We start from the raw sequence: 57671 nt of genomic DNA, 5'->3' as shown, positions 1-57671 counted from the left end.
CACCGGCGATACGCAAAACACCAACAGCAACGCCAACGTGAAAAAAATGCTCGGCCACGAAACCAATCGCACCTACCGCCAGACCTACGCCCTGACCCATCGCGGCGAATGGGAGGTGGGCAATAGCATGGCCTTTATCCAGTATGAAAAGACCCGCAACGCTCGCCTCAACGAAGGGCTGGCCGGCGGCACCGAAGGGATTTTCAGCGACACCAACTTCTACACCGCCGTGCTGCGTGACCTGACGGCCCACGGCGAAATCAACTTGCCGCTGCACGCCGGGCTGGATCAAACCCTGACCCTGGGCACCGAGTGGACTGAGCAAAAACTCGATGACCCGAGTGCCAACACCCAAACCACCCGCGAAGGTGGCACCGTCGGTGGCCTGAGCAGCAGCAACCGCAGCACCGCATCGTCGGCGCGGATCTTCTCGCTGTTTGCCGAAGACAACATCGAGCTGTTACCCGGCACCATGCTCACACCGGGGCTGCGCCTGGATCACCACAACGTGGTCGGGAACAACTGGAGCCCCTCGCTGAACCTGTCCCACGCGCTGACCGACACCTTGACCCTCAAAGCCGGTATCGCCCGTGCCTACAAAGCACCGAACCTGTACCAGCTCAACCCCGACTACTTGCTGTACAGCCGTGGCCAGGGTTGCTATGGCCAGAGCACCAGTTGCTACCTGCAAGGCAATGCCGACCTTAAGGCCGAAACCAGCGTCAACAAGGAACTGGGCATCGAATACAAGGACAACGGCGTGGTCGCGGGCCTGACGTATTTTCGCAACGACTACAAAAACAAGATCGAATCGGGCCTGAGTCCGATTGGTCAGGCCAGTGGCGGTAAAGGCGAATATGCCAATGCAGCGATCTACCAGTGGGAAAACGTCCCCAAAGCGCTGGTCGAAGGGCTGGAAGGCACGCTGACCCTGCCGCTGGCCGAGCAACTGAAATGGACCAACAACTTCACCTACATGCTGCAATCTAAAAACAAACAGACGGGCGACTACCTGTCCGTGACCCCGCGCTACACGGTGAATTCGATGCTGGACTGGCAAGCCACGCAAGACCTGTCGCTGCAAATGAGCGCGACCTGGTACGGCAAGCAAACACCGAAAAAATACGACTACCACGGTGATCGCGTCACGGGCACCGCCAACAACCCGCTCGCGCCCTACGCCATTGCCGGTGTGAGTGGCACTTATGCGATCACCCGCCACCTGAGCGTGACCGCAGGCGTGGATAACCTGTTCGACAAGCGCCTGTACCGCGAAGGCAACGCCCAAGGCGTGAACAACATCGCAGGTGCCGGTGCCGCTACATACAACGAACCGGGGCGCACGCTCTACACCAGCCTGACTGCATCGTTCTAAACCTGACGAGATCGCCTGATGAGACACCTCTCGCTCCCTCTGGCGTTGCTGCTTGCCCTGGCACTGCCAGGGTTCGCGGCGCAGGCCCGGCCTGCGCTGGACGCCCCAATGGACACCCGGTTGCTGCAACGCAAGGACCTGGATTACCGCTTCAGCCGGTTACTGATTGACTCGGCGGATGGCCAGCGCCATTACCAACTGTGGATCGGGCGCCCGGCCACTGCCGCCCCCAAAACCGGCTTCCCGGTGCTGTGGATGCTCGATGGCAACGCGGCCGTCGGTGCACTGGATGCTGAGTTGCTCAGTCGCCTGGCCCACGGTCAGGCTCCGCTGCTGGTAGCGGTGGGGTATGACACGCCGCTGCGCATTGAGCGCACGGCCCGCACATACGACTACACGCCTGCGCGCGCCGGTTTGAAGGCGCAGAGCGATCCCCTCACCGGTCTTCCCAGCGGCGGCGCCGATACGTTCCTTGACTTGCTGCGTGATCGCTTGCGCCCCGCCGTAGCGGCCAAAGCGCCCATCAACCTCGAACAACAAACCCTGTGGGGCCACTCGTACGGCGGTTTGCTGGTGCTGCACGCACTGCTGACCCGCCCCGGCGAGTTCGCTCACTATGCTGCCGCCAGCCCGTCATTGTGGTGGGGCGACGGTATCGCAGCCCAACAGGTCGCAGACTTGAAAACCCGCAGGGCGGGTCACACAACCGGGGTGTTGTTGATGCGCGGCACCGATGAACCCGGCAACCCGAGAGCGCCAACCAGCGGCCCCCCCGATCAACGGATGCAGCAACTGGTCACGGATTTACAAGGTATCGAGGGGCTGAACGTGCAGTTCCACCCGTTCAAAGGCATGAGTCACGGCCAAACCCTGCCCGCTTCGCTGCGCTACGTGCTGCACACGCTGTACATCGACTAATCGGGCCTGGCTTGACCGAGATCACAGGCCTCTTCGCGCATCCCGTTAGACTCCGCCCTCCCTGAAACCCCAAGGAGGGCCGGTTTTCAGTCTTAGGCACAACGGATTGATGATGGGAGTACCCCCGTGAAGAACTGGCACTGGCTGGTTGGTATTTTGTTGATAACGGCACTGACACTGCTGCTGGAAATCCCCGCTGACACGTGGCTGACCTCCGCCACACTGAGTCTGATCCTCGGCGCCACGGCGCTGGCGTATATGGCCGTGTCTTGCCTGCTGGCCAGCCGTTGGCGCGTGGTGGAAAACCTGTTCGGCGGCCTCGACCGTGTCTACGACACCCACAAATGGCTGGGCATCTGGGCGCTGGTGTTTGCCTCGTACCATTTGGTGTTCAAAGCCAACCTGGAGGTGTGGAACAGCGTGCCCATTGTGGAGCTGTCCAAATACTGGACGCGCATGGTGCGTCAGTTGAGCTACGTCGCGCTGGGCATGATTGTGCTGCTCGCCTTGAACCGCAATATCCCCTACAGCGTATGGCGCTGGTGGCACAAACTGTCCGGCCCGCTGTTTTTGATCGTGATCCTGCACGGTCTGAGCTTCAAATCCCCCATCACCCTGCTCAGCCCTGCGGGCATTTGGCTGGGCGTGCTCTGCGTACTGGGCGTATTAGCGGCGCTGTACAAGCTGCTGCTGTACCCGTTCGTGGCGCGTGCCGGTGAATACCGCGTGATCAACGTGCGCAGCGACAAAGGCGCCGTGCACTTGACCCTGGCCCCCATCGATAAAGGCTTTGCCTTCAAGGCCGGTCAGTTCGCGTTTCTGTCGTTCAAGGACAAAGGCCTGCGCGAGCCTCACCCCTTCACCATCGCCTGCGCCCACCGTGAAAACGGCCACCTTGAGTTCGTGATCCGGGCCTTGGGGGACTACACCCAAGCCTTACGCGAGCAGGTCAAAATCGGCATGATTGCCGACCTCTACGCGCCTTACGGGCGCTTCAAACGCCCGGCCAAAGCGGCAAAGGAAATCTGGATTGGCGCAGGCGTCGGCATCTCGCCCTTTATCGCCTGGTTGCAAGACCCGCACGGCGAGCGTTTCGACGCCGCCACCCTGATCTATTGCTTCAACCCTGCCCGCGCCTTCCCGCCTGCCGAACAACTGCAACAGGTGGCCGAACAACGAGGCGTGGCATTCGTGGCCAATAGCGGGGGCACCGAGCAACTGGCCGCGCACCTGCGCCAGGCCCTTAACCACACTTCACCGGCAACGGTGCATGTCAGCTTCTGCGGTCCAAAAGGCTTGTTGCTGCGGGTTCGCGAACTGATGCGCGAGTGCGGCGTGCCCGAGAAGAATCTGCATGTGGAGTTGTTTGAGTTTCGCTGAGGGTAAAGGTGTACAGGCGCTGCTCAGGCAGCGCCTTTTTTATGGGCAGCAGATGCCATTTGATGCTAAAAGGCTGCGCTGCATAGCTGCCAGAGCGATTTTGAGTGTTCGAGTTCACCAGTTACATCGGGCTGTTCCTCGCCGCATTTGGCGCGGCGTCCCTGTTGCCGATGCAGTCCGAAGCGGTGCTGGTGGGCATGCTGGTGTCGGCCCACTACAGCGTGGTGGTGCTGTTGATCGTCGCCACACTCGGCAATGTGCTGGGGTCGGTGTTCAACTGGCTACTGGGGCGCTCGGTCGAGCGCTTTCGTCACAAGCGCTGGTTTCCCGTGAGCCAAACAAAGCTTGAAAAAGCGCAGCAGTTTTATCTGCGCTATGGCCGCTGGTCGTTGCTGCTCAGTTGGGTGCCGATCATTGGCGATCCTCTGACCCTGATCGCCGGGGTGATGCGCGAGCCGCTTTGGCGGTTTTTGCTGATTGTGACGCTGGCCAAAGCGGCTCGGTATGCAGTGTTAACCGCCCTTACGCTGGGCTGGATTAACGCTTAGGGCGCTGGCGCGCGCAGGGTGATGTGAGTGATTTCTGCCGCACGACCCAGCCGAATCGGAAAGCCGTTCCACAACCCGGTGCCGTTGCTCACGTAAAGCTGCATGCCTTGCACATCGTAAAGTCCCGAGACAAACCCCTGATTGGCCCATTGCGCCAATAGATGCGGCCCCAGGATTTGGCCGCCGTGGGTGTGCCCCGACAGTTGCAGACCGACGCCTTGCCTGGCATTGGCCAGGGCGCCAATGGGGCGGTGACTGAGCAGGATGACCGGGGCATCCTGCGGAGCATCGCGCAGGGCTGCGGCTACGTCCGGCAACGGTAACCTCGTGGTCGCCGCCGCTTTGTCGGTGATACCCGCCAGTACCAATTGCCGACCGTTATGGGTCACCAGCACGTGGTCATTGAGCAACATGTGCAGGCCCAACTGTTCGAACGCGGGCAACCAGTGTACGTAGTCAACGTAGTATTCGTGGTTACCGGGGATGGCAAACACGCCATACCGGGCGCTGAGCTGCTGCAAGGGTTGCACATCGGCTGCACGGGCTTGCGGGGTACCGTCCACCAGGTCGCCGGTGATCACAATCAGATCCGGTTGCAGGGCATTGGTTTTTTCGACCACCGCCTGCATCCACGGCGCTTGCAGCAGTCGGCTGGCGTGCAGGTCGGTCAGTTGCACCAGCCGCAAGCCGTCCATTTGCGGCGGCAAATGCGGCACCGTGACTTCAATGTTTTTTACATCCGGCACGCGTATCGCTTGCCACACGCCCAATAACGACAAGCCGACGCTGATGATGCCCAGAGCGGCATTCAGGCGCCGATTGCGCAGCAGTTCACGACCGTTTTGAGGTGAGACAAAATACGTCAGCAAGCCGATCACATCGCGCACTAACAGCAGCAGTGCCAGCACGATCAGACTGCCAAACGCCCAGCCCAGCGCAATCAACACCTCACCGGGTAGTTCGGGCGACGCCATGCTGCCAAACACATTGCGGGTGATCAGGTGATGCTCGGCCACCAGCAACAGCAACGCGCTGAGCACCCACTTGCAGGGCAGGCTGACACGCAATGGCCAGATGAAGCGCACCATTACATACAGCGCGATGAATGCAGTAACCACATGAAACATGCTTATTTCCTGTCCAGACCTGAGGTGTACGGCGCAGAGAGTGACAAGCCGGTGATGTCATTGCAACCGTTCGCCCGTCTCATTGTGAATACCGCGCAGGCATTGGCTGAGGGGCAGGCTTCACACAATTTTCACACCTGGCTGTTATGCTACGCGCCTCTTTGGGGAGTAGCAGGTCGCCATTTACGTGGCGGCGCTCTGGTCAACATTCTCGGCAACCAGCCGTGGCCAGGGCATCCGTCAGGATTTGCGAGACCAACGTCATACCTGTGCTGAAGTCGGGCGCGCAGTGTCATGTCGTTGTCTTGCGCCCGACTGGACCATAGCCGTGAACCCAATTGCCTTGATTTTTCTCGCCTTTGCCATGTCGACGGACGCTTTTGCTGCGGCCATTGGCAAAGGTTCCAGCCTGCATAAACCGCGTTTCAGCCAAGCCCTGCGCACCGGATTGATTTTTGGTGTGATCGAAGCCATCACCCCCGTGATTGGCTGGGCCATCGGCCAGGCCGCCAGCAGTTATGTCACCCAATGGGATCACTGGATCGCCTTCACCCTGCTGCTGGGGTTGGGGCTGTACATGATGTACAACGGGGTTAAACCCGACGACCAACAAAGCGAAGAAAAGCCCGCGCAGCACTCGTTCTGGGTTCTGGTGCTCACAGCCATTGCCACCAGCATCGATGCGCTCGCCGTGGGCGTCGGCCTGGCGTTTGTGGAGGTGAACATTTGGGTCGCGGCGGCAGCCATCGGCCTGGCGACCATGACTATGGTCGTGATCGGCACCTTGCTCGGCCGTGCGCTGGGCAGTTGGGTCGGCAAGCGCGCCGAAATCATCGGCGGCGTGGTGTTGATGTTGGTGGGCGCGACCATCCTGTATGAACATTTGAGCGCGGTGTAAGCCACGTGAAGCCTCTGCCGCCATCGCGGCAGGGGCTTCGACACTCAGTCTTGCGGCGTGCTGTGTGCGGCAGAACGGCTGATCCGGTACATGCTCACGCAATAAATCGCCAAGGCCACACCCGCCAGTCCGCCGCCGGTTACGCCAATGTAGGCGTAACCCGCGTTTGCGCCGACCCAACTGCCCAGCAGTGCCCCGCCCCCGATACCAATGTTGTAGATGCCGGAGAACATGGCCATCGCCACGTCCGTGGCATCAGGTGCCAGCATCAGCACCCGCGATTGCAACGCCAACCCGAAGCACATGATAGCCATGCCCCAGAACAGGCTTAACGTGGCCAGATACGACTCTTTACCACTGAGCGGCAACAGCAACGCCAGGCACACGGCCAGCACTGACACGGCAACCACCAGAAAGCGTTGCGGGCTATGGCGATGCAACACGCTGAACAACAGCGAACCAATGATCCCGGCGCCGCCAAACAGCAGCAAAATGATCGTCACCACATTGCCACTCATCCCCGCCACGGTCTGAATGAACGGTTCGATGTAGCTGTAAGCGGTGAACTGCGCGGTGACCACCATCGCGGTCAGCACGTAAACGGCCACCAGCGCCGGACGCTTGAACAGCACCGGCAAGCTTCTGAGCGAGCCCGAGTTTTGGCTCGGCAACAGCGGCAACGTTCGCGCCAGCCAAAACACCAACACCACGGCAAAACCGGCAATCACCAAAAATGTGGTGCGCCAGCCCATCGCCTCGCCCAGCAGTCGGCCCAGCGGAATCCCCAAGACCATTGCCAGTGAGGTGCCGGTCGCCAATAAGCCCAGTGCTTGCACCTGTTTGCCTTCTGGCGCCAGACGCACCGCCAACGACGCGGTGATGGACCAGAACAGTGCATGGGACAACGCGACACCAATTCGGCTGAGCATCAGGATGCCGAAGTTGGACGCCACACTGGACAGCACATGGCTGGCGATAAACATGCCAAAGAGGATCAACAGCAACTTGCGCCGCTCCACGTTGCGCGTCAGCAACATGATCGGCAGCGAGGTCAGCGACACGACCCACGCATAAATCGTGAGCATCAGCCCGACACTGGCGGTGGTCATATCAAAACTGGCACCTATCGCACTCAGCAGGCCCACGGGCACAAATTCGGTGGTATTGAACACAAACGCGGCCAGCGCCAGCGCGATGACCGGTTGCCAATTGGCATTGGATGAAACGTTGGGAGTGCTCATTTAAAGGGTGTACTACTCGCTATCGATGATCTAACAGGCCCATGACTCGACCTCCCCGGCACATGCTTTTTGCATTCACAACACGTGCCATGCGCAGCGGGTCAGCCGCCTGAGCCACACAGTGCGGCATTCTATAGGCATCTGCCCCAAACGTTAGTGCACATCGATTGAGCGCGCGAGACATTTTGTCGCACGGGTGCCTGTGCCCCGCGTCAACCGTGCACTACCCCAAACAGGTTAGTGCGCAGCCCAGAGATGCTACCCTGCGCGCCTCAAAGATCTGGCAACCAGCCAGGCAACATCTCCCCGTGCCGGCGCCAGCGTGCACAGGCCAGCAGGCGCGGGGCTGTTCAGGAGTGTTCATGGTCAAGCCTTCGCCGCGTCTTGCATTCAATGCCTTGAGTTTCAGCCTGCTGGTCACCAGCGCCGTGCAAACGGCTCACGCCGGTGAAACCGAGTTACCCGCCATTTCGGTCACCGGCCAGGACAGCATGGGCTATCAGGCCGACACGGCATCGGTCGGCGGGTTTGACGCGGCACCGTTGCTCGACACCCCGGCTTCGATTTCGGTGTTCAATGAGGCGCTGATCAACGACCAACAGGCGCGCCTGCTCAGCGACGTGTTAAAAAATGACGCGTCGGTCGGCGAAAGCTATGCCCCCATCGGTTATTACCAGAACTTTGTCGTGCGCGGTTTCTCGCTGAACGCGGCCAGCAGCTACAAAATCAACGGGCGCACCATCGCTGGCGAGCAAAACGTCGGGCTTGAGAACAAGCAGCAAGTGGAACTGCTCAAAGGCCTTTCTGGCTTGCAAACCGGCATGTCGGAACCCGGCGGTTTGGTCAACTATGTGACCAAACGCGCAGCCGATGTGCGCTCGGTAACGGTGTCCACCGACGAGCGTGGTAGCGGTTACATCGCCACCGACGTCGGCGGCTGGTTTGGCAGTGAGCAACAATTTGGCCTGCGCGCCAACGTGGCCCATGAAGACATCCACTCTTACGTTGAGCACGCCAATGGCCAGCGCGATTTCGTGTCGCTGGCCTTCGATTGGAACATCAGCCCTGATGCGCTGCTGCAACTGGATGTCGAATACCAGACCAAAGAACAACGTTCAGTGCCCGGTTACCAACTGCTGGGCGGCACTGAACTGCCCCATGACGCCTCGCCAAAAAAACTGCTGGGCCATCAAAGCGGCTCAAAGCCCGTCACCATCGACTCGCTGAACATGAACGGCAACTTTGAGTACCGCTTCAGCGACAACTGGAAAGGCACCCTCAGCGCCTCACGCAGCAAAGTGGTGATCGACGACTACAGCGCCTTTGCCTGGGGCGGATGCGCGACAGGCGACGCGTGCTCACAAGGCAACTATTTCACCCCGGAAGGCGGCTACGACATTTACGACTTCCGCAGCCCCGATGACACTCGGCGCAACGACGAGGCCCAAGCCACCCTCAGCGGCAGTTTCAATACGGGCGGCCTGCGCCATGAATTGACGGTGGGCAGCAGCGCCTTGCGCCGCGTAGTGAATAACCGCACCTCGATCATGGAGTGGATCGGCAGCGCTAATATCAACGCCGAACCCGCAGACTACCCGCGCTACAACGGTGCCTTGAACGACAGCCACCGACGCCTCGACAGCCGCCAATATGGGGTGTTCTTCAACGATCGCATCAGCTTCAACGAGCAATGGCAAACCGTATTGGGCGGGCGTGAAGTACGCCTGGATGAAAAAACCTTCGACGACAGCGGTGACACCACGCGCCACACCCAACGCTACGAATTCCTGCCGCAGGCAGCGCTGATCTACAAACCGCTGCACAACCTGTCGCTCTACACCCGCTACAGCAAAGGCTTGTCGCTGGGTGGCACGGCGCCGTGGTTTGCCAGCAATGCCTTCGAGATCCTGGCGCCCAGTGTGTCGCGCCAGATCGAAGCCGGGCTCAAGTACGACTGGCAGCGCCTGAGCCTCAGCGCCACGCTGTTCCAGATGCGCCAGGCGTACTCGTATTCGCAACCCGATGGCGCTGGCCACTTCACCTACGTGCAGCAGGGCGAGCAGAAAAACACCGGCCTGGAATTGGCGGCTAACGGCTGGGTGACTCAGCGCTTGCAGGTGTCTGCAAGTGTTGCGGCCATCCGCTCACGGGTATCGGGTAGCGGCACGCCCGAGTACGAGGGCCATCAAACCCTCAACGTCCCGACCCTGCGCGCCAGCCTCTATGGCGATTACGCCCTGCCGTGGGTCGATGGCCTGGCGCTGCTCGGCGGCGTGCAATACAGCGGCAAAAAATACGCCAACCAACAGGGCAACGTGCAGGCGGCCAGTTATGCGGTGTTCAACATGGGTAGCCGCTACAGCACCCGCATCGAAGGGTACGACACGGTGTTTCGCCTGACCGTCGACAACCTGTTCGACAAGCGTTACTGGCGCGATGTCGGCGACTACATGGGCGACAACTACGTGTTCCAGGGCGCACCGCTAACAGCCCGGTTGAGTGCTTCAATCGATTTTTAAGCTTCACGCGTGCACTGCGCTTTGAATCTCGCGTGGGTGACACTGGCCAGCTATCACGCGGGTCAGCAGGTCCCGCTAAATCAACAAGGACTTTAGCGCATAGAGCGCTCAACCTATTAAGGCCTGATAGACAGATTGGTTCCTTTAGGTCTGTACGCACAGGTATTTGAACTCTCGGTGGCAGAATCACAGACTTGCAAACAACCGCCCCCCTGCGGAAATTGAGCACTGAGGGTCAACGTGTCGCCATAGATCGGAGTCACGGCCGTGAATTGCCGTTCGCAACGAACATCGGGACTGAACGCCAACGTTATCGATTCATGCCCTACGCGGGTACGGTAGTTCAACGCAAAACTGTGTGTGCTGTGCCAGCCACTGCGTGACGGCAACACAAAGCGATAGTTGAGGTCATCGAGTTTCTCGCCGCGCACGTCAGTAAAGCTCCAGTCGATGTGCATGGTCGGAACCCAATAAGGCACCGGCAGTATCGTTAAGGCCATGTGAAACCTCAGGTCCAGTACCGGGTTTTTTTTAAAGGAACTGAACTCCAGGCGCGGGTTGCTGCTAGCGAACTGTTTAACGAGATCGCCCTGTGGAGGTGAGTAGTCAGGCGAACGACTGAAGCGCACATCCAGTTGCAGCTCCGTTTGGTCTTTCGGAACATCCCGGGAAAATAATTTTTTATCCGAGTTGGCCCTGTTAAACGCACAACTTGCCAACATCAGACACACCAGGACAGTGAACACTGCTCGCGCGCAGTGAGAAAAAATAAACATGGCTCAGCATCCCTTCTTTATCAAAACCGACGTCCTGCCAAGCCCTTCTAACTGGCACGATGACCCCATCCACCGCAGGTGCTCTGCAAACCAGATGACACGTGATTCCTCCTCATAGCGTCGCGGTTCAAAGTCTCGCATTCCCGCTTCAAACGCCTTGCGACCTTGGGCAGTGGCCGTTTGCGATAGGGGCCAGAGGTGCCGAGCTGAGTCTTCATCCGTCAGCGGAAAAAAACTTTGACGCCCATCCTGAGTGGCGGTGGTCAATCCCTTATGGGTTATATAAGCACCGCAGCGATTGTCAGGGGAGACAGCTACCAGCGTGCCCGCAACATCACATCGCCAATCCGAATTAGCATCAAACCAAAGCACCTGCCCCGTGTTGGTTAACAATGCCCGGCCATTGTCAGGAAAAATCAATACGTCCGGCCGTCCCGGTTGCACCACCCCAAGATCGGGACGCCCAAAACTTTTAGAACGACTCAATACACGCGACAGAGGGACACCGTGCTGCACCCTGATCAGTACAGTGCCTACGGCGGTATCGCCAACAGTCGTGGCCAGCAGCATCGGCTGGCCTTCTTGGCGGGCAGGCAGGACTTTGAGTTGGTGGATCTCTCTGGCCCCCAAGGGAGAGTATTCCTGCCCCTGAAAGAACAGCGATATACGTTGCATTTCAGGAGGAATCACATCGCCACGCATATAAGCGTATTTGGCGGAAGCCAACATCGAAAAATCACCGCCCAACGGTGTTGGCCTTGTGGGGCTGTCTGGAGCCGCCGCAACCGATGAACTCAGGACCCAACTCAATAGTGCGGATAGGGCTAAACTTTTTTTCCGTGTCAACAAACGCATCATATTTCCTTATATGCAACCGCTAACGTCCCTTCAAACTCCTGCGCACGAGAGTTGTACACGTTTAACCCTTCAATACTTGAGTGAGTCACGTACGCGCAGAGAGCGGACGCCCGCAAACATAACACTTCCCTGCGCATCAAGCTCTGATGGAGGTTCTGTTTGCGGTGGCCAGTGGCCGAATGACGTGGCTTTACAGACCCGTAGCCCCCAGTACTTTCTTTTGTGCGTCGCTTTTACATTTCTGTGCGACAGATCGCATTTGAGGGGCTGCCTGCGCGACGATGGGGTGTTAGCTTGGAAAAGTTTTGTAGCAACTTAACCACCGACTCACTCATTACCTGCAAAGGAATGCCCATCGCAATGGATTTCTCCCTGAAAAAACTGGCTGCGGCCACCTTGGTACTGGCGGCCTTGTCCTCGTTCACCAGCGTCGCCAACGCCAACATCACCCCGCAACAAAGCGCGGCGATTTTGAAAAGCTTCAATGACGCTTCGATCAACGACTTCAGGCAGTTCGTGACTGTCCTGAGCAAAAGCGAGCTGGCGAAGACCGATAACCTCGGCGCGACCCTCGACGCTTTTCTCGCCAACAAGCCGCTTAACGCTGAACAGCAAAACGAGATTCATCGCCTGCTGGGCTTGTATACGCGCGTGAAGTACGGCAAGGCCGCAACCGAAACGCTGCGTGAATTGGTGGCAATCCCCACCGTGACGGTCGAGGGCGTGGCGCAACATGAAAACCCTGAATTCATCAAAATCGCCGACAAGATCAAAAGCCTGGCCGAGAGTTTTGGCCTGAAGTTTCGCAACGTCGATAACCGCGTCTATGAGATCTCCCTCGACGGCAACGGCGATGAAGTGGTGGGCATTCACGCCCATGCCGATGTGGTACCCGTCACCCCTGAAAACTGGGTGCTCAAAGACGGCACACGCCTTGATCCGTTCAAGGTCACGCTGATCGGTGACCGCATGTACGGCCGCGGCACAGAAGATGACAAGAACGGTATCGTGGTCACCCTTTACGCCATGAAGGTGATCAAAGAAGAAAAACTGCCGCTGGCGCGCAACTTCAAGCTGCTGGTCGATACCACCGAAGAGACTTCGGGCGACGCCATGCCGTACTACTTCGAGCATAACCCGACGCCCCAGTACAACTTGGCGCTGGACGGTGGCTACCCGGTGGTGATTGCAGAAAAGGGCTACGGCACCGTCATGGCCAACTTCGCGCGCCGCGACGGTCTGGGCCAGGGCGCTGAAATCATCTCGTTGACGGGCGGCATGGCCACCAACCAGATTCCATCGACGTCGGTGGCCACCTTGGTGACGGACAAACCGGCCGAATTGGCTGGCGAGTTGAACAAAGCCGGGGCCGAGTATGCCAAGCGCAATGGCGGTGACTTCGAGGTAAACGCCAAGGTCGTCGGCAAGGACGTACTCCTGACCGTCACAGGCGTATCCGCCCACTCGTCCGAGCCTGAATCGGGGGTCAACCCTGTCGCGCGCATGCTCGACTTCATTCACGGTCTGAACGGCAAAGTCGCGCTCAAGTCCAACCACATCACCGACGCTGCGCGTTATGCGTCCGAAAATTGGGGGCTGGATTACACCGGCGAAAAACTCGGCGTCGGGTTCAAGGATGCCTTCATGGGGCCGTTGACCACCTCGCTGACCTATGTCGGCCTGGATGACAAAGGCTTGAAACTGGCGGTTAACCTGCGCGTGCCAAAAGGCAAGTCACCCGAGGTGCTGAAGAAAGAAATCGCCGACAAACTCGGCGCCTGGAGCGCCAGCACGAAAACCCCGGTGACCTTCGATTACACCATCGCTGAGCCGATGTATCGCAACCCTGAAGGTGAGTGGGTCAAGGCGCTGCTGGCCGTCGCCACCGAAAACCTGGGCCTGGAGCATAAGTTCGAGTCGTCGGCAGGCGCCACCTCGGTGCACGACCTGCCCAACGGCGTGCAATTTGGCCTGGCCATGCCTAACGTCAAATACACCGGGCACACTGACAACGAGTTCAAGACTGTTGAGCAGTTCATGCTGGACCTGCAAATTGTCACCGAAATGATGGGCCGTATCGGGCAGCTGCCTAACCTGTAAACGCAAAGAAGGCCCGCCACGGCTTGAGGATCAACTCATTGCCCTGGCGGGCCCTGCCATCAGCAACCGCTCAAAGCCACCTGAGGGCGCTCGCCGGCAAAGAAAAACGGACGCAGGCGCACACCCACGCTGTTGCCAATAAATGCCGCGACTAACCACGCCCAGCCATGCAGGCTGCCCGAGGCGATGCCACTGAAATACGCGCCAATGTTGCAACCGTAGGCCATACGCGACCCATACCCCAACAACAGCCCCCCGATGACAGCCGCCAACAGCGCACGCGCCGGGATTTTCAGGCTGGGTGCGAATCGCCCTGCCAGTCCAGCCGCCATTAAAGCGCCCAGAATGATGCCGACGTTCATCACGCTGGTGACGTCTTGCCACACGGGTGCGGCCAGCGCCTTGGCATTCCCGGGGATCTGCCAGAACCCCCAACTGCTGACATCGACTCCCAGCGCAGTGACCGCTTTGGCCCCCCACAACGCGAACGCCGAGGTGATGCCCCACGGCCGCCCGGCCAGCGCCAGCGTGGCGTAATTGAGCAGCGCTAACCCAATCGCCCCCCAGACCAAGGGCCACGGCCCGCGCAAGAAGCGGCGTAGCCCCGGCTGCTGGCTGGCCACCGGGACTTCAAGTGCACCATGACGACGCTTTTCCAGGTGTACCGTGACCGCCGCAATCAAGGCAAAGACGGCCAGGCTCACGAGCAATGCGGGCACGACCCCAAAGCTTTTGACGATGGAGGTGGCCGGGAACGACGGCAGTGAAAACCACCAGTCAACGTGATGAGTGGCGATCAATGACCCGCAGATAAAAAACAACAATGTCACCAGCATGCGCGCATTACCGCCACCGACCGTGAACAGCGTACCCGATGCGCAGCCCCCGCCCAGTTGCATGCCGATGCCGAAAATAAACGCACCCACCACCACCGACACCCCGATGGGCGCTACCAATCCGACCACCGGCTGACCGAACAACGTTCCCGCAGCCAGTGCCGGGAAGAACAACACCACCGCCACCGCCAGCATCACCATTTGCGCACGCAAGCCGGCGCCACGCCGATCATTGATAAACACCCGCCAGGCCGAGGTAAAACCGAAAGCCGCGTGATAAAGCGTCAGCCCTAGCGCCGCCCCGACCACCAGCAATAACACTTGACGTGAGCCGACGCTGTTTTGCAAAAACACGGCCCCCAGCAACAGCAAAATAAAAGCCACCAGCGGCGCAACCGCCGTGCGCGCCGGGGTCATAGAGAGGGAACGGCTCATGAGGTATCTCGGTTCGTTTGAATAAGGTTAATTGCGTTGGCGGCCAGTATAAGCCTGAGGACGGGCTCATTGCCGTGCAAATGCGCGTCGAGGGATGTTTGATCGACTTCGTACAATTCAGTCGTACCACCGCGGCTCTTTTTCGGTCGAACTGTCAACTTTGACAGTAGCCAGTCTGCTCTTGCCTCCTGCTAGATAGGTTCGATGGCTACCTATCTGATATTGAACTGGAGCACTACCGGATGACTAAAAGACTGCCTGATACGCTCACTGACCTGCACACTATCGCTGCCAACCCCGAACTGCCCTACCCAACCATCAGGCATGCATCCAACAACAACTTGCTGTACCCCCTTGATGCCAAAGAGGGAACTGTAGCGACCATTACCGTTGAGGGCCTGCAGGATGCTCCGGTTACTCTGTACTGGGTGATCAAGGATCAGGCATTGCCCACGTTCCAGCCGATTGTGGTAACTGGCAGCAGCAGGGACAGTGTCGAGGTTCAAATACCTTGGGAATATGTGAGCACCTGCATAGGTCACACGGTACTGATCTGGTACACCGCCAAGGTGAGTGGCAGAGTTAAGGAATCATTGGTGCTGGAGTTAGAGATCCAGGACGTGCGAGAAGCAGATTTGCGCGCATCGCTGCCAGTATTTGAACACGCCAAACCCAATAGCCCCACGGATCCTACGGTTGTGTTGGATATGTTCAAGTTTCAAGGGGATGAAACGATCAGCCTCAAGGCATGGCCGATGATTCAAGCCGGGCAGCGATTGTTTATCACCATTGCGGGTGACCAGCATGTGACACCGTATCAATTCATTTGGGTGGCATTTGACCACCTGGTAACAGAGGCCGAAGCGACAGCCGACCATGTTTTCAGGTTCACTCTGTCCCGTGCTTGGATGGGGCGCCGAATGGACTATTCCTCCTTGACTACCCACTTGGGCGTTATATGGGACGGTGTTGACCCGATCCTTCCGGTACCCAATGATCCTGTGCATGAAAATCCGCTGCCGCTCAATGCTCAAGACTTTCACCTGCGCACGACCACACTCTTACGCGTGGACCCGGCGCTGGACTTACCACCACCGCACCTCAAGGAGTCAGTGGATTGCGCAGAACAAGGGTGGATGGTTAACCCGGTCAATACGGTTAAGGGTGCGCACATCGTCATTACTTACGATGGCATAGAAGCTGGAGATATTGTTTGCCCTGCGTTTATTGGCACCTCGGGGCCGGGATCACCCGTACTCGAGTGCCGAACGGTGCAGGATAACGAAACCAGCCTTGAATTTGTTGTGCCAGCCTCGGCGATCAGTGCCAATTTTGGTCAACCGATTACCTTGACTTACACCGTCAGTGTCAACGGTATCGAGGTGACGTCGCCAGAACGCGTGGTGAACGTTCTCAATGTCAGTCGCTTACCCTTGCCCGAGGTTGAGCAGGCCACCGGTAAAACACTGGATCTCAATACATTCGCCGGTGACGCTGATGCCAGCGTTATGCCGTGGCCCTACATAACACTAGAACAACCGTGTTGGTTATGGGTGACGGGTGAGCTTGAAGACGGCACACCCTACAGCTTTGAGGTTTTGGAAGGCGTACCCGTCAGTGCCCAGTGGCTGGCAGAGGGGGTCAATACGCCCTTGCCTCGGAACGAGTTGCAAAAGTTGGCCGATTGCCAACCCTTCCACGTGCACTTTGCAGTTAACTTCAATGGCCTGAAAGATAAAGCCAGCGCGACGAAATTCCCTCTGTTGACGCTGGGCATGGTTCAAGAAAACCTAGTGCTGCCAGTTCCAGCTGTCCTACAAGCCGTGGGCTCAGATCTGACGATTTGGAACGGCCGCGACGGTGTGACCGTACGGGTAGCGTACGAACGAATCAGCGAACACCAGACAATTAATGTGCAATGGACCCAACCGGACGGCACGCATCTATCGCTGGCGCCAAAAACTGGCAACCGTGAAGCGGGCCATGTCGATTTCGACATCCCCAGAGAGGCAGTCATTCACGGCGCGGGTAAACAAACCCTGATCCGCTACACCGTTACCAGTGCCTGCAAGATGGCATCGTCCGAAACCCTGACGTTGAATATCAGCGGGCCAGTTCGCTTACCTACCCCCGTCGTGCCCCAAGCGACACCGCCAGCTACCCAGAATGGAATTCTGGATATCCGCACGTTCGCCGGGGATGCCACCATCACTGTCAATGACAACACCTACGAAGAGGCCTGGTGGTTTGCACTGGCAGGGCAACGGGTCTGGTTGCGTGGTGACGGGACGTTGAAGAGCGGAGCCCCCTACACCATCAATGTGTATCTGGGCACCGTCATTACGCCTGCCGAAGTCTATGCAGGCCTTACGGCTGCCTTGAAACGCACTGAGCTATTAATGTTGAAAAACGAGAGTCCATTGATCTTTACCTGCAAAGTAACCGCCGATGGCAGCACTCATGAAAACCAAGCGGTGGTTTTCCCTGTGTTGCAATTGATCGTACGCTCAGGTTTCAAAGACTTCACACCCTTTACAGCCGGTTGGAACGGCTGGATTGCAGGTTCGGCAGCCAATGGGGAAATGAAGTCCTACCATCACCAGGGCAAAAGCTGTGTGGCCAATGGGACGGCCAGCACTGGTGGCGTGGGCGTTGTTTTGTACAAAGACCTAACGGGGCTTGAAGCTGGCGCGCAATACGATTTCAGCCTCCTCGCATGCACCCTCAACGGAGCAGCTCCCCTGCCAAAATTATCGCTAAAAACCCGTGAGACCGAGAATGTTACAACCATTAAGACCTTTAACTCGAGGTCATGGACACCGCTCAAAGGGAGCTTTATTGCAACCGCAACTTCAATGCGACTGGAGATTCATGGTCACGAACCGCAAGGCGCCACCGGCAACGATTACGCTATCACTGACATTCTGATTACCGGGTAGCGTTTAAAAGCTGTTTACCCTCATAAAATGCTCCGGCCTTTGGCTGGAGCATTTTTTCATACGCATGATCGTTTCCGGCAACTTGAATCGCCCAGCGTCCCATCTTTTTTGGTCACACGGGTGAAGGGACCGGCTATCGGTAACTAAACTGATACAAATCATGTAGGAAGCGCGCTCTGAACTTGTAGTCATTGGCGCAGACTGCGATAAGGTGCGCCGTAAATCCGGGTTAAATCCTCAGCAAAACCTTCGCCACCGAACGCAGCGTTCGGTGGCGGCTAAAAAGACGGATCAGGCCACGTTGACGTCGCCACCGGTTCAATTAACACCCTCAGGAATTATCAATATGTGCGTGGTTATTGCATGAAGTGGCTCAAGGGCATATTACTGGGCACCGCCCTGCTTGCAGTGGGCGCGGTTGGGCTAGGGTTGTTTTACTTTCTGCCCCAACACGATGTGGTGATGGTCACGGGCGTGGAAGTCAAACGGGTCGATCACAACGGCGTGATCAACGCAGAAAACCCCGCTGACGGCCCGACCCGGGATGTTTACTTCATCAACACTGAAGACCCGGTCACCAAAGAGGTGATGGTGTATCGCAATGAGGACACGGGCTGGTCCTTTCCGTGGTATTTCAAGTTCGACTCAGCTGACATCCAGGCCAAGGCCCAAGGGTATTCGCGCGATGCCAACCAACTGGCCTTGATTCGTTACTACGGCTGGCGCATCAAGATTTTCTCGGTGTTCCCCAACATCACTGCGATCGAAGCCACCAACAGCCGCACTGAACCCTTCCCCTGGTTCAATACAGTGTTTTTCAGCGTGCTGGCGCTGGTCCTGATTTGCCTGGCGGTCTTTATCAAGCGCCGTTTGAAGCGTCGTCCGCAAATGCTGGCCAATTGATCCATGCGCCCCTGACCGGGGCGCCTCCCCCGGTATAAGGCGACCTTTGAGTGGCCAGGCACTACTAAGCGCCCACAGTGGATTACCTGCGATCAGGGCCGTAGCCCAGTCTGAAAAAGCCCGCACCCGTAGCGATAAATCACGGGGCGGGAGCTGCCCCATGCGGACTCGGCTTCGGGCGTTTAGACGCACGAACGGGCGCTTCGCACGATCACTGCGCAGCCGAAACGAGCACAGGCTATTGATCGGTGACGGATACATCGTTGAGCACCGGGCTAATCCAGCGCACTCAAGAATGACGAATAAGGCGCTTAACCTCCAAAGAGCTGACGCACTTTTGCAGAATCGGCGTGTCCGCTTTGTTCAAGAGCAAGGAAGTATCGCAGTTGCCATTGCTGTGTTCTGACGGCTTCTTTGGCGACAGGTTTGACCCACGGTGGATAAACCCGGATAGCGCGCTTACCGCCTTTACCGTTAATCGCCATGATGCCTTTTGATGCCAGTATCTTGAGGTCGAACACAAACTGTCCGCGATGCCTTGCGTCGAACACACTCACCACAACAAAAGCTGCGCCATCATCGATATCCAGAGGTGCAATGATGCTGTCGGACGTTCGGCGCTTCCAGAGCGTGACGAACTGTCCAATCTTCGTCGGCGTTGTTTTAGCCACACGAAAAACAATGGTATGCCCATCAAGGCCAAAGCGCGAAGCACCGTACTGCGCACTTTCAGCCTCGCGTTGAGCCTGCCCCGTCAATTGCATGCCCGCCGGCGTGTACACCTTCTGGATAGCAGCCATCAGATCGTTCGGAACATGGCCGAGGGCTGGGTCAGGCGCACCGGCATAGTTTGTGTACTGTTCAGTTAAATCGACTTTCAACACGAGCAACTCCTAAATTACTCAATGACCCTACGGTCCACGCCAGCACATAGGCCAGGCCTCCAACATGCCGATGCTCACCGCATGTGTTGTTAGCCAGCCGATGATGGTACACAAACGCAGAACACGGCCACAGCCCAATTTTGCCGAACATTGCGAGCAGATCAGCCCGCAAGCTGCCCCGCTGCTGTGCTCACCTTAGTACCATTATTCGCCGCGTCTAAAGCCCTGAACCTACTTCATCAAGCGCCCACAGCGGGTCATTGGCCATCAGCGCTGTTACCCCATCGGTAAAGGCACGCACCCTGGCGCCGAGATTACCGAACAACAGCAGGTACAGCTCATGGCGTTACATCGATTTAAGCAGTCTTTGCACGAGGTATTGGCACCTTCGAAAGCGACCTCTGAGCAGCTGTCACTTCGATTGCCTTACCCCCCCGGTGAGGCAAATACCGATCGGGCATTGCTGGCCGGGCTGAACACAGCCGTCACCACCAGCATCGACACAACAGCCACCACCAGTACCCACCAGGCACTGACAAAGCTGCCTGTCAGTTCACGAAGCCAGCCCGTCAGCCAAGGTGATAGTGCATTAACCAGAAACCCCGCCCCTTGCACGAAGCTGGCTAGCTGCCCCGCCTCGCGCGGCTGGCGGCAATGATCGAGGATCAAAATCAGGCTCAAGGCAAAACAGGCACCCAGACCGAAACCGATCAAGGCCACCCACAGGTGCGGCGAATCAAGCGGCCACATCACCAGCCCGACATAACCCAGCGCCTGTGCGCACAGACTGATTGCCAACAGCGGGCGCCGGTCAATACTGCGGTGCGCCAGGGCTGGCATCACCAGGGCGGCGATCACCTGAAACACGGTCATGAACGCCAGCAGCGAACCGCTGTGTGCCGCGCTCCAGCCCATTTGCACAAAATACGCAGGCAGCCAGGCAACCATGCTCATGTAGCCGCAGTTCACCAGGCCGAAGTACAACGCCAACAGCCACGCCCGGCGTGTGTGCCAAGGCCGTGTACCGGCCCCGGCGGCCTCAGGCAGTACGCTGGCACCAAGGGGCAGCCGCCACCACATCACCAGTGCCACCAGCGCCGGAACCAGCCAGATTCCCAACCCGCTTTGCCAATGATTGAAATGATCCGCCACCCGTGGGCTGACCAGTGCCGCCAATCCCCCGCCTGCCATCAGCGAGGCGCTGTACACCCCCAAAGCCAGGGCAATGCGATGCGGGAACTGGCGCTTGATCAGTACCGGCACCAGAACCTGAATCAACGCCACCCCCGCACCTCCCAACAAGGCCGTGGCCAGCAGGCTTGGGGCGTGCGTCCCATAGAACCGCCACAGGCATGCGCCCAGAATCAGCGTCAGCCCCAAAGCCACACCATAGCGTTCACCCACACGGGCTTGCACGCGCACCCCGAGCAGCGCCACCAGGCCCATGCAAATCACGGGTAGGCTGGTCAACCAGGCGCTGCTTTGAAAGCTCATGCCGGTGTCGGCACGAATGTCCATCAGCAGCGGGCTGACAGAGCTGAGGATCGGGCGCAGATTCAGGCCCAGCACGACCAGCAACGCCCAATGAGCGAACTCGCGAAAAGCGGCTTTATCTGCCTGCATGACGAGCCTGCCAATCGCGATAAATCTGCTCAATGCCCGGTTGCGCCAGATGCCGTACAGGCAACGTTTGCTCGCACACAGGGTGCGCCAATTGCTGATAGATCGCCTCCGTAGACAGGCCGAATGGTGCGCCCTGCTGGTTAGTGGCGCCAAACACCACCCTGGCGACACCGCTCAGGTACATCGCGCTCAAGCACATGGGGCAAGGCTGCCCGCTGGCGTAGATCACGCAATCATCCAGACGCGCACCGAGTTGCTGGCTGGCTGCCCGTATGACTAGCAGCTCTGCGTGGGCGGTAGGGTCCTGACTGACATGAATGGTGTTGGCTGCTTCAGCCAGCACCTGGTCGTGTTTAACCAGCACAGCGCCAAAAGGCCGGCCACCACCAGACACGTTTTCGGCGGCCAGTTGCACCGCACGTTGCAGGTAATGCTCATCGTTATGCATAACAACTCCAGATCGCGTATCAGTTTGCGCCAGCCTCGCGCAGCAAGTGCGCGATAACGTGTTGGCCGCGTTTTTGCGCCTGTTGCAACGGGGTCATGCCCTCGTTGTCAGGCAGGTTCAAATCGGCGCCCGCCTCGATCAGTTGGGTGACGATATGCTGGTGCGCGGGGCCGCCATCGGACAGTACGATGGCTTCCATCAGGCAGGTCCACCCCAGGCGGTTGACATGATTGAGGTCCACGCCCGCTGCAATCAGCAAGCGCACGGTTTCTACATGACCGCGTTCACAGGCCGGGATCAACGCGGTGCCGCCGTAACGGTTGGTACTCTTCAGATCGGCGCCGTGCGCCAGCGCAAGCTCAAGGATTTCGTTGCGCCCCCTTGCGCCTGCCAGCAAGTAGGGGCTGTCACGGATCAAGTTTTTCTGGTTAACGTTGGCCCCCGCCTCGATTAAGGCCTGAGCAATCCCGATGTGGTTAGCGCGTGTTGCAAGCAACAGCGCACTGCTGCCATCCAGTGACGAGGCGTTGACATCTGTACCGTCTGCAATCAGTTGTTGCACTGTGTCCAGCTCACCGTTTTTCACCGCGCCAAGCAGTGTGGTGTCATTTGCCATGACTGCTCCCGTCATCAACCACCCCGCTACCCACACTGCGTATTTGCCTGTCAGGGAACCCATGCTCACTCCCTCTTATCAATTTCATGAAAAGCCAGTATGGTCACCGCTCCAGGCATTCTGAAATTAAATATAAACATGCCTTTCAGTGGCTTTGTGAATGGCGGTAACAATGTTTGATCCCTTGCTCTTGCGCAGTTTTGTCGCTGTCGTGGATTGCGCTAATTTCACCCGGGCGGCTCAACGCCTGCATCTCACCCAATCCACGGTCAGCCAGCAAATACGACGTTTGGAAGACAGCCTTGGCTGCAAGCTGCTCGACCGCGAACAACGCCGGGTGATGGCCACCCCCGAAGGCGAGCGCCTGCTGGTTTACGCGCGCCGCATTCTGGCCCTGCAAGAGGAAGCCCGAGAGGTGCTTCTGGATGTAAAAAGCGAGGGGGTGCTACGCCTGGGTGTACCTGAAGACTTTGCGGCCGAACGCCTGATGCCGATCCTTTCGCGCTTCGGCCGCGAGCACCCCGGTGTACGCTTGGAAGTCACCAGCGGCTTGGGGCCGGAGCTGATGCGGCTCTATCGTCAAGGCGAGTTTGACTTGCTACTGGTCAAGCAGATGGGACAAGACGCGGACTGCCTGGCCTCCTGGCCGGAACGCATGTGCTGGGTAGACAGCCGCTCAACCCCCGCCTTGGCGCGTGATCCCTTGCCACTGGTTGTGTTTCCGGTCGGTGGTTTGTACCGCAATGAAATGCTGCATCACTTGGAGATGGGCGGATGGCGCTGGCGCATCAACTACTCAAGTGCCAGTCTGGCCAGTGTCTGTGCAGCGGTGGCTGCGGGGCTGGGCATCAGTTTGCTGCCCAAGCGGGTCATCCGGGCAGACCATCAGATACTCGAAGCGAGCTGTGGCCTGCCTGATATTCAAGGGGTATTTCTGGCGCTCTACGGCCTTAACGGACTCAGCCACGCGGGCAATCTGTTGAAGCACCAACTGATAGACCTGTGCCAAGCACTCGCTCAACCCCAATCAGCCTGAACGCTTTTTGGCCGCTGGCGATATCGCGCCTGAGGGTGAGGCTCCAAACAACAGGCCGTGCGATGTAAACACACCGCACGCCCTTGGATGTCGCGGCTGAAACCTTCAAGCACCGAGCCGCGGATACTCTTCTTATGCCGCCAGCCTGCGGCACAAAGTACGTGCAGGTGACGTGCGCAGCATTTTTGACGGGCTACGGCAAAACCACCCTGCTGATGCAATGGCACGAGGTTTTGCGCCAACAGGCTCCCGAGACGGGAGTGGCCTGGCTGTCACTGGATGAGGCCGATGGCGAACCGAACCGCTTTCTTGCCTACCTGATTCTGGCCCTTAACCATGCTGGTATTGAACTGGCGCACTTGCCTCATCTGGCCGCGTCGCAGGCACTGGATGTTCAGCCGCAACGCACCCTGCATGCGTTGCGCCAGGCACTTGCCCGCGAGAACCGCGCAATCACACTGGTTCTGGATGACTATCACCTCGCTGCCAGCCCTGAGGTGGCCGATATTCTGGACCCGTTGATAGAGCAAGCAGCTTCGTGGCTGCGCTGGATGGTCGCCAGCCGCACACGCCCGCACTGGCCGCTATCACGCTGGAAAGCCAAGGGTTGGGTGCACGAAGTCAGTGCGATGCTCTATCTGAGCAACTTCGCCCTGGCCTTTTTTAGTCTGGGTGCCTGGGGTGTCTGGGGCACATGGATTGCCGAGTTTTACCCCACGCGGCAGCGCACCATTGGTTACGGCTGGGCAATTCTGGCGCAACGCGTCGCCAACATCCTGGCCCCCTCCGTGATCGGCATGCTGGCACTGCTCATTCCCGAAACCGAAGGCAAAACCCTGGAGTGACAGGGGTCCACACGCTATTTCACACAAATTGATTCGGCAGCCACTGACATCATCGTCTTGGGGGAATGCGCTTGAATAGCGGTTGAAGCAGGGATGCCCGCCGCTCCAACGGCTTCAACAAGCCCTTCAAAACATGACACCCCCGCTGACCAGAGACGGAACTCACTATGGACAAAGCCCCACAGGTGAAGGGGCTGACCCTCACCATGCATCGCGGCCCTTACCAGAACAACGGCGCTACACCCTGGTACTCGACCCTACACATCGGCACACCCAAACAACCGTTGAAGCTGGCGCTGGACTCTGGCACCAATATCACATGGGTAACCTCCACCCTCTGCGCGCCTGATCGCTGCCAGCACTCCAGTGGAGGGCGATTTGACTATCAGGCGTCCAGCAGTTTCAGCTTCACCGACTGCTTGCAAAGACCTTATAGCTTCGGACCGTGGGGGACTCTACAGGTCGAGTCGGGGGATGACGTGCTGACACTCAACCAGACGACGCTGGCCAGCCAGCTTCTGCTGGCAAGTGACTATGCCGGTGCACAATTCCACCAATTGGACTGGGACGGAGGCATTGGCTTTCCTAGTAGCAGCGCCTATGTCGACAGTCGCAGCACGTTCGTGTTCGAAGCGCTGATGAACGCCGGGGAAATTGACCCCAAACAACCTTTCATCGCTTTCGATTGGGATCGCGTTTCAGGGCAAGGCCAGTGCCAGTTCGCATCTGTCGATACCAGCAAGACTCAAGGCCCTCATCTGTTCCTGCCCTGGGCGCTCTACAGCAAGGTGCCTGGCGTGGAGTACATTTGGTCCACACCCTTGACCACCTACTCGGTCGGAGGCGTTGTGTTGGCGCAGGACATCACCTTTGCGCTGGACTCCGGCTCCTCACGGTTCAAAGGCGACGACCGACTTATGCGCCAGACCCTGAAGCGGATCGCTCAAGGTGGCTGCCCGGATGTAGTGCTCGGCTTTGCTGATGGTGAGATCACTCTCGGGGCTGACCTTTACCACGTATTAATCGAAGAAGGGCCTGACAAAGGCCAAACACTGCCTCAATTTGAACCCCTTGGGCTGGCCGACCTGGTGCTGGTGGGTTCGGTGGTCATGGAGCATTGCTATACCGTTTATGAATACCGGGTCAAGCAATGCCGTCCCGGGCAGTATTCATTGGCTCCCGTTGGCGTATGGCTCTACAACCGCCCGGACAGACCCAAAATCATCACACGCTCGTCTTCGCGCCAATTCGATACCGCGCCCAGGCTACTCGCCTGCGAAAAGCCAACACTTGACTGCGCACCCAAGGCTCAAGTGCCACTTATACCCATGTCCGCGGCTGGCATCTGGAAGAATGACTACGGCTCGATCATGACGCTCACCGCGCAAGGGAGTCGACTCTCTGGCAGCTATGAATCCTCGACTGGCTCCACTGGAAAATACCCGCTCAGCGGTTATCAAGTACTTGCCGACGCCCAACAGGACCACGGCTGTGCGATAACACTGGCCATCGAATGGTATTCGCTAGACAAAGGTTCGCCTGACCCCAGCTGGCACTGGACCTCAGGATTATGCGGACAACTCTACCGGGTGAAGGGTGAGGATACCTTGGTGCTGTCGCACCTGCTGGTTGCCAGCAGCGGCTTTCCAGGGCTTGCCGACGCAGGAACCTACCTCGATAAGCTGACCTACCGCAGGGTTACCCACGAACCAGACAAGTGCCTGCCTGTCCAAGCATCGTCACTGCCAAAGATTAAGGACCGTCTAAGCGGCGTCTGGCTGGCCGCCGATGGGAGCCGCCTGGATCTAGGCGTCCATGCCTGCGACCAGCATGATTGGGGCTACGTTAGCGGCAGGCTGCTTTTGGATAAGGGCGAGACTGAGGTTTGCGGTTTTACCGACATCAATGCCCAGACCGATGGCCTTGCATTGCAATCGGTCAGTTTGGCAGCGCTCATACGCTCGAACACTACAGCCTTGTCCTTTTCAGGCTCAATCGACCTCAAACTCAACGTTTTGAACGTCCTGGTCATGCTCAGCGCGCCCACTCCTGCTGCGCACAGCTATATGCAGACTCAAGTGAAACCGCTTACGTTCTTGCGCCAAGAAAAACAGGACTGGATTCTGGGCAGAAACCCGTAGCTGAAGACCAGTTCACCTGGTAGGCAAGGCAGGACTGAGCCGCATGGCAAATACCACTGGCCCTGGAACCTGGCCACAACACATCACGCCTCAGCGGGCATTTCTTCGCCGCGAACGGGTTCGGGTTCAGCCGCGAGTTTCATGCGGTCAGCTTTGCTGATGTACTTCACCTTGTTTTTCGGTGCCAATTTGGCACTGGCTTTTTTAGCGTGAGCCTTCAAGAGTTGCGTTATTTTTTTTCGACGATTCATATTTCAGTACTCAACGTGCCTGCTCGGAAGGACGTCCATTTAAAAAATTTACCCGACACGGTGTGTCAGTGGCCGGTGCGGGCGCCACTGACACTGACGGAATCAGTCCGAACCGTATTTGGGCGATCGAGGCCCATACAGGATCCCGGTGCGCTGGCCAGCCGAGAGCAATCGAGCACTGGCTACACCCGCAATAGGGTGTGCGGCATCTGTGGAGCTGTTAATCACCTGCTTGACCGCAGCCGTGATCAACATACCGATAATGCCTCCTCCGTTGCCGTTGCCCTCTTCGCTGGAAGCGCGCGCCACACCGGTCCACAACGTGGTGCCCGTTTTCAGGTCCACCAGTTTTGCCGTGGCCGTGACAGCGGTGTCACTGGCGATCAGCATGTAGCGCGTGCCGTACTCAGTGACGGTGATGTAAAGCCCAGCGTCCGCGCCAAAGATTTCCTGCAACTTGGCCGGTGATACCGCCTGAATATCATTGGCCGTGGTCAGCCCGTTCTGGCGGAAAGTTTCATCCACCAATGCAATCGGCAGCACGTAGTAGCCCGCCTCGGCCAACGGGTACGTAACCTGCGACACCAGGCTGTAAGAGGCCTGGATTTCGGGAGACTCGTTGATCGGTGGCAGTACCAGGATGCTTTTCGGACGGCTTTGTTTAAACGCCGCGTAGTCGATGGTTTTGGGGGCTGCGCAGCCGCCCAGCAAGGCCAGGCTCAACAACACCGCTAAATAACGCGCACTCATTTGGTATCTCCGGCCTTGGCGTTCTTGAGCAAGAAGTCCATGTAAGGCCCGGACTCGGGAAACAAGGCTTTTTCAGTGCGAAACTGCTGCACCATCTGATCATCCTTGCCCATCGACAGGTACAACATGCCCAAATGCGCGTGATAACCGGGCGGAGCTGAACGACCGCTGGCATTGATCTTTTGCAGATCGCGCTCCAGTGCCTCGACCTGCTGCTCCTTGGGTTCACCCTTGAAGTATTCGTACACCTGCGGCTGATAGCTTTCCCACTGATACAGCGGTTTGGGCGCGGTTTGGCAACCGGCCACTATCATGAATCCTGCCAGCATCAGCGACAACTTGACTGCCTTGCTCATCCTTGTACTGCTCCTTGATGCATCACTGATCAGTTAGAGCGCGGGTTCCAGGCGCCAGCGTTGATACCGTCTACCAAATGATTGATCGCTTCACGCATGGCCAGATCCAGCACCTTGCCGTTGAGTGTGGAGTCATAGCTGGCAGTGCCGCCAAAACCCACGATTTCACGATTGGACAAGGCATATTCACCTGCACCCTGAGTCGAATAGACCACTTCTGAGGTGCTGATGTTGACGATGTTCAGGTTGACCTTGGCGTAAGCCACCTGCGTTTTACCGCGACCCAGCAAACCGAATAATTGACGGTCGCCGGTTTCCTTGCGACCGAACTCGGTCACATCGCCAGTCACGACGTAATCCGCGCCTTTGAGCTTTTGGGCCTGGCCTTTGATTACAGCTTCCTGGGCGATTTCGCCCATATTGTCGCGGTCCAGCACGCTGAAGCGGTTGGTCTGCTGCAAGTGGGTGATCAAGATGGTCTTGGCTTGTCCGCCGAGGCGGTCGACACCATCAGAAAAAATGCCGCGCATGTAACTGGAGCGGTTATCGAACTTGCCCACCGCAATTGGCACGCGCACACCGTGGTACGCAACGCTGGCACTGGCGACTTTTTCAATGGGTAATGCGCGCGAGCTTTCAGTGGCACAACCGGCCAGCGCAAAAAAACCAACCACGGCGGTGCTTGTCAGCAGGGTTTTGAACAGTGTTTTCACTGGATACTCCTTTAAGGAAAACGGGGTACCTGGTATTTCGCACGGCCGAACGCTGCCATCTCGCCGACGTTTGCCCACGACAGGCACAGGCCATTGCGGGCGTGGAACGCGCGGCGCGCCAAATGAACATCGGGGCATTTTAAGAGGGGCGCACAAACGGATATGGCGCAAGGCTTAAGGCTGACCAGGTACTGTCTTGCTGAGTTCTTCACGCATGAGGGCTCAGAAAGCGCGCGGACAATACCAAACTGACCTGTCAGCTACAACTTGCCGCTACTTTCCTGATAGCGGATGCCGAAAGCCGTTGACCACGATATACAGCAGCGGACCTATCGAGACGAACACCGCCGTCAGCAGAAAATAAGGCCATACAGTAACGATCGGACGCCCCTTCGAGCGAGCATCGCGATACATCCAGACACAGGCCATGCCACCCAACAAATACAAGTCAATCACCACCTGAGCCGTATCGGGTTTGGACATAAGTTGCAGGCCGAAATCAATCAGGAATTGGTCGGCCCGCCCCCGCCATGCCGGAGGTGTTGAGCGATGAGCTGCCACCGCTGGTGATGAGCAGGTCAACTCTCAACAGGGCGAGCTGAACTTCCTGTCTACCTTCACAACATTTGGCATGCCGCAGGATGTCACGGTGACCTCCTTGCGCATCGAGCACCTGATACCGGCTGACCCGCACACGTGGCACACCATGCGCCGAGCGTATGAGCAGGCCAGTCAGTAAAGTGTGACATCCCTTAGCGAACCAGCATGGCCGCACCGGCTGCCACCATGATCGCGGCGGCACCGCGAAACAATCGCTGTTGCGCGCGCAGGCTCGACAGCAGGTGACGAATACGCACCGCACCAAAAACAAACAGTGCCCCGACACTCAGTAGCACCAGCACCGTTAACGGCACCAGCATCAACCCCCACGTCGCCAGTGATACGTTTTCAAGGTTGATCACCAACGGCAGCAAGGCCAGGTAAAACGCAATGGTTTTAGGGTTGCCCAAGGTGATGGTCAAACCTGAGACCGCCGCTGACAGCAGTTCTTTACGCTTCACAGGCTTACCGACTTCAATCGCCTGATGATCGGCAAACCAGAATTGCCAGGCCAGATAGAACAGATACAGCGCAGCCCCCCAACGCACCAATTGGAACAGCTCGTTAAAGTGCTCAGCGATCATCGCCAGGCCAAACACGGCAAATGACAGGTACGTCAAATCCCCCAGAATCAAACCAAACAACAAACAAAACCCGGTCAGTGCTCCGCCACTGACACTTCTGGCCACCAGCGCAGCCATGCCTGGCCCCGGAATGGCTGCGGCGATACCTAATGCCGCGCTGTAGGTGAGTACCTGTGTCAAATCGAGCATAGCGTTCCCCCTCGGGACATAAATTATACGTAGGGCCAGGGCTCAAACCGGTCTGTGTCGTCAGCCCGATGAGGCGAGCCACTGGCGGATTACCTCACGGGAAAACACCAGGTCCTGAACCGCCAACCCTACGGACTTGAAGAGTGTGACGCCCCCTTCCTCCCGCCAACGTCGATCAGTCGGCACAGCACCGATTTCAGTGCCCACGCCCTGCGGGTTCAAAACGCCTTGGTTGACCGCTTTGATCACGCATTCACTGGCGGCCAACACCGACTGATTGCAATCGGTGAACAGAAGGCTGTCTTGGTACACATCTTCATGCAGCTCCTGAAACCCCAGCGCCGATGAGCCGATTGCGTTGACGTGGCAGTGCCTGGGCAAATCACTGCGCCTGATGATCGGTGACCTGGCGGCCGTGGTCAGGCACACAATGTCGCGGTCATGGACCGCCTCTGCGGCGCTGGCACATACGCTCACCGCCAGATCGCAGGTGCTCTGAATCCATTGGCCCAATTCACGGGTGGCTCGCGGGTTGCGGCCCCAAATTGAAACGTGCTTGATCGGCCTTACGCTTTGCATGGCCAACAAATGAGCACGCGCTTGTAGCCCGGTGCCGAGTATGGCGAGACGTGAAGCCTGCGCATTTGCCAGCAAGTCGGTGGCATAGGCCGAAGCCGACGCGGTGCGAACCTGCGTGATTGCACCGGCATCCACGGCCACCACGGGTGGCGCACCGGGTTCGTCATAGATCAACACACTGCCACTGTGCGACGGGCCTTTGGCGGCCTCCCCCAACTTGACCACCACGGACTTCAGGCCGAAGCCCTGATAAGGGCCGGACTTGATGTACGCAGGCATGACGCCCATCAATTGCTGTTCAGCGCCCCTGACAATCGTGCGTAAAGGCTGTTCGACTTGCCCAGTTGCGTGCAATTTGAAAGCGATCTCGCTCAATTTCAGGCTCAGCGCATCATTGAGCAGGTGCGTGACCGAGTGGCTGTCCAGGTACAGCATCAATCAACCTCCGCTCGCCTGTTTGAAACCTTTAAACCCCGCCCATTGGAACGCGGTGTCGATTTCGGTGCCGGCAATGGCATTGACAATCGTCGACATGTTTTTCTGTGACACACCGAGCACCACATCCAGCATGTTTTGCTGGCTGAAACCGGCACGCAATACCGCATCAATAGCGGCCTGGCCCAAATGCCCGCGCGCATGGATCACCTCAAGCGTAAAGCTGCGCAGAGCCGTCAATTGCGGGCTTAAACGGCTCGGGTCATGGGCGATGGCATCCACGACTGCCGCGTCCACCCCGTTGGACAGTGCGATGAATGCATGCGCCTGCACCGTGTACTCACAGCTGTTTTCAACCCCGGTGGTTATCCACACCAGTGCTTTGTGCTCCTCACTCAAGGAGCTGTCGATAAACAGGTCATGGGCGTTTTGATAAGCCGCGAGTAACGACGGCGACTCAGACATGTAAGCGCTCTGATTAGGAATCCAGCCAAAATTATCGATAGAGCTTTGCAGCAACGGCTTGCTCTTGTGCGGCGTCGAGTCCAGGGTGTGGCGTTTCAATACAGTCATGACAACCTCTACTTTTATTCTTGGGAGTGAGCGCAACGCTCAATTGCAATGCACGTTGCCTTCCATGCCTAACGCGCTCCACTGGGTATAAGCGAACACTGACCACAGCATGCGGATGGGGCGTGTGCTGGAGACAAAGTTCAAACCGTGCAGGGCGGCGGCAACTTCAGTGGTCAGCGCCACGTCCACTTCACCCCGGGCCGCGGCGCCAGCGGCGGCACTGGTGGACAGCGCAAGAATCACTGAGTCCACCTCAAGCCCCTCTGGCAACAGTTCTTCAATCAGCATCATTGGCGCGGGGTGAGTGGCCACCGTCAGTTTTTTGGTCGTCAGCGGCCCTTTGCTGGCCAAGCCATAAAGTGGCGTATCGAAGACAAACGTCGCCACCAGCGCCAACCGGGGGTCCATGTAGAAATGATTGATCTGCTGATAGGCATTGGCCACGATCATGACCGCCGGCACCTGTTCCACCAGGCTTGAACGCGCCTGTTCATACGAGTCGCACAGGTTGACCTGGACCTGAGCCCCGGGGTATTGGCGCCCAAACCACTGAGTGAAGAAATGGGCGGCGGCTTCGCTGCTGGTCCCGTTGGGCCCTAGCGTATTGATCACCAATTGACGCCAATCAACCACACCCACATTCATGAAATTTCTGTCCATGTTCATGACGCTCCAAGTGCTCAATGAATAACCGGGCTTAACCAGTGGGCGTATTGCGGGACCTGGCCCCTGACGGTTTTCAGGTACAGGTCCCTGACCTTCGCCGTGATGTTCCCCACCTGACCCGCCTGGATCGAGTAGTGATCAATCTGGGTCACGGGCACGATTTCTACCCCCGTACCGGCAAGGAAACATTCATCGACGCTGAACAGTTCTGAAAACGAAATATCGCGTTCAATGACCTTAAGTCCCAGCTCAGCCCGGGCCAGTGTCATCACCGTGTCACGGGTAATCCCCTCAAGAATATGCGCACTCAACGGGGGGGTGATCAGGCAACCGTCTTTGACGACAAACACATTGGAGGTGGTCGACTCAGCGAGGTTGCCGTGCACATTCAACATCAGCGCATCATCAAAGCCCTGACGTTGCGCCGACTCCATCGCCAACGCGGAGTTGGCGTAACTGCCGGTGATCTTGGCGCGGGCAGGCAATGACACATCGGGGATGCGGCGCCAGGTCGAAATCGCACAACGCACACCCGAGGCAGGCATGTAGGCCCCCATTGGCAGGGTATTGATCACCAGCCCGGAGCTGACACCTGACAGTTTCACCCCAAACCCGACGCCCGGTAGCAGCGCCTTTTTGTAGGCTAAAGGGCGGATGTAACTGTCCGTGCTGGCTTGGTTGTGACGCAGCAAGTCAACAAGGATGGCTTTCATTTCGGCGCGGTCGGGCAAGTTATCCAGTTGCAGCAACCTGGCGGAGTTCTCCAGCCGCTTGAGGTGATCCTCCAGGCGGAACACATTCAGCACGCCAGCGTCACTCACATACGCACGAATGCCTTCGAACACCGCGGTGCCGTAGTTAAACGCCTGCGTCGTCACCGGGATCAGCGCTTGAGCGGCCTCCACCACCTGCCCTTCAAAGTAAACGTGCAGGTGCGGCTTGCGCGCGAGGGTAGGTGCTTGATTGGGGGTATGCGCCATGATCAGGCTCTCCGCGCAGCAAGGGTCAACGCGGTATCGCGTTCGCGGTTATCGCTGCCCTGGCGCTTGTCGTGCAAGCGGGCGGCTTTCCAGCTGACCATGGCAGCGGTGCCGGTGACTGCATCGGTCGGGCCGACAGCAATGCGGGTCAGCGCTCCCAGGCGCGTCTGCATGAAGGCCGCGATGGCCACCAGATCGTTTTGCGTGGTCGCGCCCGGATACACCTCCAGCGTGACCTGCAACTGGTCAACGCCATCCACCGACTCCACCTGAATGTGGTAATCGAGGCAGCCCTTCAAGTGCTCGAACAACGCCGCTTCAACGTCGTAAGCACAATGGTTGTGGCCGTTGAGGACCAACGTGTCGCGCACACGGCCAATCGGCACGAGGTGCCACTTGCCGTTCTCCACGGCATGCACCCTGACCATGTCACCGGTGCGATAGCGAATCAGCGGTTTTTGCCCTTGATACAAATGGGTGATCACCAACTCGCCGGTCATGCGCTGATGTTCCGGTGACAGCACCTGGCCCGTCGCCGGATTGATCACCTCATAGATCACATTCAGCGGCACCGTGCACAGATTGCCGCGGGCATCACACGCCGCCAAAATCGACGACTCCTGTGAGGCGTACATGCAGTTGTACAGCGTGCAATTCCACACTTCGCCAATATTGCGCAACAACGCGGGCGTGGTCAGCTCGCCCAGCGTCAGCATCAGCTTGACCCCCAGGTTAGCGGGCTGCTGGCCTTTCTTGATTAAATGCCTGGCCAGGCTGATCGCCACGCCGGGCGTACACACCAATGCTGTGATTTTCAATTCGCGGATCAATGCCACAGCACGGTCCAGCCCGACCACGGGCGAGCGCGGCCACATTTTCACCACGGTGTGCCCAAGGCTGCGGCACACGTCTTCAAAGGTGTCACCGGTTGAATGCAACTCAGTAGGGCCCATCACCCCCACAATGTGACGTTCACCGTGCGCGCGAAACAGCTCACCGTAACGCTGGATCAGTGGGGTGTTATTGAAAATCGAATCATGCTCATTGCGCGGGCATGGCGTGGCGGCGCCGGTCGTGCCGGTGGTCTCGTAATAGACCCAGGCCTTATTGAGCGGTGCTGCGGCCAAATCGTGCCCGGCCTCGCGCAGGTCATTTTTGCTGGTAAAAGGCAGGCGGCTGAAATGTTCCCAACTCAGCGAATCAATGCTGTCATCCGGCACGCTGGACAAATGAGTCTTATAAAAAGCTGAGCCCGCTTTAACATAGCGCACCACCTCTTTAAGGCGATCAAGTTGCAGTTCCTTAAGGGCAGACTCGTCAATGCCGCCCGCCTCAAAATCCGCCTGCTGTTGATACACCGCGCGCGCCAGGTCTAAAAGTTCAGGCTTGAATAATGCGTACACATAACCTCCTTGTTATTTGAAGAGTGCGAGATTGCCGGTCAACTTACTGATTAACTTTTTCGGCCCCACCAGACCAATGGCAACTAACTCAATGGCCGGACTGTCAGCCTCGGCAATACGCGACTCATATTCTTCATAGGTTTTGCAGGACTGCGCCAACGCACTAAACGGCATCACATGCACGCCTTCATCCGCCAGTGCCTTTTCTTGCAAACTGTGCAACAACGCATTGTCAGACACCAGAATAGGCAACGGTGCGTAAATGACACCGGGGTAGTTAATACCATCACGGCTGTGCAGATCCGGACCTACCAAGCCTTCGATCGCCCCCCCGAAACTGACCCCGATCACGCTGATGGCATTGGCTGCATGCCCCAGCCCCAGAGCCTTGTCGACAACAATCACGCACTTGTGAATGGCCGCATCAAACTTCATGTGTCTCTCCCTGGACGTTCCGGCTTTTCAAAATATCCCACTGTTTTATCTGGCCACCCACGCCCCCGGCCAACAACCCGGCAAAACTGGAGGTTTGGCTGTCCACTTCAACATCCACCACGGACCACGTCGCAATACGCCGCCACTTCTCCACGCCACGCATATGATCCGGATGTATTAAGTAGGCGGACAATTGTGTGTGATTTTCAAACAAACCCATGACCACAAAGTCCATCGCCTGTGCGCGTTCACTTATATTGCGCCCACAGGCCCATCCCAGAATCTCATCAATGTACAAGGGGTGTTGGTGAGTGGTTGATTCGGCATCAATAACTTCTTCATCCCCCCATTGATACGGTTCAATAAACTTGAAAAACACCAAATGAAGAATCATGCAGTCCCCTGAACGCGCACCTCGCGGCGCACATCACTGTTATTTTTATATAAGCAAGGGTTAGCCCTCACTGCGAAAGTTATTCAAGGCGTGTGTGCAGGTTGATGATTAAAGCGTTAAAAAATACTAAACCTTTGAGCAGAATAATTATTTCTATTTTGATTGCCGCGCGAATCGATTTAGGTAGAATCTTGCGCCTGATGACAGGGAGTTGGAATTTATGACCACGCCGGTGCTAACCACTACAGATGTGCGCATTCTTACCGCTTTGCAACAGGACGGCCGGATCACCAACCAGACCTTGGCCGACCAGATCGGCATGTCTGCGTCCCCCTGCTGGCGCCGCGTGCGCCAACTCGAAGAGCACCGCTACATTCAGGGCTACCGGGCGGTACTGGACCGACGCAAGATCGGTTTGGGGGTCATGGTGTTCGTGCGTATCAGCATTGGTCACCACAGCGAGGCAGAAGCCAAGAAGTTCGAAGAGCAAGTCATGCTGCTCGAAGACGTTGTGGCCTGCTACAGCATCGGCGGCGACGCCGACTTCTTGCTGCAAGTGGTTGCCCGTGATCTGGACTCTTTTGCCGATTTCGCCATGTCAGTCGTCCGGCGACTGCCCGGTATCAAAGAGATGCAGAGCATGTTCGTATTGAAAGAAATCAAACCCTTTGTCTCTTTCCCGGTTAAAAGCGCCCAAGACATTTAGCGTGACGCCCCAGCGTTGAGTTCACCTTCAGGACGATCATGAACATACGATTAACGCAATGGCAGGGCTTCGCGTTCATCGATGAGTGGGAGCCTTTGGCCAGCCATCCCCAGATCAGGGTGCAAACCATGATCTGGAAGGACAAGAACGAGGCGCAGAGCGGCTGACACCTCAACAGCGGTCGATTTAAAACCTGATGCGCCTGATACAGCGCACACCGGGTAACCCCCACAGCCAGCCACGCCACGTGCTGGCCCAGGCGTCACGCAGTTGCTGCACGGTGATGATGCGCTCTGCCGGATCAACACTCAGCGCCGCTCGCAACGCAGGCCAACACTGCCTGGGCACGTTACGCGGCGCACGCAGTTGCAGGTGCAAACCCTGCTCACGTGCGGTGTTTGAGGGCAGGCGCTGATACGGATGTTTACCCTCGGCCAACTCATACAGCACGCACGCCAGGGCAAAAACATCCGCACGGGCCGACAACGGTTGCCCTTCCAGCAGTTCAGGGGCCGCATAGCCGGGCGTCCAGGCATTAAAACGGCTGCGACTTAACTGCGGCAGGCCACTGAGAACGCCCTCCTCGGCCTGCCCCAGGCCAAAATCAAACAGGCGCACACCGTCTTCGCTGACCATCACATTGCTAGGCTTGAGATCACCGTGCAGCACCCCACGTGCGTGGGCATGAGCCAGCGCATCCATTAACGGCAAGGCGATCTCGCGCAATTCGTCCCACGCCAGGCCCTGGGGCCGCTCACACAGCAGCTTGTCCAGCGTTAACCCGCGCATCAGCTCCATGGTGATAAAAGCGTGCTGACTGTCGGGATCGACCTCAAACGTATGCAGACGCAATACGTTGTCGTGACGCACATGCCGCGTGAGGGCGAATTCGCTGTACAGCAATGCGCTGCAATCAGGGGCTTGTGCGAAGGCTTCGCTGAGCACTTTGATGGCGATGTACGGTGACGGATCGCCGTACTGCTCATGCAGCAAGTCCCGCGCACGGTACACCGCGCCCATCCCACCCGCACCCAGCAAGCCTTCGAGCTGGTAACGGGCCGCCAGCACTTGCGGTAATTGCCCGACACTGGCCCGGGTGGGCGGGCCAGCTGGCGTGTCGCACGCCGCCTTGGCAAAGGCAAAATAAGTCAGGTTACTGGCATGCTCAGCGCTGAGCAGCAAGTCGTCGATCGCACTGTCGGGCAGGCTCATTGGCGTATCACCACGGCCGTCAGGTTATCCCGTGCAGCGCCACGTAACGCACCGTTAAACAGCCGCTCCAGCGCCTGCTGCGGCGCGGGCAAGTTCAACGCATGGCCAAGCGCGTCCGTACTCAAGCCTTGGTACAAACCATCGCTGCACAACAAAAAAGCATCACCGGGTAACGTCTCCAACTCCAGTACATCGAGGGTCAATTGCTCACTGGCCCCCACGGCCCGGGTCAAGGCATGAGCCGACGGATGCGCCTTGGCCTGTTCGACGCTCATCTGCTGTTCATCAATCAGTTGTTGTTGCAAGGAGTGGTCTTTGGACAGCTGGTACAAACGCTGCCCACGCCACAGATAACAGCGACTGTCACCGGCCCAGATACAGGCCGCACGGTTGCCTTCCATCAGCACCGCCACCACCGTGCTGCCCATGATGCTGTCATGGCGCCCGGCGGTGACCGTCAGCTCTTGGCCCAACCGCCGGTTCAGCCAGTGCAGGCACTGACGAACGCCCTTGAGGCGCTCGTCAAAATCCACCTGCATCGGCAAGTCTGCCAGGCTCGCGACGATCAACTGGCTAGCAATATCACCGCCCTGATGACCGCCCATACCGTCCGCGACCACCCACAACCCCTGTTGCGGGCACTCCAGAAAGGCATCTTCGTTGCGCGCCCGCACCTTGCCCGCATCGGTACGCGCCGCGCTGCGCCAGGCACCGCTCACCGGCATCAGAGTTGCACCGGCATACGGAAAGTGCGGATCACACTCATGTCAAACGGGTTCGGTGTGCGCGGGCTGGTCAACAAATAGTTAGCGCGCAGGCCGCCAAGATCGGCTTTTAGCACCAACACGTCACGGCCGGTCAGCGACTCGGTTTGCATCAGGTCGAACAAACGGAACAGTGACCACGGCCCGGTATTTTTCTCGATGCCCACCGGGCGCCCGACCATTTTGTCCAGTACCAGGCTGGTTCGACCATCCGCGGCCTCCGTGGGCCATTTGAACGCCACCGGCACAATCGGCCCGTGGCGGTATTCAATGACCTTGTCGCCGAAGGTGAACTGCGACCGACTGACCGCCGCGTCCAGCGTGTAGGGCTCAAGCTTGAACTGCACCTGCGGCTCGGCCGGATTCTCTGCAAAGAAACTCTGACGGATCACCTGCGCCGCCCCCATCTGGTCCAGGTATGCCTTGGAGATGGGCAAGCTGTGCCCATCAATGCTGCGCAACCGGTAGTTACCCGGATCACCGCTGACAAAGGCGCGCATGTAGGTGTCGAAGAACTTGTCCGCAATGCCCTGTGCCTTGAAGAACTCGCGGAAGTCGCTGATGGCGACGTCGCTGGTGCTGTGGGCATAGAACGGATAGCGCTTGTTGATCGCTTTGCCGTAGTAGCTGTACAACTCGCTCTGATAGCGCTGGTTCAAATACTGATAAGTATCGTCAAGCAGCAAACGCCAGGTGTCTTCGGCCAATACGTTGAACCAGGTGCCCACCGGGCGCGGCAAACGCGCCGAGGCATTGCGCAAACTGCTCAACGCATCGCGCTGACCGCTCATGCGCACCTTGGTCATTTCATAGGCCGCCTGCTCTGGCGCACTGGCACGGGCCAGGCTGGTCAGTTGCAACTGCAAGTCATTGAGCGCTTGCAGCGCCGGGGTCAAATCAGCGGCCGGGCCGTTGTTGTCATCCAGCAAACGGTGCAAAGGTTCAAATCGGCGCTGCAACGACTTTTTGGCGGTGTCTGGCAGTTTGGCGGTCAACACTTGCGATGCCTTGCCCGCCACTGCTTTAACCGCCTTACCTGCTTTTGCGGCCTTTTTGCCCAATGCTTCAGTGGGCTCACCGGCTTCTTCGACGCTGTCGGCGATGGCCTGGAAGCGCGTGTTTTCCCGCACTTCAACCAGCAGTTGCAGCACGGGCGAGTTGGAGGAGGTCAAGCCCGCCAATTGCTCGGCACCTTCACCGGCATCATTGATCGGTTGCAGCGCCACTCGGCCCACGGCTTCGCCCCAATAGTTGGCGTAGTCACGGAAATACAGCTGCTCCAGCTCCACCATCAGGCGGCGCAAGTCCATCCCACTCATGCCCGGACCTTCGCCCAACACCCAGTTGTCTTGCAGGATGTCGGTGACCAGCGTGGTGCTCTGCACCGAGAAATACTGCTGATAGCCGCTCTGGGTATAGAACCCCGGAATCACATAGTCTGTGCCGATAAACAACCCGCCCTGCGGCCCCAGGTGCTGACTCAACCGGTATTCCGGCAAGCTGCGCGCCTGCTCACGCAACATCCGATAAACCACGTTGGCCAACGACTCACTGCGCAATACCTGACGCGCCTGCGCCACCAACTGTTCGTTTAGCGGGTACACGAACGGTTGCTTGAGCAAACGTTCAAAGTGCGTATTCAAGCCGTTTTGCACCTCGGTGTTACCGGCGTAACGCACCGACCAGTCGGTGGCAACCCAGTCTTTGAGCCAAGCCGCATCACGCCGGTCTTTGAGGTTAAGCATCAAGTAGGCACGCAAACTGTTAAGCAGGCGCTCGCGATTCTTGAGGTTAGTACGAATCTGCCCCTCAAGCATCGTCGCGACTTGAGGCAATAATTGGGCTTCAAGCGCTTGGTCATACGCTTGCGTGACCACGGGATTGACCGCCTCACCCTGATAAAGACCACCACGTTCCAGGTACGACACCTCCCCCGTTTTGGGAAACACTTGCGTCGCCGCATACAGCGTATCCAGCGGTTTCAAGACTGCACGGGCGTCGTCACGAGCGGTCAACGCTGCACGCTGCTGTACCCACTCCTGAGCCAATGTGCGCAGGTTTTCGAGGCGTTCATAGTTAGCCGAAAAGCCACCGGCCCACAACACGCCAAACAGCGCCAAGGCGGCCAGCGCGCCCACATACAAGGCCCGTTGGCCCCAATGGATGCGGCTGCGTTCGCGCTTGTCCAACCCTGCCAGATCAGCCTCAGGAAAAATCACCCGGCTGAACAAATGATGGATAAAACACGCACGCCCCCGGTGCAGGTTAGGCAAGGCGCCAGCACTCAGGCTGTTGAGGTCATCCCCCTCCTCGCTGTTGTCCGTCACGTGTGACACATGCGGCGCGCTGGTCAGGTAAAAACCACGTAACTGGCTGACACGCTGGTAGCGATTGCCGGTAAAGGCCATGTCCACAAACAGGCACATGCGTTCACCGATCTGGCCCAACTGATGCGGGAAATCGAGGATTCGCGCACGGCGCTGAGTGTCACGTTCCTGATGCATGCGCATGATCACCTGGCTATTAAGCCTGCGCAGCAGCTCTTCAAACTCAGCCCGTAAAACCGCGACATCGGTGCCACTTTGCTCCTTGCGCAACGTGGTACCCAATACCTGATCGCTTTCTTCGCGGCTTAATTGTTCAAAGAACTCATCGAACCCGAGTAAACGGTCTGCCTTGCTCAACACCAGGTACACCGGCACATCGACGTGCAGCTTTTGATGCACATCTTGCAAGCGCGCGCGGACTTGACGCGCCAACGCCTCCAGCTCACCGTCAGTGCCGTCCAGCAAGGTTTCCACGGGAATGGTCACCAGCACGCCATTCAAGGGACGGTTGCGCCGCCGTTGACGCAGCAAACTCAGCAACGTGTGCCAGCCGCTGCCATCGACTTCGGCATCCGGTTGGGTCAGGTAGCGACCCGCGGTGTCGATCAACACCCCATGATCGGCGAAGTACCAGTCGCAATAAGCCGTGCCCTGGGTATCGCGGGTCAACTTGCGGTCCAGCTTGTTGATCGGGAACTCCAGCCCCGAGAAGTCCAGCAAACTGGTTTTGCCGCTGCCCTGTGGGCCAATCAGCAAGTACCACGGCAAATCATTGCGCCAGCGCTCGCTGCGACCGCGATACACGCTGGAGGTCTTGAGGGTGTTGAGGGCGTCCTTGAAGCGCGTTTTGAGCGCTTTGCGTTCACTCTCGATTTGCTCTTCGCGCTGCAAACGGGCCTGCCCGTCTTCGCTGTCCAGCAACACTTGCTTGCGCACTCCAGCGCGCCAATTGACGTAGACCATGAACAGGCCCCACATCAATATCAGCGCGCTGATGGTCAACAGCCGCGAGGTCGAACCTTCCCAGAACTTGTAGTCATTGACCGCTAACAGCGGCCCGACAAACCACACCAGCAGCGCCACGCACAGGAGCAGTAACAGGGTCCAGACCCAGGTCTTGCACAAGAATGCGCCGATTTTTTTGAAAAACTGTTTCATCACACGTCCTTGTTAACGGCGGCGGCATCAGGCTGAACCAACGCCGGATCAAGCTGCTGATAAGGTTGCAATACCGTTTCGCGCTGTTCACCCAACACCCAGGCAAAACCGCAATACATCACCACCAGACACACGGCGGTAAACAGCACCACCATCCAGGCCGGTACGATGCGCACCAGATGGCGTCGCTGCTGGCTCAAACCTTCCCACTGCGGTGACAGCTCGCGGGGAACATCGCCGCGCAGTTGGCGGATCTGGCGATACAACGCATCGCGGATACCTTCCAGTTCCAGCATGCCGCGTGGCTGGACCCGGTATTTGCCCTCAAAGCCCAGCGACAGGCACAGGTACATCAACTCCAGCATCGGCAAGTGCTTGACCGGGTTTTTGGACAGTCGATCGAGCAGCTGAAAAACCTTTTCGCCACCGAACGTCTCGTTGTGAAAACTGCTCAACAGGCTCATCTGCGACCATTCGCTTTCATTACCCCAGGTCGTCGTCACCACCGCTTCATCGACGACTGTGCACAGCACGTAGCGGGCCGCCATGACCTGGCTGCTTTCCGCGCCGTTGTGCAACGCGCGCACCTCAAACACTTTGAGCGCCGCCGTCAGCCGCTCGTTGAGCGGGAGCAAATCCTCACGACTTTCGCTGTGCTTGAGCCGAACCACCTCACTTAACAGCTGCGAAGCGGCGGCGACCAATGAATTGAGGCTGATGCTGAAGGTTTGCGTCGGGCGCAGGCGCGCGGCGTAAATCATCCGTTCTTCGAGCTGTTCAAAGCGCGGCGGCGAGGCGAAGTCAGTCAGCGGACCCGCGCCGGGCCCTTGGCCTTTGCGGTCAAGCAGCACGGTTTTTTCGTCCTGGCTATGTTCCATGTCCTTGATCATGTCGGTCAGTTCCTGATGGCCCAGAATTTCAGTTCAAGCTCGGCAAATTCCCCGGATACATGGAATGCAAAACCACCGGAGCGCTCCAGCTGTGCCACGTCATCAGGACTGAGTTCGAGAATGAAATAGGTTTTATTGGAATGAAAAGCGATCTGGCGCGGCGCAACCGGCAGCGGTTTAACCTTGATCCCGGGCAGGTGCAGGTTGACCAACTGGCGGATCTGCTCCACGGGGCCGACCTTCAGGTGCGCAGGCAGGCGATGGCGCAGCTCTTCGCTGTCGCAGTTGGCGCTGGCGGCCAACACAAACGAGGCCGAGGCCAGCAGCTTGTGGTCGTGTAACGGTGACACCAGAATCCCGTATTGACGCGCTTGCAGCACCAGCTCAATAGCATGCTGCTCCAGCACCATCGACAGCACTTGGCGAATCGCGTCCATTAACTTGCGAAAGCTGGCGCCCTGATCGCTGTGCTGATAACGGCTGTCCAGACGCGGGCGTTTGGTGTCGCTGGAAAACGTCGCCAGCTCGCCCAGCATGGTCAGCAGCGTGCGGTACAGCTCTTCGGGGTGGACCTGCTCAAGTCCCAGGTAGTGGCGCAGCAACAGCTCGGTACGGTTGATCAGTTGCAGCATCATGAAATCGCCGACTTCAGCACCACCGACCTTGCCGTTGGAGCGAATACGCTCGGCAATGGTGTCGCCACGGTGCCCGAGCATGCTGATGATTTCTTTGAGGCACGAGAGCAAATAGCTCGAAGAGTGCGCCTGGATAAACGTCGGCACAAAGTCCGGGTTGAGGCTGATCACCCCATCGGGCGTGGTGTCGAGCACCTCACACAGCTTGAGCTTGACGTACGCCTGATCGCTCTGCTGCTCACCCAGCAGCAAACGAAAATCCGGCCGCGCGCAACTCACCTGGCTGGACGAGTCATCGCCTGCATTAGAGTCAGTGACTTCGGACTCGTAGGCGGTGTAACGCGCCAACACATCGGATTGCTCCGGGCGGCGGGCTTCAATGTGGTTGCCGGTGACCAGCGGCAACGCCAGGTAAATCGGCGTATTGCCGGTGTTGGGTGGCACATCGAGGGCCAGCGGTTCAGTGTTGCCGCCCAACTCAAACAGGCTGCCGTCGGGCAAGATCCCCGACGCCTGGCTGACCACCAGCTTGCCCATGCTGAGGAACTGCAAATCGATTTCCAGCCCCAGAAACCCCCAGATGTAACTGCCCAGCAACTGCGTGCGGGTTTTCATCTGATGGTCGTAATAACGATCGTTATGTTGAAAATGCTGCGGACGCAGCAGCATGCCTTCCTGCCAAATGACTTTGTGCGCATTCATGATCAGTCATCCGCCTTGGCGAGCATTTTTTGAGCGTTGAGAATGCCGCTCTGATCGAGGATCAACGCCACGTCCGTTGTCTCTTGCGGGGTGACTTCAACCGTATAGCGCCACTTACTGTCAGGCAGGTCGCGGTACGCCGCGAGGATACCGATATAACGGCTGCCCTCCTCTACGCTGAGTTTCAACTCCAGGGTTTCACCTGGGCGCAACTCAAGCTGTTCGCTGGCGACCATGTCCGGGCTGAGTGCCTCTTTGGCATGCTCATACAGGCTGAAAAAGTCCGCATTCTCAAACGCCACCGGGTGTTTGAGTTCAAACAGGCTCACCACCACAGGTGAAGGACGCCCGTTAAGATCAGGGTTCAATTGATCACTGGCTTGAAGTTTGAGATTGACCTTGGTCAGCGTCGAATACGGTGACAGGGTCGAGCATCCCGCCATCAGCACCAGGGCGGCGCAGGCCAGCAGCGTGTGAAACAAACGGGGCGAGCAGCAAGACATGCGCTTCATCCTTGGTAGTCGTTGTGAAGGGAAGAAATCAAGCGCACCTGTTCTTCGTAGGCTTGCGCGAAGTCACGGGCCAACAGGCGTTCGCTCCAGTCATCGTCCTGTTGCAACGCCTGGTGATAGCGACCGAACGCTCTCCAGCGGCTGCCGGAGGTGGCCAACAAAGGCTTGTTGTCACGCTCAAATCGCAGGGTCAGGCGCTCGGGCGAAAAGTGCTCCAGCGTGCTACGCAACGCCGCCCGGCTGGCGCTCAGCAATGCCACCTGATGCGCCTGCACATCACGAAAGGCTCGCGCAACAGACTGCTCGGCCGACAACTGTCCCGCACGGCCTGGCGCAAGCAGGATGCCCAGCGCTTCACTGGCGTCGATGGCCACTTTCAGCGGGTTCTTTTGCGTGCTTTGAACAGTGGTTTGCGCCAGACGCAACTCGTTTTTCAGCTCGCTGCGGGTGCGCAGGCTCTGCTGCAACCCTCCCACACTCTGTTTAAGCAACCGCGCAGCCTTCAAGGCCAAGGCTTCTCGGGCATCGTGATCAAGCTCGTTGAGGTCAACGCCGAGCGCTGCGCCAAAGTGCTGCCAAAACCCTTCAGTTTGACGCTCGACCGCAGGTGGTGGCGCCGCAGGCTCTGCCACAGGGGCTTTGATCAGTTGCGGTACGATCAGGCGCTCGCGATCCACCTGCGCGTAATCGGCTCGCTGGCGCGGCGGTTCGGCAGCGGTTTTAGGGCTGATCAGTTCATTAATGTGCGCGTCGTCGTGCTCGTGCTGACCGAGCGCATTGAGCGGGTCAAGATCATAAAACGCATCATCCGGAATGATGCTGCCCGCGGCTTGCGGCAGACCGATTTCAACGTCAAGGCTGGCCGGGTCACGAATCAGCCGGGCGCGGATTTCAAAGTCGCCCAGTACATAGGCCGTCCCACTCTCGATGCGCAGCGCTTCACCCTTGGGCAGGCGCGCACCGGTGTCACGGTCCTGAATACCGTTGCTGCTGGTGTCGGTCAGGTAAAACACACCGTCGCGGTAACTGATCAACGCGTGGCGGTTGGACAAGTGACGCTTGCGGTCAGGAATGACCCAATCGCAATCCTCACCGCGCCCGATCACGCCACCGCTGGGGGTGAAGGTTTTCTGGCACAGCTCTGTAGGCACGAATTGCTTGGTGTTCAGCATTTCGAAAACCAGTTCCATGATCTTGCTCCTTGCGGTCACTTGCCGCGATTGACCGCCTGCGGATCACCCAATGGGCGATAGGTGTTGTCATTGAATTTGTAATTGCCGTTACAGCCGCCAAGGCCGCAGACAACAACGAGGGCCAACAGCACGGTTTGCCAGTGACGAACAGGCATCGGAGGGTCTCCTGGGTAGACAAATTTCACAGGCAGGCGCTGGACGCACGGCCTGCCGCAATCGAATGAGATGCACGCAAGGGCGTTAACTAACCATCGCGTTCACCCACCTGAACATTCAGGCGCTCCATGCGGTACAGCAAGGTGCGGCGCGGCAGCCCCAGTTCGCGGGCGGCCAGGGTCTGGTTGCCATCGTTTTTGCGCAGGCTGTCGAGCAACCAGCTGCGTTCGACCTGCTCCAGTCGTTCTCGCAGGCTCAGGGGGCTGTCTTCCAGTGCCAGGTCGGGGCGTAACGAGAAATGCTCGGCCAGTAGCTCCCCGCCCTCGCACAGCAGCACGGCACGTTCGACCAGGCCTTTGAGTTCACGCACGTTACCCGGAAAGGTGTAAGCCAGCAGATGGTCCAGCGCCGCCTGCGACCAATGCACGGCGTCGCGCTGCAAGAAGGTGCAGGCCTTGTCGGCGAAGTGCCGGGCCAGCTCCAAAATGTCGCCTTCGCGCTGGCGCAGCGGGGGTAACTCAATGGGAAATTGCGCCAGTCGGTAATACAAGTCCTCACGGAATTTGCCTTCACTGACCAGTACTGCGAGGTCGCGATGCGTCGCGGCAATGATGCGCACATCAATTTTGTGCGTGTCGTTAGACCCCAGCGGCCGGATCTCGCCTTCTTGCAACACACGCAGCAGCTTGGCTTGCAGCGACAGCGGCATGTCACCAATTTCATCCAGTAACAAAGTGCCGCCGTTGGCCGCATCGAACAGGCCGGGGCGGTCGCAATCCGCCCCGGTGAAAGCGCCCTTGCGGTAGCCAAATAGCTCGCTTTCCAGCAGGTTTTCCGGGAACGCCGCGCAGTTCTGCACAATAAAGGCCCGTGAACGACGCGGGCCGTAGTCATGGATGGCGCGGGCAAAGACTTCCTTGCCGCTGCCGGTTTCCCCCAATAGCAGCACGGTGTACGGGCTGTGCAGCACTTTGCTGATTAACGAATAAGCCTGACGCATGACCGGGCTTTTGCCGATCAAGCCATAGCCGCTGGCACTCGGCACGCTGACCAGCGCCGCAGGGGGGGCGCCTGCCGAGCTGCGCAATGATTGCAACAGATGCAGTTGTCCGAGTACGAAACTGCCGAGTTGGGCCAGTGAGTGCGCAAAACCTTCGAGTTCAACAGCGTGCTGACTGGCGCACAGCAGCACGCCTGCCACCGATTGCTTCTGGTTGACCAGCGGAACGCACAGCAACGACTGCCACGCCAAGCCCGCTGGCAGGAAGCTGGTCTCGTGCAGACTGGAACTCAGCGCGTTGAGGCACAGCACCCGGTTTTGGCACAGCGCAAATTGCAGTAACTGTTCCCCGTTGTAATCGGCGGGCAGGCACTGCGCTTCACGGGGTTGTACCACCCCGTTCAGGCACTCGGCGCTCAAGCCCAGGCAGGTGTGGGTGGCGTCCAGCAAATACAGTTGCGCCAGTTCGCAGCCGCTGAGTTCTGCCAGCCCCTGCACAAACCGGCCCAACAACGTGGCGTCATCAGGTGCATGCGACAGGTTCGCAAACTGCGCGAGCAAGGCCTCTGCATACACCAAGGGTTGTGCCACTTGCTTAAACATCACGCCCACCTCAAGCAAACTCGCAGATCACGCTGGCATTGGCGTCAAGCGTGGCATGCACGCGTTTGAGGCTCACGCCTTGGGCCATGGCGTCGAGCAAACGGTCGGCCACCAGCGGTAACACGTGCTGATCAAGCAAGTGATCAATCAGCCGCGCACCACTGTCGCTCTGGGTGCAACGCTCGGCCAATTGATCCACCAGCGGCTGGCAATAACTGAAGTCCAACTGACGACGCGCCAGGCGCTCGCCCAAACGATCCAGTTTGATCTCAATCAGTTCGCGCAACACCGGGCCGCCCACCGGGTAGTAGGGGACTACGCGCATACGCGCCAACAGTGCGGGTTTGAAGTGGTGACTGAGCACCGGGCGGATGGTGTCTTCCAGCACTTGGGCCGATGGCCGTGCTCCGTTCTCGCACAGCTGTGAGATACGGTCGCTGCCCAGGTTTGAGGTCATCAGGATCAGGGTGTTGCGAAAGTCAATCTCACGCCCTTCCCCGTCATTGGCCACGCCTTTGTCGAAGATTTGGTAAAACAGGTTCAGCACGTCCGGGTCGGCCTTTTCGACTTCATCGAGCAACACCACCGAATACGGCTTTTGGCGCACCGCTTCGGTGAGCATGCCGCCCTCGCCATAGCCCACATAGCCTGGCGGCGCGCCAATCAGGCGTGACACCGTGTGTTTCTCCTGAAACTCGGACATGTTGATGGTGGTGATAAAACGCTCACCGCCATACAGCAAGTCGGCCAGTGCCAACGCCGTTTCGGTTTTGCCGACGCCGCTGGGACCGACCAGCAAAAACACGCCCACCGGCGCATCGGGCTTGTTTAACCCGGCAGCTGTGGCACGCATGGAACGGTCGAGTGCATGCACCGCTTGATCCTGCCCGCGAATGCGCGTGCGCAAATCGGTGGCAAAATTCGCCACCTTGGCGTTGTGCTCACGCGCCAGTTGCGCCAACGGAACACCGGTCCACGCGCTGATCACTTCAGCCACCAGCCGTGGGCACACTTCAAAGCTGACCAGACGCTCAGTGAGCTGGGCCTCGGTCAAGCTGCAATGGGTTTCATTGAGTGCCGCCTCAAGGGTTTCGATGCTCGGTGCATCATTTTCCGGCGTCTCAATGACTAGACCTTCGGCATCTTCCTGTAAGGCCACCCGCGGGGCTGCGGCAGCAGCGATGCGCGCCGTCGCCAATGCTTTGCGTTGCTCCAGCAAACGCTCAGCCAATTGCTTTTGCTCGCTCCACAGTGCCTCCAAGGCCAATCGCTCGTCTTGAGCATCGCTCAAACGGTCTTCGAGCAGGTCAAGGGCTTCGTGGTCTATCTGCAAACCGGCTTCGGCATCCCGACGCAGGGCCTGACTCTGGCGATCACCTTCGGCCAGCTCACCGCGCAATTGCTCAAGGCGCTGGGGCGCGGCCGCGAGGCTGATACGCACACGGGCACAGGCGGTGTCGAGCACATCCACCGCTTTGTCAGGCAGTTGACGCCCGGCCAAGTAGCGTGCAGACAACTCAGCGGCCGCCACCACAGCGTCATCACGCAGGTAGATGCCGTGGCTTTTTTCATAGACTTGGGCCAAGCCGCGCAGAATCGTCACCGCCTCGCTGACGGTGGGTTCGTGCAGTTGCACGGGTTGGAAACGCCGCGCCAAGGCCGGGTCTTTTTCAAAATACTTTTTGTACTCCGACCAGGTGGTGGCTGCAATGGTGCGCAACTCGCCACGGGCCAGCGCGGGCTTGAGCAGGTTGGCAGCATCGGAGCCACCCGCGTTGCCGCCTGCGCCAATCAAGGTGTGGGCTTCGTCGATAAAAATAATGATCGGCTTGGGCGACGCTTTGACTTCGTCAATCACCCCTTTAAGGCGACGTTCAAACTCACCCTTGACGCTGGCACCGGCTTGTAACAAACCCATGTCCAAAGCCAGTAATTCAACACCTTTAAGGACCTGCGGTACTTCACCGGCGGCAATGCGCGAAGCCAGCCCTTCCACAATCGCGGTTTTACCCACGCCGGCTTCGCCGACCACAATCGGGTTGTTTTTACGGCGACGAGCCAAAATGTCGATCATTTGGCGGATCGCATCGTCGCGGCACAGCACCGGGTCGAGTTTGCCGTCGCGCGCCTGTTGCGTCAGGTTGTGGGTGAAGCGCTCCAGCAACGACTCACCCGGCGCAGTGGGCTTACCGGTGGCCGGTTGCTCTTTGAGCGACAGGGCAAACGCCTTTAAACGCTCGATGTTCAACCGGGCCAGCAGTGGCAAGTAATGACTGCCTGCGTAACGCATCGGATTGCGCAGCAATGCCAGGATCAACGCCGCTTGATCGACCTGGCTTTGACCCAGCTCCAGGTTGGCCACTAATAAAGCGTCTTGCAGCCACTGCACCAGTTCGGGAGCAAATACCGGGTTGCGCGATGCACTGTGTTCAACCCGCGACTGCAAGGCCGCACTCAATTCTCCAGCGTCCACGTCCGCGTCTTGCAGCGCTCGCGACAACAAGCCTTGCGCACGCTCAAGCAAACCCAGCAGCAAATCTTCTACCAGGATTTTGCTGCCGCCGCGGGCCACGCAGCGTTCAGCCGAGCTTTCGAGGTCGCGACGGGTGTCGGCGTCCAGCGCCTGAATCAGTTGTTGCAGGTCTACGTTGATCATGTGTCATCAGTCCTTAATGTATTTTGCTGCCCAGCGTCACCACACCGTCGGCGCGCTCGCGGCCCAGCCAACTGGTCCAGCCCAGACGACAGGCGTTTTGTTCGCCAATGCGCAGTTCGCGGATCTCTTCCTGACGCAGCACCAGGCGGATGTCGTAGTCGAGCGGATCGCGCAAGGTAAAACGCACCAGCGCGCACAACGGTTGATAACCGAACCCGATGGGCAAAAACTCATGAAAACGCTCCCAATCCAGTTCGCGGATGTAGATACGAAACTTGCCGCTGCGGTCGCGCACCCGCTCGCCCAGTACCAAGTCTTCACCCAGCATGCTGTTGGCACGGCCCAAACGGTTGCGCTGTTCTTCAAGAATCTCGACCCGACGCTCAATGCATTGCTCGATGGTCAATTGCGCGTGTTTGAAGTAGTAACGCAGCACTGCCTCAATCAGCGCCGCCGAGTGCGCCCGCAAGCTGAGCAACCCCAGATACGGCAGCAAGCGTTTCCAGTTCAGCTCCTTGGCCTGACGAATCTCTTCGCCGCCCAAGCCAATCAGCGCAAACAGTTGCGCCGAAAAAGGGTCCAGCGCACCACTCTGAAAACTGGCGCGGTAGCGGTATTTTTTCCAGATCGGCAGCATCAGCCGTTGCAGGCGATGGTGAAACACATCCAGAAAGTTGCGTGTCGGGTTGCCGTCTTCGCTGTCGCCCAGCGCCTGCTCGCCATAGAACGCAGGCAAGGGCGAACCGGCGCCTACAAGCCCGATCAAGTTGAACCGCAGGCGTGCGCGCAACTGCCCGTGCTCGTTGAAAAACTCAACCCGGTCCACATCACTGCCCGGAAACCCGAGGCTGGGGTTGGCCTGAAATTCCAATTGGTCGTACAGATCGTCTTCGCTCAGGTAGGGATGCGCTTCACGCAAGCGGTCCACCACCAGCAACACGGCCTGGAACAGCGAGTACTCGCGTATTACCCGGCTCAGCCCGCTTAAAGAAGCGGCTGAAGGCCCATACGGGGTGTCCATTGGTACACCTCTCCCTGTGTGCTTTTTACGCGCAACTCGTGATACGAATTAAGACTGGCGTAAAGTGCGAAAAACTCGTTGAGCACCGACGCAAACACGAACAGATCGCCTTCGCCGATATACCCCTGGGTGTCGACAGTCAGCTCAGTGCGCAACCCGCGCACCGGCAACCCGCGGTGCAAGCGGTCTACGTGCTGGTGCTTGATCGACTTGAGACCGCCCAGCAAACGCTTGCTGACTTTCTCTGCGTGCTGGTCGTAGTAGCGCGGCAAGTCGTAGGTTTCGAGAATCACCTTCAACGCATTGACATCGGCCAGCGACAGGTAGTTAAGCGACATGTTGCTGATCAACTTCCACAGGAAGTCGCGATTGAGCGGCGGCGCGAAACTGGCGGTCGCAGGCGTGATGTTGCGAAAAGTCAGAAACTCCGGGGTTGCTTCACATGCCCGGCAAATGTCACCCAACTTGAGTTTGCGTGGCAGGTTCTGATTGGTGCAGGTCAGCTCGATCGACAGGGTTTCGTGGGCTTCGCTCTGGCGGATACCAAAACTCAAGTACGTATCGAGACCGCCGTGCAGCAACGACGAGCGCTGACGAATGCTGTAATGCGCGCGGGCGGTGGGCACATCGAAGCTGGGGTCATGCTCAAACGATTCGAATGGCACGTAGTCCTGATAACCCAAACCACCGGGTTTCCAACCAATCACGCTTTCGACCGAGAACACACCGCAATGCTCTTGCTCGTACTCCGCGGGCAACAGCAGGTACTCGTCCTGTTTACCGTCGAGGCGAATCGGCAGCGCGTCATGCTTGAACAGGTTCACAATCGGCGTGCAATACAGCTTCACGTTGTCGAGTGTGGGGCGCAGGCGCTGGATACCGCTCTTGCGGATGTCAAAGCGCAGTTCCAGGCCGCGCATCTGTTTGAGCGTGTCGGGTGGCAACGCCTTGAGCATGTCCAGCCCATTGACATCGACAAACAGAAACTTGTCCTGAAACGCGAAATATTCTTGCAGGTAGCGGTAACCACGGAAGGTGTTGAGCGGGTACGGAATCAACGCTTCTTCTTCCGCGAAGCCGACGGGCTGCACGCGGTCGCCCGGCATTTTGAACGCCATCGGGCGCCCGCCCACGCCATCGAGCGGTTTGCCCGCAGCGTTCAACGGCACCAGTTCGATGCTTTCCAGATTGCGCAGCAGGCTCAGGTACAGCATCTGGCTGATGTAACGCTCGCCAGCAAAGTGCAAACGCAACGTGCTCAGTTGCAGCTCTCCCAAGTGGCCGTCAGCACTCATTTCAAGGCGTAAGCTGAGCAACGAACCGTCACCCTTGACCGAATAGTTGAGGGCGGTCAGGTCGAGCGCCATGACGTCGGTCGGGTAACAGGTGCGAAAGCGGCAGCGCACACCATCAATCGGCACGCTTTCTACCGGTGTGTCGCGCTCCACCCTCAGTGCAGGGCCCGGCAAGGTCAGCGGGTCAAACTGCAAAATGCTGAACGCCGGCAACGGACGCATGTAGTTGGGCCACAGCAATTGCATCAACGAATGGCTCAACTCCGGCAACTCGTCGTCGAGCTTCTGGCGCAGACGCCCGGTCAGGAAGGCAAACCCCTCCAGTAACCGCTCCACGTCCGGATCCCGACCGGCTTGCCCCAGAAAAGGGGCCAACGCCGGGCTGCGCTCGGCGAATCGACGACCTAACTGGCGAAGTGCGGTGAGTTCGCTTTGGTAGTAGTGGTTAAAGGACACGAAATACCTTCCCGGCTTTAAAACTCATGAAAAAACTGCCCTGCCCGTCCAGGCTTTGCCCACCCCCGGACCGATAAGGAACTGCTCACGTCTCGCGATGCGCCGCCCTGTTGCGGCGCGCAATTTTCAGGTCACTTTGACTTGACCGCTGCCGTCCAGGCAGGCGGAGAACGTCACTTGACGCTTCAAACCCTCAACTTCCAGCAGCCCTTCGATACTGAAGGTCAGGCGCAGTTGATCGTTATCCCGCGGCAAAGAAACGACACGCACCTCGCTCAAGCGCGGTTCGTAGGCTTCGATAAAACCCACAATCGCCAAACGTGCCTGACTCAAGGAGTCGTGCAGGCTCAGGCGCATGTCATTGAGATCGGGCAACCCGTAATCGGACAGCGTTTGCACACTGCCCGCACGGGTGCTGAGCATCTTGGCGAGGTGGGCAGCCACAGACGCCATCGCCGACACCTCGCGGCTCCAGCCGACGCGTTTGTCCGCATCGCCATTGAGGCGTTCGAAAAGGCTGCCGTATCCCGTCATCAGACGCTCCGTTTACTCTTTGTCCAGCTTGCCAACCAGCGACAGAGTGAAATCGGCGCCCATGTACTTGAAGTGCGGACGCACGTTCAAGCTGACGCGGTACCAGCCAGGCTCGCCTTCAACGTCACTGACGATGATCTGGGCTGCACGCAATGGACGACGACCCCGCACTTCGGCGCTCGGGTTTTCCTGGTCGGCCACGTACTGGCGGATCCACTTGTTAAGTTCCAGCTCAAGGTCGGTGCGCTCTTTCCACGAACCGAGTTGCTCGCGCTGCAACACTTTCAAGTAGTGAGCCAAACGGTTGACGATCATCATGTACGGCAGCTGGGTGCCCAGTTTGTAGTTCAGCTCGGCGGCCTTGCCTTCAGCGCTGATGCCAAAGAACTTGGGCTTTTGCACGGAACTGGCTGAGAAGAACGCGGCGTTGTCGCTGCCTTTGCGCATGGTCAGAGAGATGAAACCTTCCTCGGCCAATTCGTATTCACGGCGGTCAGACACCAGTACTTCGGTCGGAATCTTGGTTTCGATTTCGCCCATGCTTTCGAAGTGGTGCAGCGGCAGGTCTTCAACCGCACCACCGCTCTGCGGGCCAATGATGTTCGGGCACCAGCGGAACTTGGCGAAGCTGTCAGTCAGCTTGGTGCCAAACGCGTAGGCGGTGTTGCCCCACAGGTAGTGCTCGTGGCTGTTGGCGACAGTTTCTTTGTAGACGAACGACTTGACCGGATTTTCTTCGGGGTCGTACGGGTTGCGCAGCAAGAAGCGCGGCACGGTCAAACCCACGTAGCGCGAGTCTTCGGACTGGCGGAAGCTCTGCCACTTGGCAAATTGCGGGCCTTCGAAGTGGTCCTTGAGGTCCTTGAGGTCAGGCAAGCCGGTGAAGCTTTCCAGACCGAAGAACTTGGGACCGGCCGCTGCAATGAACGGCGCGTGGGACATGCAGGCCACGCTGGACACGTACTGCATCAGCTTCACGTCGGGCGAGCTTGGGGACATGAAGTAGTTGGCGATGATCGCGCCCACAGGCTGACCACCAAACTGGCCGTATTCGGCGGTGTAGATGTGTTTGTACAGGCCGGCCTGCATCACTTCTGGCGAATCTTCGAAATCGTCCAGCAGGTCTTCTTTAGACACGTTGAGGATTTCGATTTTGATGTTTTCGCGGAAATTGGTGCGGTCAACCAGCAGTTGCAGGCCACGCCACGACGATTCCAGCGACTGGAAATCAGGGTGGTGCAAAATTTCGTCCATTTGACGGCTGAGCTTGGCATCGATCTCAGCAATCATGCGGTCAACCATGGCCTTCTTGACGGGTTCACCATTGTTCTGCGGCTTGAGCAGCTCTTCGATAAACGCCGACACGCCACGCTTGGCGATGTCATAGGCTTCGTCGTCCGGGGTCAGACGCGTCTGGGCGATGATGTTGTCAAGAATGCTGTATTCGCCGTTTTCGGTACTGCTTTGCTGCGCTGCGTTGGTGCTCATTGCGTTGTCTTCCTTGGCTGATGGGGACTCAAGCGTCCTGGGCGGCGGCGTTCAAGCCCAGCTCGCCCAGTACGCGACCACGGGATTCATCGTCGGCCAATACGCTTTCGATGGCTTTGCGAAAGGCCGGCGCATTGCCCAATGGGCCTTTGAGGGCCACCAGCGCGTCGCGCAGCTCCATCAGTTTTTTCAACTCCGGCACTTGCTCAACCAGGCTGGCCGGGTTGAAGTCTTTCATCGAGTTAACGCGCAATTTCACGGCCAATTCTTCAGTGTCGCTCTCTTCCTGAAGGCGGTTGGCAACACTCAAGGTCAGGCTCAGTTCTTGCTTGGCCAGCACTTCGTCGAACGTCATTTTGTCGATGCTGATCGGCTTGCGATCTTCGACTTTGCGTTCGTCCTTGCGGTGGGTGTAATCACCGATGGCGAGTAGTTTCAACGGCAGTTCAATTTCTTCCTGAGCACCACCGGTGGCGGGCTTGAAGGTGACGTTGATGCGTTCCTTGGGGGCTACCGAGCCTTCTTTGGCCATGGTTTTTTTCCTTGCGTGTATGACCCTGGGGCCTATTCGAGTACCACTTCGAGATCGAGATGGCACAACCTGCGATAAATCTCATCCCTGCGTTCACGTACGGCATGGTTCTGCGGCAACAGTTCGCAGCAGCTGTGCAGTAAATGCAGTACTTGCAGCGCAAGATCGGGCTCCCAGGCATGCAGGCCTGAGTCCTGTAATGTGTGGTCCAGGGTCTCAAGCTGGGTCTTGGCCAGCTCGTACTTCTTGGCCATAAAACACAGCCGCGCGAGGGCGAACTGCCAAAAAAACCGGACACGTCCACCCTGAGCGTTTTGCAAGCCTTGTTTGAGGGTCTGTACGGCGGGCTTGAGGCCGTCCTTGCGCAGAATCGGTAGCACCGCTTCAAGGGCCAATTCCCACGCGGGCTGAGTGGCGGTCACTTCCACCTTGCGCGGCGCACTGGTGCTTTGCAGGTGCGGCATGACATTGGCGCTGATCCACGCCCGCGTCGCCGGGTCGGCAAACGGCGCACCATCGTGAAAGCGCAATTCGATGATGCCCGGCAAACGTTGAATCAACAGGCTGAAGTGGATTTCCACCTCACGCATGGCGATCTCGGCATTCAGCGCCTGCAAACACTCCCAGACAATGCGATGCCCATCGAACCAGAACGGCGCTTTGCCCAGGCTGGCTTCGACTTCGACCAACAGATCGGCATATTGACCTTGGGCAAAGCGGTCCTGATAAGCCTTGAGTTTGTCGACGGGCAACCCCCGCAGCACGGTAATTTGCTCACTATTACGCTCAGGTACAGCGTCTATCGCCATCCACATCAACGTACGATTTAGGCGTAGCGCCCGCACATCCGTAGCCTTCTGTTTAAGCCACCAGGCACACAGCGGCCGTGCGCTGTCCTGCTGGGTGCGCAGCGCTTTTTGTGCGTCTTTTTCGTTATCAATCGGGGTGCCGGGCGTGAATAACTGGGTCGCGGCCTGCTTGACCTGAGCCACCACCGCCCCTACCACGCCAGGTTCGGGCTCATTGTTCGCCGCGCGCTGAACCATGTTTGCCAGCCGCCGGTGAATGGGCAGCAGCAACGGCGCAGCATCGTCAAGGTGTTGTGTCAGCACCGCATCCAGCGCTTGCAACTGCTTGACCAGGCTGCGGAACAGCGGCAGTTGCTCTTTGATCGGCACGTCATCTTTGAGCGCACCCTCAAGACGCGGCACCAACCAAGCAATCGCAGCGGCCCGAGTGCGCGCTTTGGCGGGGTGAAACTGCTCCCAGTGGTGCTCACACAGGTACACCAACACGCCTAATCCGGCATGCAACCCCACAAACGACTCACGCAGATGCAAGGCCCATGTCAGCCAGGCGGCGACACGTAAATCCTTGGAGGATGTTCGGAGAATAAGTTCGCTGTTTTCCTGGATTTTCAACCAGTCGATGGGGCCACTGGCGTGCAGCGACTGGGCCTTTTCCAGCTCGGCTTCCAGGGCTTCGAACTCACTGGAGTAGCGAACTTCGTCGCCGGCAAAGTTATCACTTGAAATAGGCTGCCGGGCCAAGTCGGCATAGCGAACCATTAGCGTGCTTGAATACGTCATCTATGCCTCCTTGATGATTGAACGCTGGGCGTTCGTGCCTCCTGGCAAATGCAGAAAGTACCGTGGATGGTGTGCATGAGCACAGAGGATCCAACAGCTTCTCAATCAAGCCTCACACATGCCTTTATGGCACTTTGATACTTGATGCGGGCCGAGAGAATACACAAAAAATAAAACAGAAGTTACCAAAAAATTGATTCCCGTTCGTCGTAAAGAATCATGACCTTCATATCTTGCAAATGAATAGGCGCTTATTTTTCAGGTACGCCCCTACTCTGAAAGTCCTTTGAAAAGCCTTGGACTCACGTCTAAAAGGACCAATTTCCGCCCACTAAAATCAGGGTTTAGCCCTTTATAATCAATGGCTTAACAGCTTTAAATACAGACTGTAATTTAATCATGAACACTGCAAACAATGTCGACAATAATCCACTCAGAACAGATCCGCGCCTATAAGACGATTCTTACAAAAATAAAGGATCTGACTTACATGCGACAAGTCGGAGATCCATGCAATTTACCCTACTAACAACCTGCTCCCGCAAAAAACAGTACAGATATGCCGCACATCTGATACGCAAAGCGCTACACAAAATCTGATTACCCGTTGACTTATTAAAATCAACAAAATTGACATTTATGACAAACACCAACTGCGCAAGAAGTTGCGCACTTAAATGTGGATAACCGTGTGGATACATCGCCACAGCGTATATAAACCGGTAGCTGTAGACGAGTGCGCAAGAAGTTGCGCAGTACTGCGCAACTTCTTGCGCACTTTATCCATGCTACCTACCTGAAAATTGGTCATTTCATACGCTTACTTTAGCTATCTATCTGATTTATATGGTTATTATTTATGTTGGCACGAACCTTGATTGTAATTAA

Annotated in this window: 51 protein-coding genes, 2 pseudogenes and 1 riboswitch (1 of these 54 running past the window's edge); of the genes and pseudogenes, 15 read left to right on the top strand and 38 right to left on the bottom strand. The window is 58.0% G+C overall.

What is annotated here, in order from left to right; genetic code table 11:
- The 4 genes from GYN01_RS20520 to GYN01_RS20505 all read left to right on the top strand — a co-directional run.
- Positions 1-1375, top strand: the 3' portion of a protein-coding gene (locus tag GYN01_RS20520) for a TonB-dependent siderophore receptor (protein WP_203307692.1). It extends 872 nt beyond the left edge of the window; 1375 of the gene's 2247 nt are visible here — the last part of the coding sequence; its start codon lies beyond the left edge, outside the window; the stop codon is at positions 1373-1375.
- A gap of 18 nt (positions 1376-1393) precedes the next feature.
- Positions 1394-2293, top strand: a complete 900-nt coding sequence (locus tag GYN01_RS20515; RefSeq protein ID WP_048365853.1) for an alpha/beta hydrolase — start codon at positions 1394-1396, stop codon at positions 2291-2293.
- Positions 2294-2419: 126 nt separating this feature from the next.
- A complete protein-coding gene (locus tag GYN01_RS20510; protein WP_048402486.1) occupies positions 2420-3673 on the top strand; it encodes a ferredoxin reductase family protein in 1254 nt (417 codons plus the stop codon).
- A gap of 104 nt (positions 3674-3777) precedes the next feature.
- A complete protein-coding gene (locus GYN01_RS20505) occupies positions 3778-4221 on the top strand; it encodes a YqaA family protein (RefSeq protein WP_048365855.1) in 444 nt (147 codons plus the stop codon).
- Here GYN01_RS20505 and GYN01_RS20500 read toward each other — a convergent pair.
- Positions 4218-5348 carry a metallophosphoesterase gene (locus GYN01_RS20500; protein WP_203307691.1) on the bottom strand — a complete coding sequence of 377 codons (1131 nt, stop codon included), beginning with the start codon at positions 5346-5348 and terminating at the stop codon, positions 4218-4220. The two genes, GYN01_RS20505 and GYN01_RS20500, sit on opposite strands and share 4 nt — an antisense overlap.
- Positions 5349-5499: 151 nt before the next feature.
- A riboswitch (yybP-ykoY riboswitch) is annotated at positions 5500-5669 on the top strand.
- Between the two features lie 7 nt (positions 5670-5676).
- Here GYN01_RS20500 and mntP point away from each other — a divergent pair.
- Entirely contained in the window at positions 5677-6246 is a 570-nt protein-coding gene (mntP, locus tag GYN01_RS20495; RefSeq protein ID WP_203307690.1) for a manganese efflux pump MntP, read from the top strand.
- Positions 6247-6290: 44 nt separating this feature from the next.
- Here mntP and GYN01_RS20490 read toward each other — a convergent pair whose 3' ends face one another.
- Positions 6291-7487, bottom strand: a complete 1197-nt coding sequence (locus GYN01_RS20490; protein WP_048402489.1) for a sugar transporter — start codon at positions 7485-7487, stop codon at positions 6291-6293.
- 362 nt (positions 7488-7849) lie between these two features.
- Between GYN01_RS20490 and GYN01_RS20485 the strand changes: the two genes are divergently transcribed.
- Positions 7850-10006 (top strand): TonB-dependent siderophore receptor, encoded by a 2157-nt coding sequence (locus tag GYN01_RS20485; protein ID WP_048402490.1) that lies wholly within the window; start codon positions 7850-7852, stop codon positions 10004-10006.
- A gap of 116 nt (positions 10007-10122) precedes the next feature.
- On the opposite strand, the gene GYN01_RS20480 is transcribed toward GYN01_RS20485, so the two are convergent.
- Both GYN01_RS20480 and GYN01_RS20475 read right to left on the bottom strand, forming a co-directional pair.
- Positions 10123-10728, bottom strand: a complete 606-nt coding sequence (locus GYN01_RS20480; protein WP_203307689.1) for a hypothetical protein — start codon at positions 10726-10728, stop codon at positions 10123-10125.
- A 57-nt stretch (positions 10729-10785) separates the two neighbouring features.
- Positions 10786-11637: a hypothetical protein gene (locus GYN01_RS20475; protein WP_053221380.1), complete on the bottom strand. Its 852-nt coding sequence runs from the start codon at positions 11635-11637 to the stop codon at positions 10786-10788.
- A 363-nt stretch (positions 11638-12000) separates the two neighbouring features.
- On the opposite strand from GYN01_RS20475, the gene GYN01_RS20470 reads away from it, so the two are divergent.
- Positions 12001-13740 carry a dipeptidase gene (locus GYN01_RS20470; RefSeq protein ID WP_203307688.1) on the top strand — a complete coding sequence of 580 codons (1740 nt, stop codon included), beginning with the start codon at positions 12001-12003 and terminating at the stop codon, positions 13738-13740.
- A gap of 59 nt (positions 13741-13799) precedes the next feature.
- Here the strand turns inward: GYN01_RS20470 and GYN01_RS20465 are convergent, their stop codons facing one another.
- Positions 13800-15011 carry a YeeE/YedE family protein gene (locus GYN01_RS20465; protein ID WP_048365862.1) on the bottom strand — a complete coding sequence of 404 codons (1212 nt, stop codon included), beginning with the start codon at positions 15009-15011 and terminating at the stop codon, positions 13800-13802.
- Positions 15012-15253: 242 nt separating this feature from the next.
- Here GYN01_RS20465 and GYN01_RS20460 point away from each other — a divergent pair, with 242 nt between their 5' ends.
- Together GYN01_RS20460 and GYN01_RS20455 are read left to right on the top strand one after the other, a co-directional pair.
- Positions 15254-17950 carry a carbohydrate binding domain-containing protein gene (locus tag GYN01_RS20460; RefSeq protein ID WP_048402492.1) on the top strand — a complete coding sequence of 899 codons (2697 nt, stop codon included), beginning with the start codon at positions 15254-15256 and terminating at the stop codon, positions 17948-17950.
- A 363-nt stretch (positions 17951-18313) separates the two neighbouring features.
- Positions 18314-18853 carry a DUF1523 family protein gene (locus GYN01_RS20455; RefSeq protein WP_048365864.1) on the top strand — a complete coding sequence of 180 codons (540 nt, stop codon included), beginning with the start codon at positions 18314-18316 and terminating at the stop codon, positions 18851-18853.
- A gap of 311 nt (positions 18854-19164) precedes the next feature.
- Here GYN01_RS20455 and GYN01_RS20450 read toward each other — a convergent pair whose 3' ends face one another.
- The 4 genes from GYN01_RS20450 to GYN01_RS20435 all read right to left on the bottom strand — a co-directional run bounded on the left by GYN01_RS20450 (position 19165) and on the right by GYN01_RS20435 (position 22487).
- Positions 19165-19737 carry a MepB family protein gene (locus GYN01_RS20450; protein WP_241485763.1) on the bottom strand — a complete coding sequence of 191 codons (573 nt, stop codon included), beginning with the start codon at positions 19735-19737 and terminating at the stop codon, positions 19165-19167.
- A gap of 426 nt (positions 19738-20163) precedes the next feature.
- Positions 20164-21360 (bottom strand): CynX/NimT family MFS transporter, encoded by a 1197-nt coding sequence (locus tag GYN01_RS20445; RefSeq protein ID WP_203307687.1) that lies wholly within the window; start codon positions 21358-21360, stop codon positions 20164-20166.
- Positions 21347-21808: a nucleoside deaminase gene (locus tag GYN01_RS20440; RefSeq protein WP_203307686.1), complete on the bottom strand. Its 462-nt coding sequence runs from the start codon at positions 21806-21808 to the stop codon at positions 21347-21349. The genes GYN01_RS20445 and GYN01_RS20440 overlap by 14 nt, the downstream gene beginning before the upstream one ends.
- A 19-nt stretch (positions 21809-21827) precedes the next feature.
- Complete coding sequence (locus tag GYN01_RS20435; RefSeq protein WP_203307685.1) at positions 21828-22487, bottom strand: ankyrin repeat domain-containing protein; 660 nt, start codon at positions 22485-22487, stop codon at positions 21828-21830.
- Positions 22488-22596: 109 nt separating this feature from the next.
- Here GYN01_RS20435 and GYN01_RS20430 point away from each other — a divergent pair, with 109 nt between their 5' ends.
- From GYN01_RS20430 to GYN01_RS20420, 3 genes are all read left to right on the top strand, one after another.
- Entirely contained in the window at positions 22597-23460 is an 864-nt protein-coding gene (locus tag GYN01_RS20430; RefSeq protein ID WP_203307684.1) for a LysR family transcriptional regulator, read from the top strand.
- A 134-nt stretch (positions 23461-23594) separates the two neighbouring features.
- Positions 23595-24305: a hypothetical protein gene (locus tag GYN01_RS22385; RefSeq protein ID WP_238936360.1), complete on the top strand. Its 711-nt coding sequence runs from the start codon at positions 23595-23597 to the stop codon at positions 24303-24305.
- 167 nt (positions 24306-24472) lie between these two features.
- On the top strand, positions 24473-26446 hold the full coding sequence (locus GYN01_RS20420) for an avidin/streptavidin family protein (protein WP_203307683.1): 1974 nt from the start codon (positions 24473-24475) through the stop codon (positions 26444-26446).
- A gap of 83 nt (positions 26447-26529) precedes the next feature.
- Here GYN01_RS20420 and GYN01_RS20415 read toward each other — a convergent pair whose 3' ends face one another.
- From GYN01_RS20415 to GYN01_RS20395, 5 genes and pseudogenes are all read right to left on the bottom strand, one after another.
- A complete protein-coding gene (locus GYN01_RS20415; protein WP_082149442.1) occupies positions 26530-26697 on the bottom strand; it encodes a DUF2986 domain-containing protein in 168 nt (55 codons plus the stop codon).
- A 102-nt stretch (positions 26698-26799) separates the two neighbouring features.
- The gene (locus GYN01_RS20410) at positions 26800-27447 is read right to left on the bottom strand and encodes a DUF799 domain-containing protein (protein ID WP_048365871.1); all 648 of its coding nucleotides are present in this window, start codon (positions 27445-27447) and stop codon (positions 26800-26802) included.
- A complete protein-coding gene (locus GYN01_RS20405; RefSeq protein ID WP_048365872.1) occupies positions 27444-27803 on the bottom strand; it encodes a DUF4810 domain-containing protein in 360 nt (119 codons plus the stop codon). The genes GYN01_RS20410 and GYN01_RS20405 overlap by 4 nt, the downstream gene beginning before the upstream one ends.
- A gap of 29 nt (positions 27804-27832) precedes the next feature.
- Entirely contained in the window at positions 27833-28516 is a 684-nt protein-coding gene (locus GYN01_RS20400; RefSeq protein ID WP_048402499.1) for a CsgG/HfaB family protein, read from the bottom strand.
- A gap of 273 nt (positions 28517-28789) precedes the next feature.
- Positions 28790-29035 (bottom strand): annotated as a pseudogene (locus GYN01_RS20395) (DUF2834 domain-containing protein); the annotation flags it as partial.
- On the opposite strand from GYN01_RS20395, the pseudogene GYN01_RS20390 reads away from it, so the two are divergent.
- Positions 29035-29255 (top strand): annotated as a pseudogene (locus GYN01_RS20390) (helix-turn-helix domain-containing protein); the annotation flags it as partial. The pseudogenes GYN01_RS20395 and GYN01_RS20390 sit on opposite strands and share 1 nt — an antisense overlap.
- 13 nt (positions 29256-29268) lie before the next feature.
- Here the strand turns inward: GYN01_RS20390 and GYN01_RS20385 are convergent.
- Genes GYN01_RS20385 through GYN01_RS20350 form a run of 8 tightly spaced genes read right to left on the bottom strand, consistent with a single transcriptional unit; the run spans position 29269 to position 35354 of the window.
- Positions 29269-29889 carry a LysE family translocator gene (locus tag GYN01_RS20385; RefSeq protein ID WP_048402500.1) on the bottom strand — a complete coding sequence of 207 codons (621 nt, stop codon included), beginning with the start codon at positions 29887-29889 and terminating at the stop codon, positions 29269-29271.
- 60 nt (positions 29890-29949) lie between these two features.
- On the bottom strand, positions 29950-30903 hold the full coding sequence (locus GYN01_RS20380; protein ID WP_203307682.1) for an ornithine cyclodeaminase family protein: 954 nt from the start codon (positions 30901-30903) through the stop codon (positions 29950-29952).
- Between the two features lie 3 nt (positions 30904-30906).
- Entirely contained in the window at positions 30907-31476 is a 570-nt protein-coding gene (locus tag GYN01_RS20375; protein ID WP_048402502.1) for a carboxymuconolactone decarboxylase family protein, read from the bottom strand.
- A gap of 39 nt (positions 31477-31515) precedes the next feature.
- On the bottom strand, positions 31516-32136 hold the full coding sequence (locus tag GYN01_RS20370; RefSeq protein ID WP_048365920.1) for a bacilysin biosynthesis protein BacA: 621 nt from the start codon (positions 32134-32136) through the stop codon (positions 31516-31518).
- 20 nt (positions 32137-32156) lie between these two features.
- Complete coding sequence (locus GYN01_RS20365; protein WP_053076071.1) at positions 32157-33122, bottom strand: branched-chain amino acid transaminase; 966 nt, start codon at positions 33120-33122, stop codon at positions 32157-32159.
- A 2-nt stretch (positions 33123-33124) separates the two neighbouring features.
- On the bottom strand, positions 33125-34525 hold the full coding sequence (locus tag GYN01_RS20360) for an AMP-binding protein (RefSeq protein ID WP_203307681.1): 1401 nt from the start codon (positions 34523-34525) through the stop codon (positions 33125-33127).
- Positions 34526-34537: 12 nt separating this feature from the next.
- Positions 34538-34960 (bottom strand): DUF2000 domain-containing protein, encoded by a 423-nt coding sequence (locus GYN01_RS20355; protein ID WP_048365879.1) that lies wholly within the window; start codon positions 34958-34960, stop codon positions 34538-34540.
- Positions 34950-35354 (bottom strand): Dabb family protein, encoded by a 405-nt coding sequence (locus tag GYN01_RS20350; RefSeq protein WP_203307680.1) that lies wholly within the window; start codon positions 35352-35354, stop codon positions 34950-34952. The genes GYN01_RS20355 and GYN01_RS20350 overlap by 11 nt, the downstream gene beginning before the upstream one ends.
- Positions 35355-35574: 220 nt before the next feature.
- Here GYN01_RS20350 and GYN01_RS20345 point away from each other — a divergent pair, with 220 nt between their 5' ends.
- Together GYN01_RS20345 and GYN01_RS22515 are read left to right on the top strand one after the other, a co-directional pair.
- Positions 35575-36060: an Lrp/AsnC family transcriptional regulator gene (locus GYN01_RS20345; protein ID WP_048365881.1), complete on the top strand. Its 486-nt coding sequence runs from the start codon at positions 35575-35577 to the stop codon at positions 36058-36060.
- 38 nt (positions 36061-36098) lie between these two features.
- Positions 36099-36227, top strand: coding sequence for a hypothetical protein (locus GYN01_RS22515; protein WP_275296452.1), 129 nt, complete (start codon positions 36099-36101; stop codon positions 36225-36227).
- Positions 36228-36246: 19 nt separating this feature from the next.
- Here the strand turns inward: GYN01_RS22515 and GYN01_RS20340 are convergent, their stop codons facing one another.
- The 16 genes from GYN01_RS20340 to tssA all read right to left on the bottom strand — a co-directional run bounded on the left by GYN01_RS20340 (position 36247) and on the right by tssA (position 56783).
- Entirely contained in the window at positions 36247-37272 is a 1026-nt protein-coding gene (locus GYN01_RS20340; protein ID WP_203307679.1) for a serine/threonine-protein kinase, read from the bottom strand.
- Entirely contained in the window at positions 37269-37997 is a 729-nt protein-coding gene (locus GYN01_RS20335; protein WP_203307678.1) for a PP2C family protein-serine/threonine phosphatase, read from the bottom strand. The genes GYN01_RS20340 and GYN01_RS20335 overlap by 4 nt, the downstream gene beginning before the upstream one ends.
- On the bottom strand, positions 37997-41521 hold the full coding sequence (tssM, locus tag GYN01_RS20330) for a type VI secretion system membrane subunit TssM (RefSeq protein WP_203307677.1): 3525 nt from the start codon (positions 41519-41521) through the stop codon (positions 37997-37999). The genes GYN01_RS20335 and tssM overlap by 1 nt, the downstream gene beginning before the upstream one ends.
- Positions 41521-42411: a type IVB secretion system protein IcmH/DotU gene (gene icmH / locus GYN01_RS20325; protein ID WP_048365886.1), complete on the bottom strand. Its 891-nt coding sequence runs from the start codon at positions 42409-42411 to the stop codon at positions 41521-41523. The genes tssM and icmH overlap by 1 nt, the downstream gene beginning before the upstream one ends.
- Before the next feature lie 5 nt (positions 42412-42416).
- Positions 42417-43748 (bottom strand): type VI secretion system baseplate subunit TssK, encoded by a 1332-nt coding sequence (tssK, locus tag GYN01_RS20320; protein WP_048365887.1) that lies wholly within the window; start codon positions 43746-43748, stop codon positions 42417-42419.
- Between the two features lie 2 nt (positions 43749-43750).
- Entirely contained in the window at positions 43751-44251 is a 501-nt protein-coding gene (gene tssJ / locus GYN01_RS20315) for a type VI secretion system lipoprotein TssJ (protein WP_203307676.1), read from the bottom strand.
- Between the two features lie 5 nt (positions 44252-44256).
- Positions 44257-45450, bottom strand: coding sequence for a type VI secretion system-associated FHA domain protein TagH (gene tagH / locus GYN01_RS20310; RefSeq protein WP_203307675.1), 1194 nt, complete (start codon positions 45448-45450; stop codon positions 44257-44259).
- 17 nt (positions 45451-45467) lie between these two features.
- A complete protein-coding gene (locus tag GYN01_RS20305) occupies positions 45468-45608 on the bottom strand; it encodes a hypothetical protein (RefSeq protein WP_048365890.1) in 141 nt (46 codons plus the stop codon).
- A gap of 89 nt (positions 45609-45697) precedes the next feature.
- Entirely contained in the window at positions 45698-47212 is a 1515-nt protein-coding gene (locus GYN01_RS20300) for a sigma-54 interaction domain-containing protein (RefSeq protein ID WP_048402509.1), read from the bottom strand.
- A gap of 10 nt (positions 47213-47222) precedes the next feature.
- On the bottom strand, positions 47223-49868 hold the full coding sequence (tssH, locus tag GYN01_RS20295) for a type VI secretion system ATPase TssH (RefSeq protein WP_048402510.1): 2646 nt from the start codon (positions 49866-49868) through the stop codon (positions 47223-47225).
- A gap of 13 nt (positions 49869-49881) precedes the next feature.
- On the bottom strand, positions 49882-50889 hold the full coding sequence (gene tssG, locus GYN01_RS20290) for a type VI secretion system baseplate subunit TssG (RefSeq protein WP_048365893.1): 1008 nt from the start codon (positions 50887-50889) through the stop codon (positions 49882-49884).
- Complete coding sequence (gene tssF / locus GYN01_RS20285) at positions 50853-52640, bottom strand: type VI secretion system baseplate subunit TssF (protein WP_048402511.1); 1788 nt, start codon at positions 52638-52640, stop codon at positions 50853-50855. Before tssF ends, tssG begins: the two co-directional genes overlap by 37 nt.
- Before the next feature lie 126 nt (positions 52641-52766).
- Entirely contained in the window at positions 52767-53174 is a 408-nt protein-coding gene (gene tssE / locus GYN01_RS20280; RefSeq protein ID WP_048365895.1) for a type VI secretion system baseplate subunit TssE, read from the bottom strand.
- Between the two features lie 12 nt (positions 53175-53186).
- On the bottom strand, positions 53187-54662 hold the full coding sequence (gene tssC, locus GYN01_RS20275) for a type VI secretion system contractile sheath large subunit (protein ID WP_048365896.1): 1476 nt from the start codon (positions 54660-54662) through the stop codon (positions 53187-53189).
- A 28-nt stretch (positions 54663-54690) separates the two neighbouring features.
- Positions 54691-55194: a type VI secretion system contractile sheath small subunit gene (tssB, locus tag GYN01_RS20270; RefSeq protein WP_048365897.1), complete on the bottom strand. Its 504-nt coding sequence runs from the start codon at positions 55192-55194 to the stop codon at positions 54691-54693.
- Positions 55195-55226: 32 nt separating this feature from the next.
- A complete protein-coding gene (gene tssA, locus GYN01_RS20265; RefSeq protein ID WP_048402512.1) occupies positions 55227-56783 on the bottom strand; it encodes a type VI secretion system protein TssA in 1557 nt (518 codons plus the stop codon).
- Between the last annotated feature and the right edge of the window lie 888 nt (positions 56784-57671).

It is taken from the genome of Pseudomonas weihenstephanensis (assembly GCF_016812185.1).
Taxonomy (GTDB): Bacteria; Pseudomonadota; Gammaproteobacteria; order Pseudomonadales; family Pseudomonadaceae; genus Aquipseudomonas; species Aquipseudomonas weihenstephanensis.
This window is presented reverse-complemented; position numbering and strand designations above follow the sequence as displayed.

What these genes read in the sequence shown, in the direction of transcription:
- tssM (WP_203307677.1), bottom strand. Translation starts at nt 41,521, where the DNA reads ATGAAACAGTTTTTCAAAAAAATCGGCGCATTCTTGTGCAAGACCTGG.
- GYN01_RS20380 (WP_203307682.1), bottom strand. Translation starts at nt 30,903, where the DNA reads ATGCTGTACCTGGACAGCCACTCGGTCACGCACCTGCTCAATGATGCG.
- tssB (WP_048365897.1), bottom strand. Translation starts at nt 55,194, where the DNA reads ATGGCCAAAGAAGGCTCGGTAGCCCCCAAGGAACGCATCAACGTCACC.
- GYN01_RS20370 (WP_048365920.1), bottom strand. Translation starts at nt 32,136, where the DNA reads ATGGACAGAAATTTCATGAATGTGGGTGTGGTTGATTGGCGTCAATTG.
- GYN01_RS20470 (WP_203307688.1), top strand. Translation starts at nt 12,001, where the DNA reads ATGGATTTCTCCCTGAAAAAACTGGCTGCGGCCACCTTGGTACTGGCG.
- tssJ (WP_203307676.1), bottom strand. Translation starts at nt 44,251, where the DNA reads ATGTCTTGCTGCTCGCCCCGTTTGTTTCACACGCTGCTGGCCTGCGCC.
- GYN01_RS20415 (WP_082149442.1), bottom strand. Translation starts at nt 26,697, where the DNA reads ATGAATCGTCGAAAAAAAATAACGCAACTCTTGAAGGCTCACGCTAAA.
- GYN01_RS20385 (WP_048402500.1), bottom strand. Translation starts at nt 29,889, where the DNA reads ATGCTCGATTTGACACAGGTACTCACCTACAGCGCGGCATTAGGTATC.
- GYN01_RS20420 (WP_203307683.1), top strand. Translation starts at nt 24,473, where the DNA reads ATGGACAAAGCCCCACAGGTGAAGGGGCTGACCCTCACCATGCATCGC.
- GYN01_RS20445 (WP_203307687.1), bottom strand. Translation starts at nt 21,360, where the DNA reads ATGCAGGCAGATAAAGCCGCTTTTCGCGAGTTCGCTCATTGGGCGTTG.
- GYN01_RS20475 (WP_053221380.1), bottom strand. Translation starts at nt 11,637, where the DNA reads ATGCGTTTGTTGACACGGAAAAAAAGTTTAGCCCTATCCGCACTATTG.
- GYN01_RS22515 (WP_275296452.1), top strand. Translation starts at nt 36,099, where the DNA reads ATGAACATACGATTAACGCAATGGCAGGGCTTCGCGTTCATCGATGAG.
- GYN01_RS20460 (WP_048402492.1), top strand. Translation starts at nt 15,254, where the DNA reads ATGACTAAAAGACTGCCTGATACGCTCACTGACCTGCACACTATCGCT.
- GYN01_RS22385 (WP_238936360.1), top strand. Translation starts at nt 23,595, where the DNA reads ATGCCGCCAGCCTGCGGCACAAAGTACGTGCAGGTGACGTGCGCAGCA.
- GYN01_RS20300 (WP_048402509.1), bottom strand. Translation starts at nt 47,212, where the DNA reads ATGTTTAAGCAAGTGGCACAACCCTTGGTGTATGCAGAGGCCTTGCTC.
- tssC (WP_048365896.1), bottom strand. Translation starts at nt 54,662, where the DNA reads ATGAGCACCAACGCAGCGCAGCAAAGCAGTACCGAAAACGGCGAATAC.
- tssG (WP_048365893.1), bottom strand. Translation starts at nt 50,889, where the DNA reads ATGGACACCCCGTATGGGCCTTCAGCCGCTTCTTTAAGCGGGCTGAGC.
- GYN01_RS20355 (WP_048365879.1), bottom strand. Translation starts at nt 34,960, where the DNA reads ATGAAGTTTGATGCGGCCATTCACAAGTGCGTGATTGTTGTCGACAAG.
- tssA (WP_048402512.1), bottom strand. Translation starts at nt 56,783, where the DNA reads ATGACGTATTCAAGCACGCTAATGGTTCGCTATGCCGACTTGGCCCGG.
- tssH (WP_048402510.1), bottom strand. Translation starts at nt 49,868, where the DNA reads ATGATCAACGTAGACCTGCAACAACTGATTCAGGCGCTGGACGCCGAC.
- GYN01_RS20340 (WP_203307679.1), bottom strand. Translation starts at nt 37,272, where the DNA reads ATGAGCCTGCCCGACAGTGCGATCGACGACTTGCTGCTCAGCGCTGAG.
- GYN01_RS20485 (WP_048402490.1), top strand. Translation starts at nt 7,850, where the DNA reads ATGGTCAAGCCTTCGCCGCGTCTTGCATTCAATGCCTTGAGTTTCAGC.
- GYN01_RS20430 (WP_203307684.1), top strand. Translation starts at nt 22,597, where the DNA reads ATGTTTGATCCCTTGCTCTTGCGCAGTTTTGTCGCTGTCGTGGATTGC.
- icmH (WP_048365886.1), bottom strand. Translation starts at nt 42,411, where the DNA reads ATGATCAAGGACATGGAACATAGCCAGGACGAAAAAACCGTGCTGCTT.
- tagH (WP_203307675.1), bottom strand. Translation starts at nt 45,450, where the DNA reads ATGGAACTGGTTTTCGAAATGCTGAACACCAAGCAATTCGTGCCTACA.
- GYN01_RS20465 (WP_048365862.1), bottom strand. Translation starts at nt 15,011, where the DNA reads ATGAGCCGTTCCCTCTCTATGACCCCGGCGCGCACGGCGGTTGCGCCG.
- tssE (WP_048365895.1), bottom strand. Translation starts at nt 53,174, where the DNA reads ATGACGGGATACGGCAGCCTTTTCGAACGCCTCAATGGCGATGCGGAC.
- GYN01_RS20515 (WP_048365853.1), top strand. Translation starts at nt 1,394, where the DNA reads ATGAGACACCTCTCGCTCCCTCTGGCGTTGCTGCTTGCCCTGGCACTG.
- GYN01_RS20480 (WP_203307689.1), bottom strand. Translation starts at nt 10,728, where the DNA reads ATGTTGGCAAGTTGTGCGTTTAACAGGGCCAACTCGGATAAAAAATTA.
- GYN01_RS20375 (WP_048402502.1), bottom strand. Translation starts at nt 31,476, where the DNA reads ATGACTGTATTGAAACGCCACACCCTGGACTCGACGCCGCACAAGAGC.
- GYN01_RS20345 (WP_048365881.1), top strand. Translation starts at nt 35,575, where the DNA reads ATGACCACGCCGGTGCTAACCACTACAGATGTGCGCATTCTTACCGCT.
- tssK (WP_048365887.1), bottom strand. Translation starts at nt 43,748, where the DNA reads ATGAATGCGCACAAAGTCATTTGGCAGGAAGGCATGCTGCTGCGTCCG.
- GYN01_RS20365 (WP_053076071.1), bottom strand. Translation starts at nt 33,122, where the DNA reads ATGGCGCATACCCCCAATCAAGCACCTACCCTCGCGCGCAAGCCGCAC.
- GYN01_RS20410 (WP_048365871.1), bottom strand. Translation starts at nt 27,447, where the DNA reads ATGAGTGCGCGTTATTTAGCGGTGTTGTTGAGCCTGGCCTTGCTGGGC.
- GYN01_RS20435 (WP_203307685.1), bottom strand. Translation starts at nt 22,487, where the DNA reads ATGGGTTCCCTGACAGGCAAATACGCAGTGTGGGTAGCGGGGTGGTTG.
- GYN01_RS20305 (WP_048365890.1), bottom strand. Translation starts at nt 45,608, where the DNA reads ATGCCTGTTCGTCACTGGCAAACCGTGCTGTTGGCCCTCGTTGTTGTC.
- GYN01_RS20500 (WP_203307691.1), bottom strand. Translation starts at nt 5,348, where the DNA reads ATGTTTCATGTGGTTACTGCATTCATCGCGCTGTATGTAATGGTGCGC.
- GYN01_RS20490 (WP_048402489.1), bottom strand. Translation starts at nt 7,487, where the DNA reads ATGAGCACTCCCAACGTTTCATCCAATGCCAATTGGCAACCGGTCATC.
- GYN01_RS20440 (WP_203307686.1), bottom strand. Translation starts at nt 21,808, where the DNA reads ATGCATAACGATGAGCATTACCTGCAACGTGCGGTGCAACTGGCCGCC.
- GYN01_RS20405 (WP_048365872.1), bottom strand. Translation starts at nt 27,803, where the DNA reads ATGAGCAAGGCAGTCAAGTTGTCGCTGATGCTGGCAGGATTCATGATA.
- GYN01_RS20350 (WP_203307680.1), bottom strand. Translation starts at nt 35,354, where the DNA reads ATGATTCTTCATTTGGTGTTTTTCAAGTTTATTGAACCGTATCAATGG.
- GYN01_RS20335 (WP_203307678.1), bottom strand. Translation starts at nt 37,997, where the DNA reads ATGCCGGTGAGCGGTGCCTGGCGCAGCGCGGCGCGTACCGATGCGGGC.
- GYN01_RS20455 (WP_048365864.1), top strand. Translation starts at nt 18,314, where the DNA reads ATGAAGTGGCTCAAGGGCATATTACTGGGCACCGCCCTGCTTGCAGTG.